This is a genomic window from Streptomyces chartreusis, assembly GCF_008704715.1.
GTDB classification, from domain to species: Bacteria; Actinomycetota; Actinomycetes; order Streptomycetales; family Streptomycetaceae; genus Streptomyces; species Streptomyces chartreusis.
In genome coordinates, this window is record NZ_CP023689.1 from 3,035,738 (window position 1) to 3,093,408 (window position 57,671).

49 protein-coding genes and 5 tRNA genes (2 of these 54 running past the window's edge) are annotated in these 57,671 nt (G+C 70.8%); 14 read left to right on the top strand and 40 right to left on the bottom strand.

Annotated features, from left to right (window positions below):
- From ffh to nsdA, 5 genes are all read right to left on the bottom strand, one after another.
- A protein-coding gene (ffh, locus tag CP983_RS12625) for a signal recognition particle protein (RefSeq protein ID WP_126902387.1) crosses the window boundary here: on the bottom strand, positions 1-1,504 show its 5' portion. It extends 50 nt beyond the left edge of the window; only the first 1,504 of its 1,554 coding nucleotides appear in the window; it begins with the start codon at positions 1,502-1,504; its stop codon lies off the left edge, out of view.
- Positions 1,505-1,589: 85 nt separating this feature from the next.
- Complete coding sequence (locus CP983_RS12630; RefSeq protein ID WP_107902403.1) at positions 1,590-4,040, bottom strand: [protein-PII] uridylyltransferase; 2,451 nt, start codon at positions 4,038-4,040, stop codon at positions 1,590-1,592.
- Between the two features lie 28 nt (positions 4,041-4,068).
- Entirely contained in the window at positions 4,069-4,407 is a 339-nt protein-coding gene (locus CP983_RS12635) for a P-II family nitrogen regulator (protein WP_003997576.1), read from the bottom strand.
- On the bottom strand, positions 4,404-5,750 hold the full coding sequence (locus CP983_RS12640; protein WP_150499654.1) for an ammonium transporter: 1,347 nt from the start codon (positions 5,748-5,750) through the stop codon (positions 4,404-4,406). Before CP983_RS12640 ends, CP983_RS12635 begins: the two co-directional genes overlap by 4 nt.
- A 334-nt stretch (positions 5,751-6,084) precedes the next feature.
- Positions 6,085-7,578 (bottom strand): transcriptional repressor NsdA, encoded by a 1,494-nt coding sequence (nsdA, locus tag CP983_RS12645; protein WP_107902406.1) that lies wholly within the window; start codon positions 7,576-7,578, stop codon positions 6,085-6,087.
- A gap of 458 nt (positions 7,579-8,036) precedes the next feature.
- Between nsdA and CP983_RS12650 the strand changes: the two genes are divergently transcribed.
- Positions 8,037-8,693 (top strand): bifunctional DNA primase/polymerase, encoded by a 657-nt coding sequence (locus CP983_RS12650; protein WP_150499655.1) that lies wholly within the window; start codon positions 8,037-8,039, stop codon positions 8,691-8,693.
- 85 nt (positions 8,694-8,778) lie between these two features.
- Here the strand turns inward: CP983_RS12650 and ftsY are convergent, their stop codons facing one another.
- Positions 8,779-9,990, bottom strand: a complete 1,212-nt coding sequence (ftsY, locus tag CP983_RS12655; RefSeq protein ID WP_150499656.1) for a signal recognition particle-docking protein FtsY — start codon at positions 9,988-9,990, stop codon at positions 8,779-8,781.
- Positions 9,991-10,095: 105 nt separating this feature from the next.
- Between ftsY and CP983_RS12660 the strand changes: the two genes are divergently transcribed.
- The gene (locus CP983_RS12660; protein WP_150499657.1) at positions 10,096-11,067 is read left to right on the top strand and encodes an LLM class flavin-dependent oxidoreductase; all 972 of its coding nucleotides are present in this window, start codon (positions 10,096-10,098) and stop codon (positions 11,065-11,067) included.
- Between the two features lie 118 nt (positions 11,068-11,185).
- Here CP983_RS12660 and CP983_RS12665 read toward each other — a convergent pair whose 3' ends face one another.
- The 4 genes from CP983_RS12665 to CP983_RS12685 all read right to left on the bottom strand — a co-directional run bounded on the left by CP983_RS12665 (position 11,186) and on the right by CP983_RS12685 (position 17,498).
- On the bottom strand, positions 11,186-12,601 hold the full coding sequence (locus tag CP983_RS12665) for a sugar porter family MFS transporter (protein WP_150499658.1): 1,416 nt from the start codon (positions 12,599-12,601) through the stop codon (positions 11,186-11,188).
- A 221-nt stretch (positions 12,602-12,822) separates the two neighbouring features.
- Complete coding sequence (gene smc / locus CP983_RS12670) at positions 12,823-16,392, bottom strand: chromosome segregation protein SMC (RefSeq protein WP_150499659.1); 3,570 nt, start codon at positions 16,390-16,392, stop codon at positions 12,823-12,825.
- Between the two features lie 238 nt (positions 16,393-16,630).
- Entirely contained in the window at positions 16,631-16,834 is a 204-nt protein-coding gene (locus CP983_RS12680) for a hypothetical protein (RefSeq protein ID WP_030048901.1), read from the bottom strand.
- Between the two features lie 382 nt (positions 16,835-17,216).
- Positions 17,217-17,498 carry an acylphosphatase gene (locus CP983_RS12685; protein ID WP_107902414.1) on the bottom strand — a complete coding sequence of 94 codons (282 nt, stop codon included), beginning with the start codon at positions 17,496-17,498 and terminating at the stop codon, positions 17,217-17,219.
- A 152-nt stretch (positions 17,499-17,650) separates the two neighbouring features.
- Here CP983_RS12685 and CP983_RS12690 point away from each other — a divergent pair, with 152 nt between their 5' ends.
- Positions 17,651-18,805, top strand: a complete 1,155-nt coding sequence (locus tag CP983_RS12690) for a CAP domain-containing protein (protein ID WP_150499660.1) — start codon at positions 17,651-17,653, stop codon at positions 18,803-18,805.
- Between the two features lie 95 nt (positions 18,806-18,900).
- On the opposite strand, the gene CP983_RS12695 is transcribed toward CP983_RS12690, so the two are convergent.
- Positions 18,901-19,491, bottom strand: a complete 591-nt coding sequence (locus tag CP983_RS12695; RefSeq protein WP_030950741.1) for a flavodoxin family protein — start codon at positions 19,489-19,491, stop codon at positions 18,901-18,903.
- A 107-nt stretch (positions 19,492-19,598) separates the two neighbouring features.
- Here CP983_RS12695 and CP983_RS12700 point away from each other — a divergent pair, with 107 nt between their 5' ends.
- A complete protein-coding gene (locus CP983_RS12700) occupies positions 19,599-20,000 on the top strand; it encodes a winged helix-turn-helix transcriptional regulator (RefSeq protein WP_150499661.1) in 402 nt (133 codons plus the stop codon).
- On the opposite strand, the gene mutM is transcribed toward CP983_RS12700, so the two are convergent.
- The 8 genes from mutM to recG all read right to left on the bottom strand — a co-directional run bounded on the left by mutM (position 19,973) and on the right by recG (position 27,248).
- On the bottom strand, positions 19,973-20,833 hold the full coding sequence (gene mutM, locus CP983_RS12705) for a bifunctional DNA-formamidopyrimidine glycosylase/DNA-(apurinic or apyrimidinic site) lyase (RefSeq protein WP_150499662.1): 861 nt from the start codon (positions 20,831-20,833) through the stop codon (positions 19,973-19,975). The genes CP983_RS12700 and mutM overlap by 28 nt on opposite strands.
- A 124-nt stretch (positions 20,834-20,957) precedes the next feature.
- Entirely contained in the window at positions 20,958-21,746 is a 789-nt protein-coding gene (gene rnc / locus CP983_RS12710; RefSeq protein WP_107902422.1) for a ribonuclease III, read from the bottom strand.
- 19 nt (positions 21,747-21,765) lie between these two features.
- A complete protein-coding gene (gene rpmF, locus CP983_RS12715; protein WP_007493396.1) occupies positions 21,766-21,939 on the bottom strand; it encodes a 50S ribosomal protein L32 in 174 nt (57 codons plus the stop codon).
- Between the two features lie 2 nt (positions 21,940-21,941).
- Positions 21,942-22,586, bottom strand: coding sequence for a YceD family protein (locus tag CP983_RS12720; RefSeq protein ID WP_125527596.1), 645 nt, complete (start codon positions 22,584-22,586; stop codon positions 21,942-21,944).
- Between the two features lie 138 nt (positions 22,587-22,724).
- On the bottom strand, positions 22,725-23,789 hold the full coding sequence (locus CP983_RS12725; protein WP_150499663.1) for a cell division initiation protein: 1,065 nt from the start codon (positions 23,787-23,789) through the stop codon (positions 22,725-22,727).
- Between the two features lie 61 nt (positions 23,790-23,850).
- Positions 23,851-24,330, bottom strand: coding sequence for a pantetheine-phosphate adenylyltransferase (coaD, locus tag CP983_RS12730; protein ID WP_214335770.1), 480 nt, complete (start codon positions 24,328-24,330; stop codon positions 23,851-23,853).
- Between the two features lie 26 nt (positions 24,331-24,356).
- Positions 24,357-24,959: a 16S rRNA (guanine(966)-N(2))-methyltransferase RsmD gene (gene rsmD, locus CP983_RS12735; RefSeq protein WP_150499664.1), complete on the bottom strand. Its 603-nt coding sequence runs from the start codon at positions 24,957-24,959 to the stop codon at positions 24,357-24,359.
- Positions 24,960-25,040: 81 nt separating this feature from the next.
- Positions 25,041-27,248, bottom strand: coding sequence for an ATP-dependent DNA helicase RecG (gene recG, locus CP983_RS12740; RefSeq protein ID WP_150499665.1), 2,208 nt, complete (start codon positions 27,246-27,248; stop codon positions 25,041-25,043).
- A 190-nt stretch (positions 27,249-27,438) separates the two neighbouring features.
- Between recG and CP983_RS12745 the strand changes: the two genes are divergently transcribed.
- Entirely contained in the window at positions 27,439-29,274 is a 1,836-nt protein-coding gene (locus CP983_RS12745; RefSeq protein WP_150499666.1) for an HSP90 family protein, read from the top strand.
- Positions 29,274-32,204 carry a tetratricopeptide repeat protein gene (locus CP983_RS12750; protein WP_150499667.1) on the top strand — a complete coding sequence of 977 codons (2,931 nt, stop codon included), beginning with the start codon at positions 29,274-29,276 and terminating at the stop codon, positions 32,202-32,204. Before CP983_RS12745 ends, CP983_RS12750 begins: the two co-directional genes overlap by 1 nt.
- A 13-nt stretch (positions 32,205-32,217) precedes the next feature.
- Here CP983_RS12750 and CP983_RS12755 read toward each other — a convergent pair whose 3' ends face one another.
- Positions 32,218-33,891 (bottom strand): DAK2 domain-containing protein, encoded by a 1,674-nt coding sequence (locus CP983_RS12755; RefSeq protein ID WP_150499668.1) that lies wholly within the window; start codon positions 33,889-33,891, stop codon positions 32,218-32,220.
- 255 nt (positions 33,892-34,146) lie between these two features.
- Between CP983_RS12755 and rpmB the strand changes: the two genes are divergently transcribed.
- Positions 34,147-34,332, top strand: a complete 186-nt coding sequence (rpmB, locus tag CP983_RS12760; protein ID WP_003993230.1) for a 50S ribosomal protein L28 — start codon at positions 34,147-34,149, stop codon at positions 34,330-34,332.
- A gap of 118 nt (positions 34,333-34,450) precedes the next feature.
- Here rpmB and thiD read toward each other — a convergent pair whose 3' ends face one another.
- Together thiD and CP983_RS12770 are read right to left on the bottom strand one after the other, a co-directional pair.
- Positions 34,451-35,242, bottom strand: a complete 792-nt coding sequence (gene thiD / locus CP983_RS12765) for a bifunctional hydroxymethylpyrimidine kinase/phosphomethylpyrimidine kinase (RefSeq protein ID WP_150499669.1) — start codon at positions 35,240-35,242, stop codon at positions 34,451-34,453.
- Complete coding sequence (locus CP983_RS12770; RefSeq protein WP_107902439.1) at positions 35,239-36,207, bottom strand: thiamine-phosphate kinase; 969 nt, start codon at positions 36,205-36,207, stop codon at positions 35,239-35,241. Before CP983_RS12770 ends, thiD begins: the two co-directional genes overlap by 4 nt.
- 206 nt (positions 36,208-36,413) lie before the next feature.
- On the opposite strand from CP983_RS12770, the gene CP983_RS12775 reads away from it, so the two are divergent.
- Entirely contained in the window at positions 36,414-36,647 is a 234-nt protein-coding gene (locus tag CP983_RS12775) for an Lrp/AsnC family transcriptional regulator (protein WP_030952852.1), read from the top strand.
- Positions 36,648-36,667: 20 nt separating this feature from the next.
- On the top strand, positions 36,668-37,177 hold the full coding sequence (locus CP983_RS12780; protein ID WP_150499670.1) for a DUF3515 domain-containing protein: 510 nt from the start codon (positions 36,668-36,670) through the stop codon (positions 37,175-37,177).
- Between the two features lie 15 nt (positions 37,178-37,192).
- Here the strand turns inward: CP983_RS12780 and CP983_RS12785 are convergent, their stop codons facing one another.
- The 3 genes from CP983_RS12785 to CP983_RS12795 form a co-directional block, all read right to left on the bottom strand.
- A complete protein-coding gene (locus CP983_RS12785; RefSeq protein ID WP_150499671.1) occupies positions 37,193-38,350 on the bottom strand; it encodes a D-alanine--D-alanine ligase family protein in 1,158 nt (385 codons plus the stop codon).
- A 69-nt stretch (positions 38,351-38,419) separates the two neighbouring features.
- The gene (locus CP983_RS12790) at positions 38,420-39,430 is read right to left on the bottom strand and encodes an NAD(P)H-dependent glycerol-3-phosphate dehydrogenase (protein WP_030952858.1); all 1,011 of its coding nucleotides are present in this window, start codon (positions 39,428-39,430) and stop codon (positions 38,420-38,422) included.
- The gene (locus tag CP983_RS12795; protein WP_150499672.1) at positions 39,427-40,209 is read right to left on the bottom strand and encodes a lysophospholipid acyltransferase family protein; all 783 of its coding nucleotides are present in this window, start codon (positions 40,207-40,209) and stop codon (positions 39,427-39,429) included. The genes CP983_RS12790 and CP983_RS12795 overlap by 4 nt, the downstream gene beginning before the upstream one ends.
- A 170-nt stretch (positions 40,210-40,379) precedes the next feature.
- Between CP983_RS12795 and cofC the strand changes: the two genes are divergently transcribed.
- Positions 40,380-41,018: a 2-phospho-L-lactate guanylyltransferase gene (gene cofC / locus CP983_RS12800; protein ID WP_208852835.1), complete on the top strand. Its 639-nt coding sequence runs from the start codon at positions 40,380-40,382 to the stop codon at positions 41,016-41,018.
- Positions 41,019-41,130: 112 nt separating this feature from the next.
- A complete protein-coding gene (locus CP983_RS44430; protein WP_030955515.1) occupies positions 41,131-41,334 on the top strand; it encodes a hypothetical protein in 204 nt (67 codons plus the stop codon).
- Positions 41,335-41,416: 82 nt separating this feature from the next.
- Here CP983_RS44430 and CP983_RS12805 read toward each other — a convergent pair whose 3' ends face one another.
- The 4 genes from CP983_RS12805 to leuC all read right to left on the bottom strand — a co-directional run bounded on the left by CP983_RS12805 (position 41,417) and on the right by leuC (position 44,731).
- Complete coding sequence (locus CP983_RS12805; RefSeq protein ID WP_150499673.1) at positions 41,417-42,067, bottom strand: HU family DNA-binding protein; 651 nt, start codon at positions 42,065-42,067, stop codon at positions 41,417-41,419.
- Between the two features lie 137 nt (positions 42,068-42,204).
- Entirely contained in the window at positions 42,205-42,435 is a 231-nt protein-coding gene (locus CP983_RS12810) for an SCO5555 family protein (RefSeq protein ID WP_019755408.1), read from the bottom strand.
- A 265-nt stretch (positions 42,436-42,700) separates the two neighbouring features.
- On the bottom strand, positions 42,701-43,294 hold the full coding sequence (gene leuD / locus CP983_RS12815) for a 3-isopropylmalate dehydratase small subunit (RefSeq protein ID WP_107902450.1): 594 nt from the start codon (positions 43,292-43,294) through the stop codon (positions 42,701-42,703).
- A gap of 6 nt (positions 43,295-43,300) precedes the next feature.
- Positions 43,301-44,731, bottom strand: coding sequence for a 3-isopropylmalate dehydratase large subunit (leuC, locus tag CP983_RS12820; RefSeq protein WP_107902452.1), 1,431 nt, complete (start codon positions 44,729-44,731; stop codon positions 43,301-43,303).
- Between the two features lie 201 nt (positions 44,732-44,932).
- On the opposite strand from leuC, the gene ndgR reads away from it, so the two are divergent.
- Entirely contained in the window at positions 44,933-45,649 is a 717-nt protein-coding gene (gene ndgR, locus CP983_RS12825) for an IclR family transcriptional regulator NdgR (RefSeq protein ID WP_107902454.1), read from the top strand.
- A 211-nt stretch (positions 45,650-45,860) separates the two neighbouring features.
- Here ndgR and CP983_RS12830 read toward each other — a convergent pair whose 3' ends face one another.
- Complete coding sequence (locus tag CP983_RS12830) at positions 45,861-46,382, bottom strand: DUF4188 domain-containing protein (RefSeq protein ID WP_150499674.1); 522 nt, start codon at positions 46,380-46,382, stop codon at positions 45,861-45,863.
- A 78-nt stretch (positions 46,383-46,460) separates the two neighbouring features.
- Between CP983_RS12830 and CP983_RS12835 the strand changes: the two genes are divergently transcribed.
- The gene (locus CP983_RS12835; protein ID WP_107902456.1) at positions 46,461-47,114 is read left to right on the top strand and encodes a MerR family transcriptional regulator; all 654 of its coding nucleotides are present in this window, start codon (positions 46,461-46,463) and stop codon (positions 47,112-47,114) included.
- Positions 47,115-47,164: 50 nt separating this feature from the next.
- Here CP983_RS12835 and CP983_RS12840 read toward each other — a convergent pair.
- The 10 genes from CP983_RS12840 to CP983_RS12885 all read right to left on the bottom strand — a co-directional run bounded on the left by CP983_RS12840 (position 47,165) and on the right by CP983_RS12885 (position 53,525).
- Positions 47,165-47,237 (bottom strand) — tRNA-Glu (locus CP983_RS12840).
- 28 nt (positions 47,238-47,265) lie between these two features.
- Positions 47,266-47,337: transfer RNA gene (locus CP983_RS12845), tRNA-Gln, on the bottom strand.
- Between the two features lie 20 nt (positions 47,338-47,357).
- Positions 47,358-47,430 (bottom strand) — tRNA-Glu (locus tag CP983_RS12850).
- Between the two features lie 63 nt (positions 47,431-47,493).
- Positions 47,494-47,566 (bottom strand) — tRNA-Glu (locus CP983_RS12855).
- Positions 47,567-47,587: 21 nt separating this feature from the next.
- Positions 47,588-47,659 (bottom strand) — tRNA-Gln (locus CP983_RS12860).
- Positions 47,660-47,750: 91 nt separating this feature from the next.
- Positions 47,751-48,482, bottom strand: a complete 732-nt coding sequence (locus CP983_RS12865) for an HAD family hydrolase (protein WP_150499675.1) — start codon at positions 48,480-48,482, stop codon at positions 47,751-47,753.
- A 36-nt stretch (positions 48,483-48,518) separates the two neighbouring features.
- Positions 48,519-50,735, bottom strand: coding sequence for a FlgD immunoglobulin-like domain containing protein (locus tag CP983_RS12870; RefSeq protein ID WP_150499676.1), 2,217 nt, complete (start codon positions 50,733-50,735; stop codon positions 48,519-48,521).
- A gap of 166 nt (positions 50,736-50,901) precedes the next feature.
- Entirely contained in the window at positions 50,902-52,386 is a 1,485-nt protein-coding gene (gene gltX / locus CP983_RS12875; RefSeq protein ID WP_150499677.1) for a glutamate--tRNA ligase, read from the bottom strand.
- A complete protein-coding gene (locus CP983_RS12880; RefSeq protein ID WP_030950242.1) occupies positions 52,379-53,164 on the bottom strand; it encodes a fumarylacetoacetate hydrolase family protein in 786 nt (261 codons plus the stop codon). Before CP983_RS12880 ends, gltX begins: the two co-directional genes overlap by 8 nt.
- Before the next feature lie 178 nt (positions 53,165-53,342).
- Positions 53,343-53,525, bottom strand: a complete 183-nt coding sequence (locus CP983_RS12885) for a hypothetical protein (RefSeq protein WP_107902464.1) — start codon at positions 53,523-53,525, stop codon at positions 53,343-53,345.
- 565 nt (positions 53,526-54,090) lie between these two features.
- On the opposite strand from CP983_RS12885, the gene CP983_RS12890 reads away from it, so the two are divergent.
- Positions 54,091-57,671, top strand: the 5' portion of a protein-coding gene (locus CP983_RS12890) for a nitrate- and nitrite sensing domain-containing protein (RefSeq protein WP_150499678.1). It continues 112 nt past the right edge of the window; only the first 3,581 of its 3,693 coding nucleotides appear in the window; its start codon is at positions 54,091-54,093; its stop codon lies beyond the right edge, outside the window.

The window sequence follows — 57,671 nt, forward strand, 5'->3', positions numbered from 1 at the left end:
CCTGCTGGCCCGGCAGTCCGAGGGCGCCGCCGGCCTGAGCAGCGGCGGCCCGGCGGGCGGCCTCTTCCTGCTCCTGCTGCTTGCGCTTCATCGGGTTGCCGGAGCGCTGCTTGCCCTTGGCCTTCTTCGGCTGCTTCTTGGTGCGGCCGGGACCGCCGCCCATGCCGGGCATCCCCGGCATCCCGGGCATGCCGCCGCCCTGGGCCATGCGGGACATCATCTTGCGGGCCTCGAAGAACCGCTCGACGAGGTTCTTGACCGCGCTGACCTCGACGCCGGAACCCTTGGCGATACGGGCGCGCCGGGAGCCGTTGATGATCGTCGGTTCCTGGCGCTCGGCCGGGGTCATCGACTTGATGATGGCGGCCGTGCGGTCGACGTCCCGCTCGTCCAGGTTGTTGATCTGGTCCTTGATCTGGCCCATGCCCGGGAGCATGCCGAGCAGCTTGGAGATGGAGCCCATCTTCCTGACCTGCTCCATCTGGGCCAGGAAGTCGTCGAGGGTGAAGTCCTGGCCCTTCTTGGAGGCCAGCTTCTCCGCCATCTTCTGGGCTTCGGCCTGGTCGAAGGTCTTCTCCGCCTGCTCGATCAGGGTGAGCAGGTCACCCATGTCGAGGATGCGGGAGGCCATCCGGTCCGGGTGGAAGGCGTCGAACTCGTCGAGCTTCTCGCCGTTCGACGCGAACATGATCGGCTTGCCGGTGATCTGCCGGATCGACAGGGCGGCACCACCGCGGGCGTCACCGTCGAGCTTGGAGAGCACCACGCCGTCGAAGCCGACGCCGTCGCGGAAGGCCTCGGCGGTGTTGACCGCGTCCTGGCCGATCATCGCGTCGACGACGAAGAGGATCTCGTCCGGCGAGACCGCGTCACGGATGTCCGCGGCCTGCTGCATCATCTCCTGGTCGATGCCCAGGCGGCCGGCGGTGTCCACGATCACGATGTCGTGGACCTTGGACTTCGCGTGCTCGATGGAGTCCTTGGCGACCTTGACCGGGTCACCGACGCCGTTGCCCGGCTCGGGCGCGTAGACCGCGACGCCGGCGCGCTCGGCGACGACGCTCAGCTGGTTCACGGCGTTCGGGCGCTGGAGGTCACAGGCGACCAGCAGCGGCGAGTGGCCCTGCTCCTTCAGCCAGCGGCCGAGCTTGCCCGCGAGGGTGGTCTTACCGGCACCCTGCAGACCGGCCAGCATGATCACGGTCGGCGGCTGCTTGGCGAAGCGCAGGCGGCGGGTCTCGCCGCCGAGGATCGTCACGAGCTCGTCGTTGACGATCTTCAGGACCTGCTGGGCCGGGTTCAGCGCCTTGGAGACCTCGGCGCCCATCGCACGTTCCTTGACGTTCTTGATGAACGTCCGGACGACCGGCAGCGCCACGTCCGCTTCGAGGAGCGCGATGCGGATCTCGCGCGCGGTGGCGTCGATGTCCGCCTCGGAGAGCCGTCCCTTGCCGCGCAGGTTCTTGAAAGTCGCTGAGAGGCGATCGGAGAGAGTATCGAACACGGCGCTCGCGGTCCTCGGGGTCGGTGGCAGCTGGGAATCGCCCTCCAGGGTATCCCGGCGGCACAGGTTGCCGGGATCCCCGGGTTCATCCCCGCAGCGTCTCCTCCAGCTTGCGTGCCACGGCGGCCGCCTCCTCACCGGGCAGCGGGGCGCCCTCGGGCCCTGTGACATAGAACGCGTCGACGGCGTTGGCGCCCAGTGTGCTGACATGCGCACTGCGCACCCGCACGCTCGCGTCCTCCAGCGCCCGGCCGATCCGGAACAGCAGCCCCGGCGCGTCCTGGGCCCGCACCTCGATGACCGTGGCCAGCCGCGAGGCGGCCGGATGCACCGTCACCCTCGGCGGCGGCGCCACCACGCCCCTGCGGCGCGGATAGGCCGCGTCCCGCTCGGCGAGCCGGCCCGCGATGTCCAGGGAGCCGTCCAGCGCCCGTACGAGGTCGGCGCGGAGCCGGGCGGCCTGCGGCAGCGAGCCGTACTCGGCGGCGACCCGCCAGTTCAGCAGCAGGACCGCGCCCTCGACGCCGTCGGGCAGGTCCAGGGCGCTCAGCTCGGCGGTGCGCACGGTCAGGCGGTGCATCGCGAGGACGCCTGCCACCGCGGGCAGCACGCCCGGCTGGTCGGGGACGGCGATGAGGAGTTCCACGCCGAGCGGCTCCGGGTCGCCCGGGGCCTGCTCCTCGGCGGGCGGCTCGGTCTGGGCCCGCAGCGCCAGTACGGGGCTGCCGGTGGCGATCGCCTCGATGGCGAGCCGTTCCTGCTCGGCGGTGGGCGCGGCGGCCTCGGGCTCGGCCGGGTCGTCCCCTGCGAGGACCGCGCCGACACGTTTGACCAGGTCGGCGACGAGGGACCCGCGCCAGGACGACCAGGCGGCCGGGCCGGTGGCCAGGGCGTCCGCCTCGGTCAGGGCGTGCAGCAGCTCCAGGGTGCCCTGCGAGCCGACGGCCTCGGCGACCGAGCGGACGGTGGCCGGGTCCTCCAGGTCGCGCCGGGTGGCCGTCTCGACGAGCAGCAGGTGATGGCGTACGAGGGTGGAGAGCACCGTCACGTCGTCGCGGTCGAAGCCGATGCGCGCGGCCACGTCCTTGACGATGATCTCGCCGGCCACGGAGTGGTCGCCGGGCCAGCCCTTGCCGATGTCGTGCAGCAGCGCGGCGACCAGCAGCAGGTCGGGGCGGTGGACGCGGCGGGTGAACTCGGAGGCGCGCACGGCCGTCTCGATGAGGTGCCGGTCGACGGTCCAGATGTGCACGGCGTTGCGCTGCGGGCGGCAGCGCACCCGCTCCCAGTCGGGCAGGAAGTGGGTGATCAGCCCTTCGGCCTCCAGCGCCTCCCACACCTCGACCGTCGGCCGCCCGGAGCCCAGCAGGGTCACCAGCTGCTCACGGGCCTCGGCGGGCCAGGGCGTGGGCAGCGGGCGCACGTTCGCCGCCATGCGTCGTACGGCGTGCAGGGAGAGCGGCAGTCCGGCCTGGGCGGCGGCGGCCGCGGCCCGCAGGGGCAGCACGGGGTCACGTTCGGGGCGTGCGGCACGGGCGAGCACCACCTCGCCGTCCTGCTCCACGACGCCCTCGGCGAGCGGGGAGCGCTCGGCGACGGGCTTCGCACCACCGCCCAGCATGGCGCGCAGCCGCGGCCGCACGGCGCGCGCCCGCAGCACGCGCCCCACTTCACGCCAAGTGACATCACTGGCGTACGAGATCACCCGCGCCGACTCGTACACCTGCCGCAGCAGTGTGTCCGCGTCGAGCAGGCCGAGCTCGGCGGCGACCTGGTCCTGCTCCTGGAGCGAGAGCCGGTCGGTCGCCCGCCCGGTGGTCAGGTGCAGGGCGTCGCGTACGTCGAGCAGCCGGCGCCGGGCGCCGTCGAGGCCCTCGCGCGGGGCGTCGGCCAGCCAGGACGCGGCGACGGCGCGCAGGATCGTGGCGTCCCGCAGGCCGCCGCGCGCCTCCTTCAGATCGGGCTCCAGGAGGTACTGCAGCTCGCCCTGGCGCTCGGCGCGCTCGGCGGACAGCTCCTGCAGTTCGGGCAGCCGCTTGGGCGCCTGGTTGCGCCAGTCGGCGAGGACCGACGTGCGCAGTCCGGCCGTGAGGCCCAGGTCGCCCGCGATGTGCCGGGCGTCCAGCAGGCCGAGCTGGACCTTGAGGTCCTCCCCCGCGGTCCTGCGGGCCTCGGCGGGCGTGCGCACGGAGTGGTCGAGGGCGAGGCCGAGGTCCCACACGGGGTACCAGATGCGGTCGGCAAGAGCGGCCACCGCCTTGCTGTCGCCGCCGTCGTGCAGCAGGAGCAGGTCCAGGTCACTGCGCGGGGAGAGCTCACCGCGGCCGTACCCGCCGACGGCGACCAGGGAGACACCGCGCAGTCCCTCGGCGCCGGCCGCGAACAGGCCGGTCAGCCACTCGTCGGTCAGCTCCGCGAGGGCGGCACGGCGCGGCGGCCCGGACCGCGCCTCCTCGGTGAGGAGACGCAGCCGGGCCGCCGCGTAGCCGCTGGGTCCCGAGCCCTCTGCATCCTTGGAAACGTCCGTGCTCGTCACCCAGCGACTCCTGTTCTTTTTCCCTGCCTCAGAGCGCGTCGGGCCCGCGCTCGCCGGTCCGCACCCGTACGGCCGTCTCGACCGGCAGGGACCAGACCTTGCCGTCACCGATCTTGCCGGTGCGGGCGGCCTTGACGATGACGTCGATCAGCTGCTCGGCGTCGTCGTCCTCGGCCAGGACCTCGATACGGATCTTCGGGACCAGGTCGACGGTGTACTCGGCACCGCGGTAGACCTCGGTGTGACCCCGCTGACGACCGTAGCCGCTCGCCTCGGTGACCGTCAGGCCGTGGACTCCGAAGGCCTGGAGGGCTTCCTTGATCTCGTCGAGCCGGTGGGGCTTGACGACGGCGGTGATGAGCTTCATGCGTCCACCTTCTTGCTCGCGGCTGCCGCGACCGGGGCCGGGGCTGCGGCGGTGCGGGCGGCACCGCCGCCGGCGCCGCTGAAGTCGTATGCGGTCTCGGCGTGCTCGGCCTGGTCGATGCCGGCGACCTCGTCGTCCTCGGAGACCCGCATGCCGATGGTCTTGTCGAGGATGAAGGCGAGGATCGCGGAGACGATCAGCGAGTAGGCCAGGACCGCGAAGACACCGGCGCACTGCTTCCAGAACTGGGTCAGGCCGCCGCCGTAGAAGAGGCCCGCGACGTCGGACTGGCCCTTGCCGCTGGCGAAGAAGCCGATCAGCAGGGAGCCGACGACACCGCCGACCAGGTGGACACCGACGACGTCGAGCGAGTCGTCGTAGCCGAGCTTGTACTTCAGGCCCACGGCCATGGCGCACAGCAGACCGGCGATGGCGCCGACCGCGATGGCACCGAGCGGGGAGACCGCGCCGCCGGACGGGGTGATGGCGACCAGACCGGCGACCGCGCCGGAGGCGGCACCGAGCGTGGTGAACGCGCCGTGGCGGATCTTCTCGTAGATGAGCCAGGCCAGCATGGCGGCGGCGGTGGCGACCTGCGTGTTGACGAACATCAGCGCGCCGACGCCGTCGTCGTTGCCGAGCCACGAGCCGGCGTTGAAGCCGAACCAGCCGAACCACAGCAGGCCCGCGCCGAGCATGACCAGCGGAAGGCTGTGCGGGCGCATCGGGTCCTTCTTGAAACCGACGCGCTTGCCGATGACGAGGATCACGCCGAGCGCCGCGGCACCCGCGTTGATGTGGACCGCCGTACCGCCGGCGAAGTCGATCACACCGAGCTCGAAGGCCCAGCCGCCGGCGCCCCACACCCAGTGCGCGACCGGGAAGTAGACGAGCGTGGCCCACAGGGCGATGAACAGCGCCCACGCCGTGAACTTCACGCGGTCGGCGAGCGCACCGCTGATCAGGGCCGGCGTGATGATCGCGAACATCAGCTGGAAGACCAGGAAGACGAAGATCGGGATGGTGTAGCCGTCCCACAGCTGCGTGAGACCGATGTTGCTGAGGCCCACCCAGTCGGAGTTCCAGCCGATGATGCTGCCGGAGTCGGTGCCGAACGCCATGGAGAAGCCGTAGAGCACCCACAGGATGGTGACTATCCCCAGGCTGATGAAACTCATCATCAGCATGTTCAGGGTGCTCTTGACGCGGACCATGCCTCCGTAGAAGAAGGCCAGGCCCGGGGTCATGAGCATCACCAGGGCGGAACAGATGAGCATGAAGCCTGTGTTGGCGGACGACAGCGTGGGTGCGTCCGCCGCAAGCGTGATGGCGGCTGATGCCATCGGCGTCTCCTCGTCGTTGGTACGGCCCCGTGCGGGCGAAGCCTGAGCGGAATGAGGGGTGGGCCGGTTATGCGCCAAGAGATTGGCGCAGCGCCGTTTCGGTGGAAGCCCCTCGTTGTTTCGCCGCCGTGACGAAGGCGCCTTGCGTGTTACGCGTCGATGAACTGCCGGATGTCCGGCTGTCTGATCGTTATCGTGGCGCAACCTTCATTGAAGGGAAAAAGCCGGCCGCGGTCGGCCTTCCGATGACCTGGCATGGGGGAGCCGAGTCGGGCAGTTCGGGAGGGCCGGCCGCGGCCGGGGTTCTGCGGGTCCCAGGGTTCGCCCCCGGGTGTCAGACCGCTTCGGCGGTCTCCGGGAGCTCGACTGCGAGCTTGTCGGTGAGATCCACGACCTCGGCGAGATCCCCGAAATCGCGTACGGCCGTGTCGACCGTCTTTCGAATACGAGTGTTGACGCGTTCGGAGCGCACCTTCTTGGCGACCGCCATGGCCCGCTCGGCATAGACCGCGCTCTGCTCGGGCTCGCGCCGCAGCAGATGCACCGTGGCCACACCGATGAGGTTCAGCGCATACGACCGCTGGTGCTCGCCGTCCTTCGCGAACAGGTCCGCGGCCTGCTGCATCAGCGGCTCGGCCAGCGAGGCGTAGGTCGGGCTGCGGCCGGCGACATAGGCCAGGTCGCGGAAGGAGTGGGAGTTCTCGCCGTACAGCTCCGCCTCCGAGAAGAAGCGGATCCAGTCGGGGTCCGGCTCGTCCCACTCGTCGGACTCGGCGAAGGTGTCCTCGGCCATCCGGACGGCCCGCTTGCACTTGCCGGGCTGGCCCATGTTGGCGTACGCGCGGGCCTCCATCGCATACAGCATCGACTGGGTGCGCGGGCTCGCGCAGTCCCGGCTGCCGTACTGCGCGAGGTGGATCAGCTCCAGGGCGTCGTCGGGCCGGCCGAGGTGGATCATCTGGCGGCTCATGCTGGACAGGACGTAGGAGCCCAGCGGCCGGTCGCCGGCCTCCTTGGCGGCGTGCAGCGCGAGGACGAAGTACTTCTGCGCGGTGGGCTGGAGCCCGACGTCGTACGACATCCAGCCGGCCAGCTCGGCCAGCTCGGCGGCGACCTTGAACAGCTTGCGGGTGGTGGCCTCGGGCTGGGGCTCCTGGAGCAGGTCGGTCACCTCGTGCAGCTGGCCCACGACCGCCTTGCGGCGCAGTCCGCCGCCGCACTGGGCGTCCCACTGCCGGAACATCACGGTGGTGGACTCCAGCAGGTCCAGCTCGGGCTTGGAGAGCCGACCGCGCGCGCGGGAGGACGGGACGGTGCGGGGCTCGTGGTACGGGGCGGGCGGGGCCGGGACCAGCCAGCGCTGCATCGGCTCGATGAGCGCCGGGCCCGCGGACAGGGCCAGCGAGCTCCCGAGGAAGCCGCGCCGCGCCAGCATCAGGTCGCTGCGCGAGAACTCGCTGAGCAGGGCCACCGTCTGCGGGCCCGTCCAGGGCAGGTCGACACCGGACGCGGAGGGTGACTGGCGGGGGGCGCGCAGACCCAGGTCCTCGACGGAGACGACGCAGCCGAAGCGCTCGGAGAACAGCTCGGACAGGATCCTGGGGATCGGCTCGCGGGGGTTCTCGCCGTCCAGCCAGCGGCGTACACGGGAGGTGTCGGTGGAGATGTGGTTGGCACCCAACTGACGGGCCCGGCGGTTCACTTGGCGGGCGAGTTCGCCTTTCGACCAGCCGCTGCGGACGAACCAGGACGTGAGGAGCTCGTTCGGGCGCTTGTCAGCGTGCGATGTGCCACCGGCACTCGAACCGCCTTCGCTGTTGCCGCTCACTGGAACGCCCCCATCCCTTGGACCACTTGTCACCGAGTGCGCCAAGCCCTATCAGAATGCCGGTAAATACGGTCGCCCGTCCGGCAGTTCTCACCCTTCGAACGGAAAGCCGACTTGCCTGCGGCATACCCACGAGCGCATGTGCCCCGAAGGTCCGTGCACTCACGGTAATCCTACGATCACGGCTCCAGCCATGGCGATCCCTGAATCGCCACCATTCGCCACCCCTTCGAATGAACTCACGGGCGCCTCCACACGATTCACTTGACATAGGACGGCCGGAAGTGGGCGGAGCGAAGCACTCAGGGGCGCGTGTCGCCCGGCCCACCACCCGAGGCACTTCGAAGCGCCGCATGGACCGAGCGGCGCAAAACGGGTACCCGGTCACCGAGGAACACACAGAGTCACGTTCCGCATTCGCGTCGTAACCACCGGCGCGCTTGACCGTTGGAGGGGGCATGGGCTTCACGATCGGCGGCATCCGTGAGATGCGATCCGGCTCGCGGCGACGCGGCCGCGCCTCGGAGTGCACCGCCGTCGCCGAGTTCACCGGACTGTGGGGCTGGGACGTGGTGCCCGGCGCGCGTGCCGCCGCGGGCGCCTGCTCGTGCGGCCGTTCCGACTGCGACGCGCCCGGCGCACACCCCCTGGACTTCGCGCCCCGGGTCCCGGCCGGCGCCACGCTCGACGAGGTCACCAAGGCGTGGTCGGAGTTCCCGGGCGCCGCGGTGATGCTGCCGGTCGGCCGGGCGTTCGACGTCATCGAGGTGGCCGAGCCCGCAGGACGCCGCGCGCTGACCCGGCTCGAACGCATGGGCCTGCCCCTCGGCCCGGTCGCCGCCACCCCCGACGGCCGCGCGCACTTCTTCGTCGCCCCCGGCGCCGCCGCCGAGCTCCCCGAGCTCCTGTACCGCATGGGCTGGGACGACCCGACCCACCTCGATCTGCGCGGCCTCGGCCCCGGCGAGCACATCACGGCCCCGCCGTCCGACCGGGGCGGCCTGGGCCCGGTGCGCTGGCTGCGTCCGCCGGCGCTGGACACGGCGACGAAACCGCCGGCGGCCCGGCTGCTGCTGGGCACGCTGGCGTACGTGGCACACAGGTCACGGGCCTAGGCCCACACGGCAAAGCGCCCGTCCCCCGACTGCACCTCGGGGGGCGGGCGCTTCTTGCACCAGGTACCGAATTCGGTAGCCGGTGTCACTCTCCGATAAGGGCGTCAACGAACGCCTCCGGCTCGAACGGCGCCAGATCGTCGGCGCCCTCACCCAGCCCGATCAGCTTCACGGGCACACCCAGCTCGCGCTGCACCGCGACGACGATGCCGCCCTTGGCGGTGCCGTCCAGCTTGGTCAGCACGATGCCGGTGATGTCGACGACCTCGGCGAAGACACGGGCCTGCACCAGGCCGTTCTGCCCCGTGGTGGCGTCCAGCACCAGCAGCACCTCGTCCAGCGGTGCGTGCTTCTCGACGACCCGCTTGACCTTGCCGAGCTCGTCCATGAGGCCGGTCTTGGTGTGCAGGCGCCCGGCGGTGTCGATGAGGACGACGTCGGAGCCCATCTCCTTGCCCTCCTTCACCGCGTCGAACGCGACGGAGGCGGGGTCGCCGCCCTCCGGACCGCGCACGGTGTGGGCGCCGACCCGCTCGCCCCAGGTCTGGAGCTGGTCGGCGGCGGCGGCACGGAAGGTGTCGGCGGCGCCCAGGACCACGCTGCGGCCGTCGGCCACGAGGACGCGGGCGAGCTTGCCGGTGGTGGTGGTCTTGCCGGTGCCGTTGACGCCGACGACCATCACGATGCCGGGCTTGCTGGCCTCGGGCTCGGTCTTGACGACGCGGTCCATGTCGGTGCCGACGAGCTTCAGGAGCTCCTCGCGCAGCAGGCCGCGCAGCTCCTCGGGGGTTCGGGTGCCGAGGACCTTCACGCGCTCGCGCAGGCCGTCGACCAGCTCCTGGGTGGGCGCCACACCGACGTCGGCGGTGAGCAGGGTGTCCTCGATCTCCTCCCAGGTGTCCTCGTCGAGGTGCTCGCGCGACAGGAGCGTGAGCAGCCCCTTGCCGAGGGCGGTCTGCGAGCGGGAGAGCCGGGCGCGCAGCCGGATCAGGCGGCCGGCGGTGGGCTCCGGCACCTCGATCTCGGTCGGCGGGAGCTCTTCGACGACGGGCGGTTCCTCGACGGCGACTCCGGTCGAGCCGTCGGGAAGGTCCACCTCCTCTATGGTCCGGCGCTCTTCGTCGCGCGGTGTCTCGGCCTCGTCGCCGACGTGCGGCTCGACCGGAGGGGCGGTGATGTCGGGCGCGGCGGGCGGCGGCGGGGGCAGCTGCTTCTTGCGACGGCTGCCGACGATGAGCCCGCCGAGCGCACCGAGCACGACCACGGCGATGACTACAGCAAGGATGACGATGTCCATAACCCGTCCAGTATCAGCCATGGACTCCGGCGACACCCCTCTGGATGTCTGACACACCGTCAGCTAACGTCCGCCTTCATACCCGCCCGGTGAAGGGGGACCCCCATGCCCGTCTCGGTCGTACGTTTCAACCTCGTCGAGCCCGACGCCACCCCCGCCTCGCTCGCCGCCCGCTACCGGGCCGCCCTGGAGATGGCCGCGTACGCCGACGAGCACGGCATCACCACCGTGCAGACGGAGGAGCACCACGGCGCCGAGAACAACTGGCTGCCGTCGCCGTTCGCCTTCGCCTCCGCGGTCTTCGGCGCGACGAAGCGCCTCGCGGTCACCGTCTCGGCGATCATCGGCCCGCTGCACGACCCGCTGCGGCTCGCCGAGGAGATCGCGGTCCTGGACCTGCTGAGCGGCGGACGGCTGGTCACGGTCGCCGGGATCGGGTACCGCCCCGAGGAGTACGCCCTGTTCGACGTCGAGTGGAAGCGGCGCGGCCGGCTCCAGGACGAACTGCTGGAGACGCTGCTGAAGGCGTGGACCGGCGAGCCCTTCGAGTACCGCGGCCGCATGGTACGGATCACCCCGCGCCCGTTCACCGACCCGCACCCCCTGCTGCTGGTCGGCGGCTCCTCGAAGGCCGCCGCCCGCCGGGCCGCCCGCCTCGGTCTGCCGTTCTTCCCCAGCGCGCATCTGCCGGAGCTGGAGGCGTACTACAAGGAGCGGCTGGTGGAGTACGGCACCGAGGGCTGGACGATGATGCCGGCCGCCGAGACGCCGCTGCTGCACGTCGCCGAGGACCCGGACCGGACCTGGGCCGAGCACGGCCGGCACTTCCTGCACGAGGCCCGCACGTACGCCTCCTGGCAGTCCGGGGAGATCCGCTCGGCGGTGAAGTCGGGGGCCACGACGGTGGAGGAGCTGCGCGCCGAGGGCGTGTACCGGATCGTCACCCCCGAGGAGTGCGCGGCGCTGGGCTTCGACAACTACGTACTGCACCCCTTGTCGGGCGGGATGCCCGTGGAGGAGGGGTGGCGGAGTCTGCGGCTGTTCTGCGAGCGGGTGCTGCCCGCGCTGGACGCCTGACCCGCCGTACCCGACACCGCCGCCCCGGCTCGGGCAGTGGCCGAGTCGGGGCGGCGGCGGGTTACGGGGAGAGGGGCAGCGGGGACTTGGCCCTTCCCCCCGGGTCCGGGTGGGCGGCTCAGCCCATCTCCTCCAGCTTCTTGCCCTTGGTCTCGGGCACGAACTTGAGGATGAACGGGATGGAGAGGAAGGCGAACACCGCGTACATGACGTAGGTGAGAGACAGGTTCCAGTCCGCCAGGTCCGGGAAGGTGATCGTGATCACCCAGTTGGCGATCCACTGGGCCGAGGCGGCCACACCCAGGGCGGCGGCGCGGATCTTGTTCGGGAAGACCTCACCGAGCATGACCCAGACGACCACGCCCCAGGACAGGGCGAAGAAGAGCACGAAGGCGTTGGCGGCGATCAGCGCCACGTAGCCCTGCGCGGTCGGCAGCGGGTCGCTGCCGTTCTGGAAGGAGAAGGCCCAGGCGGCCGCCGCGAGCGAGACGCCCATGCCGACGGAGCCGATGAGGGCGAGCGGCTTGCGGCCGAGCCGGTCGACGAAGATCATCGCGATCACGGTGCCGATGATGTTGATGATCGAGGTCTCGAACGAGTAGAAGAACGAGCTCGACGGGTCGACGCCCACGGACTGCCACAGCAGGTTCGAGTAGTAGAAGATGACGTTGATGCCGACCAGCTGCTGGAACACGGAGAGGCCGATGCCGATCCACACGATCGGCAGCAGGCCGAACCTGCCGCCCAGCAGGTCCTTGAACGTCGACTTGTGGTCGCCGCGCATGGCCTGGTCGATCTCCGCGACCCGGGCGTCCAGGTCGATGTCGCCCTCGACGTCCGCGAGGACCTTCTTGGCGTCGGCGGTGCGTCCGACGCTGATCAGGTAGCGCGGGGACTCGGGGATGGCGAAGGACAGCAGCCCGTAGATCAGCGCGGGTACGAGCATCACACCGAGCATCCACTGCCAGGCCTCCAGGCCCGCGATGGTGCCGCGCTCCTCGCCGTCCGCCATGTTCAGCAGGGCCCAGTTGACCAGCTGCGAGATGGCGATGCCGATGACGATGGCGGCCTGCTGGAAGGAGGCGAGCCGGCCGCGGTAGGCGGGCGGAGCGACCTCGGCGATGTAGGCCGGGCCGATGACGGAGGCCATACCGATGGCGATGCCGCCGAGCACACGCCAGGCGGCGAGGTCCCACGCGGCGAACGGCAGACCGGAACCTACGGCACTCACGGCGAACAGCACCGCCGCGATCTGCATGACGCGGATCCGGCCGATGCGGTCGGCTATGCGGCCGGCGATCGCGGCGCCGAGGGCGCTGCCGAGCAGGGCGCTGGCGGCGACGGTTCCGGTGACGCCCGAGCTGAGGTCGAACCTGTCCTGGATACCGCCGTTGGCTCCGTTGATGACGGAGCTGTCATAACCGAACAGGAAGCCGCCCATGGCGGCCGCCGCGGTGATGAAGACGACGTGCCCGAGATGTTCGGGGTGGGCCGCCTTGGCTCCTGGTGTGGACGCCTGCGCTGTGCTGGTCACGTGTACTCCTCGGGCACCGGCAACGCTGCCGGGTGGGGGGTCAGCCGCTCCAGGCCGTGATACCTGAAGTTAAAAGCAACGTTGGAGACCCTATGCCTTCAAGTATCGAAGTCAATAGGGAGGCTCCTGTGACTTTGGAGACGCATCCGAGTGACGTGCGTTCACTTCTTGAAGTGAAGGTGAAGAGGTGAAGGTTGGCCGGGGAGGCGGTGTGCCCGGCGTCAGCGCAGCTTCTGGCTGATGACCTTCGAGACGCCGTCGCCCTGCATGGAGACGCCGTACAGAGCGTCGGCGACCTCCATCGTGCGCTTCTGGTGCGTGATCACGATCAGCTGCGAGGCTTCCTGGAGCTCCTGCATGATGCGGATCAGCCGCTGGAGGTTGGTGTCGTCGAGGGCGGCCTCGACCTCGTCCATGACGTAGAACGGGCTCGGCCGGGCCTTGAAGATGGACACCAGCATCGCGACGGCCGTGAGTGAACGCTCACCACCCGAGAGCAGCGACAGCCGCTTGACCTTCTTGCCCGGCGGGCGCGCCTCGACGTCGACACCCGTGGTGAGCATGTTGTCGGGGTCGGTCAGGATCAACCGCCCCTCCCCGCCCGGGAACAGCCGGCTGAAGACGCCCTCGAACTCCCTGGCCGTGTCCCAGTACGCCTCGGTGAAGACCTGCTCGACGCGTTCGTCGACCTCCTTGACGACCTGGAGCAGGTCGGCGCGGGTCTTCTTCAGGTCCTCCAGCTGCTCGCTGAGGAACTTGTGCCGCTCCTCCAGCGCCGCGAACTCCTCCAGGGCCAGCGGGTTGACCTTGCCGAGCTGCTGGTAGGCACGCTCGGCGGCCTTGAGCCGCTTCTCCTGCTCGGCCCGCACGAACGGCTTGGGCTGGTTGCGGGGGTGCTCGGGGTCGTCGGGCAGCTGCTCGCCCTCGGCGGCCAGGGACGGCGGTACGAGCTGGTGGGGGCCGTACTCGGAGACGAGCCCGGCGGGTTCCACGCCCAGCTCCTCCAGCGCCTTGGTCTCCAGCTGCTCGATCCGCATCCGCTTCTCGGCGCCGAGGACCTCACCACGGTGCACGGAGTCGGTCAGCTTGTCGAGTTCGGCCTTGAGGTCGCGGCCGGCGCCGCGGGCCGCGGTCAGCTCCTGCTCCCGCAGCGCCTTGGCCGCCTCGGCCGCGCCGCGCTCCTCCTCCGCCCGCGCGAGGGAGACCTCGACGTGCGCCAGCAGCTGGCGGGCACCGGAGGCGACGGCCTCCGCGACGGCGGCCTCGTGGCGCAGCCGCGCCCGCCGCTGCTCGGCACGCGCGCGTGCCTCGCGTTCGGCGCGGGCGGCACGGTCCAGGGAGTCGGCCCGTCCGGACAGTCCCTTGACCCGCTCCTCGTGCGTACGGACCTGGAGGCGGGCCTCCATCTCGGTCTGCCGGGCGTTGGCGCCGTCGGCGGCGAGCCGGTCCCGCACCGAGGTGTCGGGCTCCTCCTCGACCGGCATCTCCTCGGCCACGGCGAGCCGCTCGGCCAGCTCCTCGGCGTCCATGAGCGCCTTGTCGAGGGCGTCCTGGGCCCGCGCGGCGGCGGCCACGGACCGTTCGGCCTCCCCCGCGGCACCGCGTGCCTGCCCGGCGAGCCGGCCGAGCTGCTGGGCCACGGTCGACTTCTCCCGGTCGGCCGCCCGGCGCCGCTCCCCCAGCTCCTCGACCAGGGCGACGGCTGCCTTACGCCGTTCGGCGGCCGCGTGCTGGGCCTCGGTGAGTTCCTCGCAGCGGACCGCCAGCTCTTCCAGCTCGGCGGCGGCCTCGTCCACAGAGGCCTGCACTTCCAGGAGGCTGGGCGCCCCGGCGGACCCACCGTGCGCGAAGTGCGCCCCGAGCAGGTCGCCTTCGGCGGTCACGGCGGTGAGGTGCGGGTGCGCGTAGACGAGGTCTTCGGCGTCTTCGAGGGTGCCTACGACGACGATGCCCCGGAGGAGACGGCGGATGGCCGGCATGAGGTCGGCGGGGGCGCGGACGAGATCGGCCGCGCGATGCCCGCCGGCGGGTGCGGGTTCGTCGTGGCCGGTCGCGCCGAGGGGCGCCTCCGGTGAACCGGCGAGCAGCAGTGAAGCCCTGCCCGCGTCCTGCTTTCGCAGCAGACGGATCGCCTCGGCCGCCGCGGACGGTGAGGTCACGGCGATGGCGTCCGCCGCCGCTCCGAACGCCGCCGCCAGCGGTACCTCGTGGCCCGGTGTCACGGTCAGCAGTTCCGCGGCAGGGCCCAGCAGCCCTGTGAGGCGATCCTTCGCGCCGAGCAGCGCACCCGTGCCGTCCTTGCGGCGCAGGCCCAGCGCCAGCGCCTCGTGCCGGGCCTTGGTCGCGGCACGCCTGCGTTCCGCCGCGGTGGCCGCCTCGCGGGCCGCCGTCAGAGCGGCCTCCGCCTCCGCGAGCTGCGCCTTCGCCGTGTCGTGCTGCTCGGCGAGTTCCGCGTCGCCGGCGTCCAGGCCGTCGACCTCGGCCTTGAGCGCCTCGTACTCCTCCTGGGCGGCGAACGCGCGCTCCTGGGCCTCGTCCCGGGCGGCGGCGAGGCGGTCGATCTCGGACTGGGCGGACGCGGCACGTGAACGGGCCGCGTTGACCTGGCCGTTCAGCCGGGCGAGGCCCTCGCGGCGGTCGGCGATGGCGCGGGCGACGTCCTTGAGCCGGCGTTCCTCCAGGCCGAGTTCACGCTCCAGTTCGGCGCGGTGGGCGACCGTGTCCTCCAGCGCCCGCTCGGCCGCTTCGAGGGCCGCCTCCAGCTCCGCCTCCTGCTCACGGATGCGGGCGGCCTCGCGCTCCATGTCCTCGGGGTCGCGGCCCCGGCGCTCCTCCGGCGGCGCGGAGGTCGCGCTCTTCACACGCGCGTCGGCCAGCGAGATCGTGCCGCGCACCCGCTCGGCGAGCTGCGACAGCTCGTACCAGGTCTGCTGGGCCTGCTGGAGGCGCGGGGTGAGCCGGCGGACCTCCTCCTCCAGGAGGGCCTCGCGCTGGAGGGCCTTCTTCAGCTCCTGCTCGGCGGTCTCCTTGCGTTCCTTCAGCGCGGCCTCGTCGGCGACCTCGGTCCGCAGCGCCTCTCGCAGCCGTACGAGATCGTCGGCGAGGAGGCGGAGCCGGGCGTCGCGAAGGTCCGCCTGGATGACGGCAGCCCTGCGTGCGACGGCCGCCTGGCGGCCCAGCGGCTTGAGCTGTCGGCGCAGTTCGTCCGTGAGGTCCTGCACGCGCGCGAGGTTGGCCTGCATCGCGTCCAGCTTGCGCAGCGCCTTTTCCTTGCGCTTGCGGTGCTTGAGGACGCCGGCCGCCTCCTCGATGAAGGCGCGGCGGCCCATGGGGTCCGCGTGCAGGACGGAGTCCAGCTGGCCCTGGCCGACGATGACGTGCATCTCGCGGCCGATGCCGGAGTCGGAGAGCAGTTCCTGGATGTCGAGGAGGCGACAGGTGTCACCGTTGATCTGGTACTCGCTGCCGCCGTTGCGGAACATGATCCGCGTGATGGTGACCTCGGAGTACTCGATGGGCAGCGCCCCGTCGGAGTTGTCGATGGTCAGCGACACCTCGGCGCGGCCCAGCGGCGGGCGGCCGGTGGTGCCGGCGAAGATGACGTCCTCCATCTTGCCGCCGCGCAGCGACTTGGCACCCTGCTCGCCCATGACCCAGCTGAGCGCGTCCACGACGTTGGACTTGCCCGAGCCGTTCGGACCGACGACGCACGTGATGCCCGGCTCGAACCGGAGCGTGGTCGCCGACGCGAACGACTTGAACCCTCGGAGGGTCAGGGCCTTGAGGTGCACGCCGGTGGACTCTACCTTCCGGGGAAGTCTCGCTCCATGAACGCACGGTTTCACCGGTGAACGTGCAGGGCACACCAGACGTTAAAGAGGGTGAAAGGATGCGGGGGAAAAGAAAGAAGGGACGCCGAAGCGTCCCTTGCAACTTCTGACGGCTGGGCAGACCCCAGTCGTCTGACGACTTAGCGGTTGATACGGGCTGCCCAACCACTGCTGCAGCTGTTGTGGAGCGATGCAGTGATCAGGTGAGCGCAGGCTCCGCCTGGTGTGCGTCGATGCTCTCCATGATCCTGTCGTGAGAAGCGGCAGCCGTCAGCGCGTCGTTCTCGGCCTGGATCCGACCGAGCTCGGACTCGAGGTCCTGGACACGCTGCTGGAGCCGTCGCATCTCGGCGAGGAGTCGAGGGTCGGAGCCGCCGACGTAACCGAGAAGCGCCTTTGCCATGATGGATGGTCCTCCACACTGAGTGACCGACCGATGCGGTGTGGGTCGTGAGGGATTCGCACCCGCGGTTGCTTGGCAGGCCTGCAGTTGTACTGCCGTTCAGCCACGCCAAACAGCTAGGGTGCGCGGGGCTTTCAGCGTCTCACCAAAAAGTTTGACGGTCAACACGATCACACCCCGTATTGGCGGGTGAACCCGGGGGCACACGGCCGTGAACGGCGACGTGGCGACTCCTGCGGGCCCCTCGGGGCGTGGCGATCATCCTTGAGTGCGGAGCCTGCCATCGAGAGCCGTTCTTGGCAACCACCTGCTCATTTCTGCTCGGGGCAGTTGCCGGTGGCAGGTCCCTCCGCTTGCGCCTGGGTCTGTGTACAGAAACGAGTCAGCGGATGGCGAAGCCGTCGTAACCCCCGCGAGGTGTGTCCCAGATCTCGGTGACACCGTCCACCCGCCCGGGCGTGTCGCTGCCCTGGAGCCAGTCGAGGAGCCCCTCACAGCCGCCGCGGGGACCCTCCGCGACCACTTGGACCCGACCGTCGTCCAAATTGAGAGCAAAACCACTCAGGCCGCCGATCTCGAGGGCCTTGGCCCGCGTGAACCAGCGAAAACCCACACCTTGGACGCGTCCACGCACCCAGGCGACCAACCGCACATCCTCGCTCATGACTGCAACCTAACGGGCCAATGTCTCTCGGGGCACTCCTTCCTCTGGCGCCATGCGGTACCGTCCCGACCCAATGAATCTCATATGAAACTCACTCGATCGTGTGAGTTGTGTGAGGACGTTGAGACCGCAGGGACGAGGAAGGCCAGGACATGGGACGCCACCGACGCTCCGCCGCCGGCCGCGCCGCCACGGGCCGCGCCACGGGGGTCACCAATACGGACGGCTCCTACACGGAGAGCCACGACCCGCTGGACTCGTACGCCGGCGACCGGTCGACGAGGGGCATCGCGCCCTATCTGCACCGGGAGGAGCAGGAGGCGTACGCCGAGGCCTCCGCGAGAAGCGACGCGTATCTCTTCGCATCGGAAGAGGACTACGCACGCTTCAACGACACCACCGCCTTCCCGGTCGACGAGACCGGCGCCTTCCGGAGCGAGGGGTTCACGCCCGACTCCGGCACCCGGCGTCCCGGGGGCTCGCACCGCCGCCGCAAGAAGGCCGCGGCTCCGGTGAAGACCGGGCTGCTCGGTGTCTCCGCCGCGGTCGCCATCGGCACGGTCGCGGTGGCCGCGGGCGTGGTGCCCGGCATCGACAACTACCAACTCGGCGGTGGCAGCGGCACGGACCGGGCGCAGTCGGCCGGCTCCCCGACGAACATCCCCGCCGAGCAGGGCGGCACCTCGGGCAGCGCGGACCGGGACGACAGCGGCGGCACGACGAGCCGTGACGTCCAGCGGCCCTCCTCGCCGGCTCCGTCGACCACGTCGGCCGCGCCGACGAAGACCCCGTCGAAGAAGCCGTCGGCCACGCCCAGCAAGAAGCCGACGGACACGCCTTCGCGCAAGGCCACCAAGGCGCCCGAGAAGCAGAGCAAGAAGCCGCCGAAGTCCGACGAGCAGACCAGCGTCCCCGTGACCGTGTCCGCCGAGTCCGCCGCCGCGGCCGAGGTGCTCCGGCTCGTGAACGAGGAGCGGGCGCAGGTGGGATGCAGCCCGGTCGCGGCCAACAGCGCGCTCGCCGGTCTCGCCCAGGACTTCAGCGAGGCCATGGCCGATCTGGGCTTCTTCGACCACACCGACCCGGGCGGGGCCTCCCCATGGGACCGGGCCGCGAAGGCCGGCATCACCGACCTCGGCGGCGAGAACATAGCCCGCGGCCAGGCGGATGCCGCCGCGGTCATGGAAGCCTGGATGAACAGCCCGGGCCACAAGGCCAACATCCTGAACTGCGACTTCAAGACCCTCGGCGTCGGCGTCCACATCGGCGCGGGCGGCCCTTGGTGGACGCAGGACTTCGGCTACTAGACATACCGCTCACGCGACGGCAGCCCGTCCGCGGCAAGGGGCTCCCACCCGGTGACGACCGGGTGGGAGCCCCTTGTGCGTGGGCGGTCGTGCGGTTACGCGGCGATCGCGGCGCGGCCCAGGGCGAACGTCTTCGCGGTCTCGGTCACCCGGCGGCCCAGGTGCTCCGCCGTCGCCACGTCGGCCTTGTGGACGGCGTCGGGACCCTGGTCGGCGTTGGTCTGGGCGGCGGCACCGGCGAAGAAGCCGAGGCGGTTGATGTCGTGCTCGGAGCCGGCGCTGCTGTTCCAGCCGGGGAGCAGGCCGAGGTTGACCCAGTGCATGCCGAGCTGCGCGGCCAGGATCTGGAAGAACTGGAGGGTGTGCAGCTTGTCGCCGCTCTTGGAGGCGGAGTTGGTGAAGCCGGCGGCCAGCTTGTCCGTCCAGGCCCGCTCGGCCCAGCGCTTGGAGGTGGCCTCGGCGAAGACGTGGAAGGCGCCGGACGCGGTGCCCATGTAGGTCGGCGAGCCGAACACGATGGCGTCCGAGGCGTCGAGGATCGCCCACTGCTCCTCGGTGATCTCGTCCACCTTGATCAGGTGCACCTCGGCACCGGCCTCGACGGCACCGGCACGGACGGCCTCGGCGATGACGGCGGTGTGGCCGAAGCCGGAGTGATAGGCGATGGAGACGACAGGGGTGGTCACGTGGGTACTCCTGAAATAGGCAGCTCACTGGCGATGACAAAAGGAAAGCACTAACTTCTGGTTAGTGCAACCTCCCAGTAAGCGCTGCGTTCGAGTACGCTTCAGTCATGGACACCACGCAGGAGCTCATGGAGGCGCAGGACCTCCCGTACAACGTGTTCGCCAAGGCCTGCCCCTCGCGCGTCACGCTGGAGCACGTCACCGGCCGCTGGGGCGGACTGACCCTGGGCGCCCTGTACGACGGCTCGCTGCGCTTCAACGAGCTGCGCCGCCGGGTCGACGGCGTCAGCGAGAAGATGCTGTCCCAGACCCTGCACGCCCTGGAGCGCGACGGCCTGGTGCGCCGCGACGCCCAGCCGACGAATCCGCCACGGGTCGACTACGAACTGACGCCGCTGGGACGCGGGGTCGCCGAGCGGCTGCTGAGCCTCATCCACTTCGTGGAGGGGCAGATGGACGACGTGCTCGAAGCACGCCGGCACTATGACGAGACGCGCGGCGCCCTCTGACACTTCGGGCAGAAGTAGCTGGACCGGTTCATCCAGGGCCGCCGGCGCATCGGCGTACCGCACCGCTTGCAGGGCAGCCCTTCACGGCCGTACGCGTCGAGTGAGCGGTCGAAGTAGCCCGACTCGCCGTTGACGTTGACGTACAGGCTGTCGAAGCTGGTGCCGCCCACCGCGAGGGCCGCGTTCATCACGTCCCTCACATGGCCCAGGAGTTCCTGGGTGCGGGGGCGGGTGAAGGTGCCGGTGGGGCGCTCGTAGTGCAGACGGGCGCGCCAAAGGGCCTCGTCCGCATAGATGTTGCCGACGCCGCTGATCAACGACTGGTCGAGCAGGGCCCGTTTGATGGTGCTGCGCTTGCGGCGCAGGGCCTGGTGGAAGGCGTCGTCGTCGAAGAGCGGGTCGAGCGGGTCGCGCGCGATGTGCGCGATGACGTCGGGCAGTCCGTCCGGGGTGTTGTCGTGCAACGACAGCCCGCCGAAGGTGCGTTGGTCCACGAACCGCAGCTCGGTGTCGAGCGCGTCCGCGAACCGCACCCGGATCCTGAGGTGCTTCTCGTCCGGCACGGTATGCGGCTGGACCAGCAGCTGACCGCTCATGCCGAGGTGCGCCAGGACCGACTGCCCGGTGTCCTCCAGGGGCAGCCACAGGTACTTGCCACGGCGGCTGGGGACGCCGACACGGTGGCCCTTGAGCCGGTGCGCGAAGTCGTCGGCGCCGGCGATGTGCCGCCGTACGGCACGCGGGTGCAGCACCTCGGCGTCGGCGACCGTGCGATGGGCGACCCACCGCTCCAGGCCACGCCGTACGACCTCGACCTCGGGCAACTCGGGCATCGGATCCCCTGTACACCTGCGACGGGACGTAGGGCTCTCGCACCCCGTGCGTCCCGCGGAGCCTGCTGAATGGGCCGAGCGCCCGCCCCGGCGAAGGGTCGGGCGCTCGGATCGCGCTGTTCGGTCAGGCGGAGGCGGACGGCGCGTCGGCGTCGTCCTCGGCGGCGTTCTCGGCCGCCTTCTTGGCTCGCTCGTCCGCGGCGGCCTTGATGGACCGCCACGCGGACTCAGCAGCCTGCTGCTCCGCCTCCTTCTTGCTGCGGCCGGTGCCGGTGCCGTACGAGACGCCTCCGACGCGGGCGGCAGCAGTGAAGGTCTTCTCGTGGTCGGGGCCGGTCTCCGTGACCAGGTACTCGGGCACGCCGAGTCCTTCGGTCGCGGTGAGCTCCTGGAGACTGGTCTTCCAGTCCAGGCCGGCTCCGAGGTTCGAGGACTTCTCGATCAGGGGGTCGAACAGGCGGTGCACCAGCTCCGCCGCCGATTCCAGGCCCTGGTCGAGATAGACCGCGCCGATCACCGCTTCGAGGGTGTCGGCGAGGATGGACGCCTTGTCCCGGCCGCCCGTGCCCTCTTCACCACGGCCGAGCCGGATGAAGGAGCCCAGTTCCAGCCCACGACCGACCTCCGCCAGCGCACGCGAATTGACCACCGCGGCCCGAAGCTTGGCCAGCTGGCCCTCGGGCAGATCGGGGTGGGTTCGGTACAGCGTGTCCGTGACCACGAGACCCAGGACGGAGTCCCCGAGGAACTCCAGCCGCTCGTTGGTCGGCAGACCGCCGTTCTCGTACGCGTAGGAACGGTGGGTCAGCGCACGCACCAGAAGGGCGGACTCGAGCTTGTACCCGAGCCGCCCTTCCAACAGCGTGTGGGACGAGGCCTGGTTGTCCGCTGCGTTCTTCTTCGGCGTGGACACAGTGCCTCTCACCAGCCGCTCAGACCTCGAGGACCTGGCGCTTGTTGTAGGTGCCGCAAGACGGGCACGCAATGTGCTGCAGCTTGGGCTCGTGGCAGCGCTCGCACGCAACCAGGGTGGGGACCGCAGCCTTCCACTGCGACCGGCGGTGGCGCGTGTTGCTGCGCGACATCTTCCGCTTCGGAACAGCCACGGCTACTTCTCCTGCTTCTCGTCGACGCCCGCTTCCGCTTCGGCGCCGCTCATCTCGTCCTTCTCGCCGTCTCCGAGTGAACCGGCGAGTCCCTTCAGTGCCGCCCAACGGATGTCGACGGCGTCATGCTGGTGGTCCGGGTCGTCCGCCAGCCGGGCTCCGCACTCGGAGCACAGGCCGGGGCAGTCTTCCTGGCACACCGGCTGCATCGGCAGTGCGAGCACCACCGCATCACGCAGCACGGGTTCGAGGTCGAACAGGCCGTCCTCGAGAAAGAGCCTGTCCTCGTCGTCCTCGGCGTCGTCGCCCGGTTCCGCTTGGACGCGGCCCCGGTCGTCGGCGTCAGGGTACGAGAACATCTCCTGGAATTCCGCTTCGACGTCGAGCTGAAGCGGCTCCAGACACCTTACGCACTCCCCCTCGGCCTGTGCACGGGCGGTGCCTGTGACAAGCACCCCTTCCATGACCGACTCGAGCCGGAGTTCGAGCTCCAGCGGGGCGCCTTCCGGCACTCCGACGACTCCCTGGACACCGAAGTCCTTGGGGGCGTCGACCGTACGGGTCAGGCGCTGCAGCGCACCGGGCCGCCGGCCCAGCTCGTGTGTGTCGAACACGAGAGGGTTGCGGTGGTCGAGGCGGGCTGTCACGCCGTTCCTGCTTTCGATCTGCTGAGCTCAAGGGGTCACTGCCCGTCGGTGTTCCTGGGCAGCTTTGATCGCGGACGTACGCGCGACCGAAGAGCCAGGATACTGGACCTTTCGCTCACGGCCCAATCCGGTGGTCCCTTACTGGCCGCGCCCCTGCTCGTAGGCCCTCAGCTGCTCCGGCGTGATCATGCTCGTGTCGAAGAGGCTGGTCTCGTCGAGGGCGTACGACTGCTGGGCGGCCTGCTGGGGCTGCTGCTGGTCGTAGCCCGCCTGCTGGGCGTCGTAGCCCTGGTAGGCGTAGGGGTCGGCCTGCTGGTAGCCGTACGGGTCCTGCTGCTGGGCGTAGACCTGCTGCTGCGGGTAGCCGCCGTAGGTGTCCGTCTGCTGGTAGCCGTACGCCGGCTGCACGGGCTGCGGGTCGTACTGCGGCTGTGCCGGTACGGTCGCCGGCGGCTGCCCGGCCGGGGCCGCCGGGGTGTCCTGCTCCGCGAGCGCGGCGAGATCGGCGAGGTAGTCGGCGTCGCTGGAGTGTTGGACGGTGCCGAGGTCGTCGGAGAGGGCGCCGAGGTCGTCGGTGGCGATCCGGCCGTGCAGCTTCTGCCGGCCGCGGCCGACGGCCTCCAGGGTCTTGGCGAGTACGGCCTCGAAGGCGCCGAGCTTGGCGTCGACGTACTGGTCGGCCGTGCGGCGCAGGGTCTCCGGGTCGTGGCTGCGCTCGGGGGCGTCCTCGTCCTCGTAGCCCTGCTCGTCGAGGCCGGGGCCGGTACCGAGGAGCTTCTCGCGGCCGCGGCCGACGGAGCCGAGGGTCTTGGTGAGGACGACCTCGAAGTTGGCGAGCTTGGAGTCGACGTAGTCGTCGGCCTCCGCGCGGACGTCCTCGGCCTCCTTGCGGGCCTCGGCGAGGAGGCGGTCGCCCTCGGCCTGGGAGCGGCGGGCGACCTCGGTGTCGGAGATCAGCGAGCCGCGCTCGGCGTGCGCCTGGCCGATGATGCGGTCGGCCTCCTGACGGGCCTGCTCGACCATCTGCTCGCGGTCGCCGATCAGCTCCTGGGCCTGAGCGAGGGAGCCGGGCAGGGCCGCGCGGACCTCTTCCAGCAGGGAGAGCAGTTCGGCGCGGTTGACCACGCACGAGGCCGACATCGGCATCGACCGGGCACCTGAGACCGCCGCGACGATCTCGTCGAGCTTGTTCTGTACGTCCACCGTGTGCTCGCCACTCTCTACAGCTGTGATGGAGACGGACGGAACGACTGTAGCCGCCCGTTCAGCCTTGGCGCAGACGCTTGTTGAGCGCCTCCAGGACCTGCGGCGGCACCAGGTGCGAGACGTCGCCGCCCCAGGTGGCCACCTCCTTCACCAGGGAGGAGGACATGAAGCTGTAGGTGGGGTTGGTCGGCACGAAGAGCGTCTCCACGCCCGACAGGCCGTTGTTCATCTGCGCCATCTGCAGCTCGTAGTCGAAGTCGCTGACCGCGCGCAGGCCCTTGACGATGGCCGGGATGTCGCGCTGCTTGCAGAAGTCCACCAGGAGGCCGTGGAAGGCCTCGGCCCGTACGTTCCCGTACTCGGCGGTGACCTCGCGGATCAGGTCGAGCCGCTCGTCCACCTCGAACAGGCTCTTCTTGGACTTGTTGATCATGACAGCGACGTAGACCTCGTCGTACAGCCTGGACGCGCGGGAAATGATGTCGAGGTGCCCGTTGTGGATCGGGTCGAACGACCCGGGACAGACGGCTCGGCGCACTTGTGTTCCCTCGCTCTCCGGTCCGGTCATCGTGCGTCTTCGCACGTAGAGGCGTTGTCGCCCATGGCGGCGCGACCGTACCAAAACGTTCCCTCGCCGTAACGACGGGCCCGGAGCGCCTCGAATCCGTCCGGCCACCGGAATTCTCCGCCTCTGGTGCTTCGCTCCACGGTGACGAGCGCCTCCGGCGCTAGCCAGCCCCCTGAGCGGAGTGTGAGCAGAATCTCGCGAAGATCGTGATCTGTGACTCGGTACGGCGGGTCGAGGAAGACGATGTCGTACGGCTCGGCGGGCGCCGGGGTCTGGATGATCTGTTCCGCTTTGCCCGATCTCACTTCGGCGCCGGGGAGGCCGAGATTCTTGACGTTCTCGCGGACGATGCGGGCCGCTCGCACGTCGGCTTCGACGAGGAGCGTGTGGCTCGCGCCGCGGGAGAGTGCCTCCAGGCCCACGGCGCCCGATCCCGCGTATAGATCGAGGACTCGTTCGCCGTCCAGAGGGCCTGCGAGGAGGGACTGCCAGGTGGAGAAGAGGCCCTCGCGTGCGCGGTCGGAAGTGGGGCGGGTGCCGGTACCTGGCGGGACTGCGAGGCGACGTCCGCCTGCTGCGCCGGCGATCACGCGGGTCATCTTTGGTCCTTGGTTGTGGGCGACTGCAGGTTCATTGTGGCTGGTCGCGCAGTTCCCCGCGCCCCTTGAGGTAGGTCCGCTTCACCCCTTTTCCAAGTACTGCTCTCTCTCCTCGTCCAAGAGGGCGTCCAGGGCTGTCCGTAGACCAGGGAGATTGGTCAGCTCCGGATCGGCCTCCACCACCGTCATCGCCTCCTCCCTCGCCTCCGCGATGATCTCCTCGTCCTCGATGACCGCCAGCATCCGCAGGCTGGTGCGGGCGCCGGACTGGGCCTGGCCGAGGACGTCGCCCTCGCGGCGCTGTTCGAGGTCGATGCGGGAGAGCTCGAAGCCGTCGAGGGTGGCGGCGACGGCGTTGAGCCGCTGGCGGGCCGCGCTCGCCTCCGGCATCTCGGTGACCAGCAGGCACAGGCCCGCCGCCGAGCCACGGCCGACGCGGCCGCGCAGCTGGTGGAGCTGGGAGACTCCGAAGCGGTCGGCGTCCATGATCACCATCGCGGTGGCGTTGGGGACGTTCACACCGACCTCGATGACGGTCGTGGCGACCAGTACGTCCGTCTCGCCGGCGGCGAAGCGGCGCATGACGGCGTCCTTGTCGTCGGGGTGCATCCGGCCGTGCAGGACCTCGACCTTCAGTCCCTGGAGCGGTCCCTTGGCGAGGTGGTCCGCCACGTCGAGCACGGCGAGCGGCGGGCGCTTCTCGGCCTCGTCCTCGGGGGACTTCTTCTTGCCGGCCTTCTTCGGGTCGTCCTCCTCGTCGCCGATGCGGGGGCAGACGACGTACGCCTGATGGCCGTTGCCGACCTCCTCGCGCACGCGCTCCCAGGTGCGGGCCAGGAAGTGGGGCTTGTCGGCGGCCGGGACGACATGGGAGGCGATGGGCGAGCGGCCGGCCGGGAGCTGGTCGAGGACCGAGGTCTCCAGGTCGCCGAAGACCGTCATCGCGACCGTGCGCGGAATGGGCGTCGCCGTCATGACGAGCAGATGGGGCGGCTGTTTTCCCTTGCCGCGCAGGGCGTCGCGCTGCTCCACGCCGAACCGGTGCTGTTCGTCGACGACGACCAGGCCGAGGTCGTGGAACTGCACCTTGTCCTCGATCAGCGCGTGTGTGCCGATGACGATGCCGGCCTCGCCGGTGACGAGATCGAGCAACGCCTGCCGCCGGGCGGCCGCGCCCATGGAACCGGTCAGCAGCACCACCTTGGTGGCCTGCTCGGCACCGCCCAGCATCCCGCCCTCGGCGAGCTCGCCCATCATCTCGACGATCGACCGGTGATGCTGCTGGGCCAGCACCTCGGTGGGCGCGAGCATGGCGGCCTGCCCACCCGCGTCGACGACGGCGAGCATGGCGCGCAGGGCCACCATCGTCTTCCCGGATCCGACCTCTCCCTGGAGCAGCCGGTGCATCGGATGCTCGGTGGCGAGGTCGTCGAAGATCTCCTTGGAGACCTTCTGCTGGCCCTCGGTGAGGGTGAAGGGGAGGCGGGCGTCGAAGGCGGTGAGGAGGCCGTCCGGGGCGGGGCGGCGGGCGACCGCGGGGAGTTGGGCGTCGGCGAAGCGGCGGCGGGCCAGGGCGACCTGGAGGACGAAGGCCTCGTCCCACTTGAGGCGGGAGCGGGCGCCCTCGATGTCGGCCTTGGTGTGCGGGCGGTGGATCTTCAGCAGTGCCTCGGGGAGCGCGACCATGCCGCGGCCCTCGCGGAGGGTGTCGGGGAGCGGGTCGACGGCTTCCTGGGCGCTGGGCAGGACCGTCTGGATCGCCTTGCCGATCTTCCAGGACTCCAGCTTGGCGGTGGCGGGGTAGATCGGGATCAGGGCGCCGGCCCAGGTCTCGACGGTCTCCTCCGAGTCCCCGCGCAGCAACTCGTAGGCCGGGTGTGCCAGTTGGAGGCGGCGGTTGAAGACGGAGACCTTGCCCGCGAACATCGCGCGGGTGCCCGGCAGAAGCTCCTTGTGGGGCTTGTGAACGCCGTTGCCGAAGAAGACCAGTTGGAGGCGGCCGCTGCCGTCGGTGATCGTGACTTCGAGGCGCTGGCCCTTGCCCCGGGGGGCCTTGCTGGAGGCGAAGGTGTGCAGGCGCGCGTCGGCGACCATGGCGACCACGGTGACGTGCTCGTCCATCGGGAGGTCGGCGAGGTGGGTGAGCTGGCCGCGCTCCTCGTATCTGCGCGGATAGTGGTGCAGCAGGTCGCCCACGGTGTGCAGGCCGAGATGCTCGGCCATCACCTTCGCGGTGGGAGGGCCGAGCACCTTCTTCAGTGGTTCTTCCAGTGCGGGCACGAGATCCATTCCACACCACGGCACTGACAAAGCCGTAGAGGCCGATGCGGCCGTCCCGGTAAACGTCCCGGAAACCCCTGGTCAGGCGGTTCGCTTCGGCCCTAGGATGGCGCGCTCCGGCCATCCTTTCGCGGTCACCGCCTCACCGGGACCGCCCGACCCCGCGCCGTCCCCGAGACCCCCCAACGGCGCTGCGACGATGGACTCCCAGACCTCACAGTCATCCCAGGCCCCTCAGCCGCCCCACTCTCCTCATACGTTCCAGGTCGACCTGCGCGGTCTGGTGGACCTGCTCTCCCACCACCTCTACTCAAGTCCCAAGGTCTATCTGCGCGAGCTCCTGCAGAACGCCGTCGACGCCGTCACGGCCAGACGTGCCGAGGAGCCCGGCGCGCCCGCCGTGGTGCGGCTGTACGCCGAGTCGGGCGAGCTGCGGGTCGAGGACTCCGGGATCGGGCTGACCGAGGCGGACGTGCACGACCTCCTCGCCACGATCGGTCGCAGCTCCAAGCGCGCGGAGGGGCTTCAGGAGGCCCGGTCCGACTTCCTGGGGCAGTTCGGCATCGGTCTGCTGGCCTGTTTCGTGGTCGCCGAGCGGATCCGGGTGGTCAGCCGCAGCGCCCGCACTCCGGACGCGCCGCCGGTGGAGTGGACGGCGGCGGACGACGGTTCGTACACCGTGCGGACCCTGCCGGACGACGCCCGGCCCGAACCCGGCACCACCGTGCACCTCGTGGCGCGCGCCGGTGCCGCCGAGTGGCTGGCCGAGGACCGGGTCCTGGCGCTGGCCCGGGACTTCGGCTCGCTGCTGCCGTACGACGTCCGGGTCGGCGGCGAGGCGGTCACCGACCTGCCGGCGCCCTGGGACCGTTCGTACCCCTCCCCCGCCAACCGCCGGGTGGCGCTGGCCCGGCACTGTCAGGACCTGTTCGGCTTCACCCCGCTGGACTCGATCGAGCTGAACGTGCCGCTCGCCGGGATCCGCGGGGTGGCGTACGTCCTGCCGGCCGCGGTCAGCCCGGCCCGGCGGGCGGGTCATCGCGTCCACCTCAAGGGGATGCTGCTGACGGAGCGGGCCGAACAGCTGCTGCCCGACTGGGCGTTCTTCGTGCGCTGTGTGCTCGACACGGACAGCCTGAGGCCCACGGCGTCGCGCGAGGCGCTGTACGAGGACGAGACGCTGGCGGCCGTACGGGAGGCGCTGGGGGAAAGGATTCGGTCCTGGCTGACGGGCCTGGCGGCGGGTGATCCGGAGCGGCTGGCGGCGTTCCTGTCCGTGCACCACCTGGGCGTGAAGTCCCTGGCGCGGCATGACCGGGAGATGCTGCGCACGATGCTGCCGTGGCTGCCGTTCGAGACGTCCGACGGGCGGCTGTCCCTGGAGGAGTTCGCGCAGCGGCACGCGGTGGTGCACTTCACGCGGACCGTGGAGGAGTACCGGCAGGTCGCGCCGATCGCCTCCGCGCAGGGCGTCGGGGTGATCAACGGCGGCTACACGTACGACAGCGAGCTGATCGAGGCGCTGCCGTCGGTGCGGCCGGGGACGGTCGTCGCGGAGCTGGACGCGGACACCGTGACCGCCCATCTGGACGCGGTCGACCCGGCCGAGGAGCTGGCCCTGTCGGGCTTCCTGGCGGCCGCGCGGGCGAAGCTGGACCCGCTGGGCTGTGACGTCGTCCTGCGGGCCTTCCATCCGCTGTCCGTGCCCGCGCTGCACCTGGACGACCGGGCCGCCCGGCACGAGCAGGCGCGGGCCGAGGCTCAGGAGCAGGCCGACGACCTGTGGGCGGGCATCCTCGGTTCGCTGCGCGGCAGCGCCCCACGCGCGCGTCTCGTGCTTAACCATCTCAACCCGCTGATCCGGCGGATCGCCTCGCTGGGCGACGCGGAGCTGATCGGCACCGCGACGGAGTCCCTGTACGGGCAGGCCCTGCTGATGGCGCAGCGCCCGCTCAGGCCCGCCGACTCGGCTCTGCTGAACCGGGCCTTCATCGGTCTGCTGGAGTGGGCCACGAACGGCGAGGAAGGCCGCTGATGAGCGAGATCACCGACTTCGACTCGCTGCGCCGGGCCATGGCGGAGAACGGCGAGGAACCGGAGGGTCCGGCCCGCAACGCGCGCGCGGAGCAGCTGCTCGCCGAGGCGGAGAAGCTGAAGATCCCGCTGGCCGTGATCGAGGCGCTCGGGCATCAGATGAAGGTCTACAACTACAGCTCCGAGAAGGGGAAGATGTTCGTCCCCTTCGCGCGGCTGCTGCGCATGTGGGACGAGCGGCCCGAGGACTTCGACGAGTACGAGACGCATTCGCTGCACTGGGTCTTCAAGTGGATGTCGTCCGGCATGCTCGACCAGCCGCACGTCCCGCTGGCCTCCATCGAGAAGTGGCTCGGCGAGATGGGGCACCGCTACCGGCTCGCCGGGCACTCCGAACGAGCGGTGCGCGGCGCCGAGTTCAGCGTGGCCGCGCATGTGGGTGACGTGGCGCGGGCGGAGCGGGCGTACGGCGCCTGGCTGGCCGCGGACCGGGACGCCATGGCCGACTGCCACGCGTGCGAGCTGCACGGGCAGGGGTGGTGGCAGGCCGAGCGGGGCCGGGACGTCGAGGCGATCCGGCTGTGGGGTCCGGTGCTGGAGGGCGAGTTCACCTGCGCCCACGAGCCGCACACGGTCCTCGCGTCGTCCCTGACGCCGCTGCTGCGCCTGGGCCGCGTGGACGAGGCCCGCGCCAACCATCTGCGCGGCTTCCGGCTCGTGCGGGCCATGGAGAGCATGCGCGGGGCGTACGCGGACCACGTGGAGTTCTGCGTGCTGACCGGCAACGAGGCGCGCGGCCTGGAGCTGCTCGCGGAGCGGCCGGCGTACTTCACGGACGACGGGCATCCGCGCAGCAGGCTGGAGTTCATGACGGTGGTGGCCCTGCTGATGGGCCGCCTGAGCGCGCTCGGTCTTGGCGAGCGGCGGGTGCCCGGTCCGGCGGGGCGCACCTGGACCGCCGGCGAACTCGCCGTGCACGCGCGCGAGGAGGCGCTCGCGCTGGCCGCCCGCTTCGACGAACGCAACGGCACGGCCCACGTGAGCGAACGGGCACGCGCGCGCATGGATCAGGAGCCCCTGGTGGAGCGGCTGCCCCTCGGAGTGCGTACGACGGCCCGGCCGGCGCCGGCCGTGCCCGCGCCGGTCGCGGCCGGCTCCCCCGACGACTCCCGGCCCGACCTGCCGGCGCTGATCGCCGAGGCACGGCGGCTGTCGGACACCCTTCAGCCCGACGCCGTCGAGGCGTGGGCGGCCGTCTCGCGGGCCGCCGAGGGCGTCGGGCTGGACGCCCGCGACCGCGCGGAGATCGCCGACCACCGTGCGATGGACCTGGGCCCGGAGGGCATCGCCCTGTTCGAGGAGGCCGCCGGGCTGTACGCGGAGGCGGGCGACCCCGGGGAGGCGCTGGCGGCACGCGCGCGTGGAGCGTACGTACGGGCCCTCACGGGCGAGGTGTCCGAGGCCCGCACGATCATCGCCGGTCTCTACGACCGGGTGCTCGCGCTGTACGCCGACGACGGCACGGGCGTGCGTCAGACGGCGGCCGTGCTGATGAGCCGGGCGCGGATCCTGATGCGGCGGGTGCACGAGGCGGAGGGCGGGCTGCCGGAGGTCCTCGCGGCCGACGCCGAGGCGGCCGCCCGTGAGGTGCTGGCGCTCGTCGGCGGGCAGCCCGGGGACGACGTACGGCTCGCCTCGCGGATCGCGGAGGCGCAGGCCATGCTCGCGGAGCTGGCGGCGCTCGCGGGGGACGTGGAGGGGGCCGCGGAGCTGTTCGCGCGGGCCTCCGCGGCGTTCGTCGGGGCGGGGCTGCCGTGGTTCGCGGTGGAGTACGAGGCCCGGCTGGCCGGGCTCGCGCACCATCTCGGCGAGATGGCGGAGGCCGAGCGGGCGCTGCGGGCGGCCCTGGAGCACGGCGGGCCGCAGCTGGAGGCCACGGGCCGGGCCCAGCTGCATCTCCAGCTGGCCGAGGTGCTCGGCGACCGGGGACTGTCCGAGGAGGCCGCGGAGCACGCCCTGGAGGCGGCGCACTGGGCCGACGAGGCGGGCGAGAGCCGCACGCTCGGCGCCTGGGCGAGGCATCAGCTGGGCGGGTTCCTGCTGCGGCAGGGACGATTCGCCGAGGCCGCCGAGGTGCTGGAGTCGGCGCTGCCTGACCTGTCCGCCGAGACGCACGGCGACGGGGCCGTCGTCCAGACGCAGTGGTGGCTCGGCGACAGTCTGAGCGAGCTGGGCGAGCACCGGGCGGCGGCCGAACGCCGGCTGCAGGCCGCCGAGATCGCCCGGCACTGGCCCGAGCAGCACGACCACGCCACGCTCGCGCACCTCGCCGCCGAGTCCCTCGGCCATGCGGGCCTGCACGCGGAGGCGGACCGGGCGTACGCGCGCGCGGGCGCGCTGTGGCGTTCCGTCGGCAACGTGCACGGCCTGGTCCGCTCGCTGCGTGCACGCGCGTGGCTGGCGCTCGGCGAGGACGACCGGGAGGACACCGCGTCCGAGCTGATGGCGAGCGCGGTCGAGGAGTGCCGGGCGGCGCTGGACGAGGCCGAGGACGAGGAGTCGCGCGAGCGTCTCGTCGCCGAACTCGGCCACACCCACCGCCAGTTCAGCGACCTGCTGGCGCGTTCGGCCGCGGAGGACGCCGAGGACGAGTCGATCCGGGACATGCTGGAGGGGGCCCTGACCCAGGTGTCGCTGGCCGTCGAGGTGTTCGCGCCGCTCGGCGACGACGTCCTGCACAGCCGTACCGGCGCGGAGCTCGCCGCGGGCTGGCTGGAGGCCGACCTGGGCCGCCCGGCCGCGGCGGCGGCACGCGCGCGTGCGGTGCTGGCGGCGTACGCGGGTGCCGGCGAGGACGACGGGACGGTGCTGGAGCGGCGGCAGGAGGCCGAGCAGATGCTTCAGGTGGTGCGGGAGCAGGACGGGGCGTAGGGCCCGGCCGGGCTCACTCCACGCCGATGAGCAGCACGGCTCCCTGTCGGCCACCCCGGTACACGACCGTGTCGACGGCGAGGTAGGACTCGCGCACGCGTGCTTCGAGGTGCTCGGCGATCGTCTCGGGCGCCTCGTCGCCGAGGACGAGGGTGACGAGTTCGCCGCCCGCGGAGAGCATGCGGTCGAGGACGCCCTCGGCGGTGGCGGTGACGTCCGTGCCGATCACGGCGACGTCGCCGTCGATGAGGCCGAGGACGTCGCCGGCCTGGCAGATGCCGGCCATGGTCCAGGACTGGCGTTCGGCGACGGCGACCTCGGCGTAGCGGGTCGCGCCGGCCGCCGAGGTCATCGACACGACGTCCTCGTCGAAGCGGCGGTCCGGCTCGTGCACGGCGAGTGCCGCGATGCCCTGGACCGCGGAGCGGGTGGGGATCAGCGCCACGCGGATGCCCTCGGTGCGGGCCTGCTCGGCCGCGGCGGCCGCGGTGTGCCGCAGCTCGGCGTCGTTGGGCAGCAGCACGACCTCGCGCGCGTGGGCCCGCCGTACGGCCTGAACCAGCTCCCCGCTGGCGGGCGGCTCCCCGGGGCGGGCGAGGACGGTGGTCGCGCCGGCCTCGCCGTACAGCCCCGCCAGGCCCTCGCCGGGCACGACGGCGACGACGGCCCGCTGGACGCGCTCCCGGGGCAGCTGCTCACCGGTGGCGTGCGCGTCACCGGCCCCGAAGTGGGTGATCCGGATCCGGTACGGCCGGCCGGCCTCGACGCCGGCTTCCACGGCTGCCCCGGCGTCGTCGACGTGCACATGGACGTTCCACAGTCCGTCGCCGCCGACGATCACGAGGGAGTCCCCGAGCCCGTCGAGCCGCCCCCGCAGCCGCGCCACGGCCGCGTCCTCGGCCTCCAGGAGGTAGATCACCTCGAAGGCCGGCCCGCCCGCGTCCAGGACGTCGGCGCAGTCCTCGGCCTCGGTGAGCGGGGTGCCATTACCGGCGGCGGCCGGTGCCACGCGTGCGTGCGCCCCGGCGACCGCGGGCACCGCCTCCCCCGTGAACGTCTCCACCAGCGCGCCCAGCACCGCTAGCAGCCCCCGCCCCCCGGCGTCGACCACCCCCGCGCGCTCCAGGACCGCCAGCTGTCCGGGCGTCGCGGCCAGCGCCGTACGCGCCCCTTCGTAGGCCGCCCGCGCGACGGCGCCGCAGTCGTCGCCCGCGGCGCCGTGGGCCGCGTCGGCGGCGGCCGAGGCGACCGAGAGGACGGTGCCCTCGACCGGGTGGGCCACGGCCTGGCGGGCGGAGTCGGAGGCCCGGCGCAGGGCGAGCCGCAGACCGGACCCGTCGGTGTGAGCCGTCTCACCGTCGGCGAGCACCTGGGCCATGCCCCGCAGCAGCTGGGCGAGGATCGTGCCGGAGTTCCCGCGGGCGCCTATGAGGGCGCCGTGCGCCATGGCCCGGGCCGCGTCGGCGAGGGTGGGCCTGCCCACGTCGTAGGCGGTGAACACGGCCTCCACCGCGGCGACCGCCGACTCCACGGTCAGATACAGGTTGGTGCCGGTGTCCCCGTCGGCCACGGGGTAGACGTTGATCGCGTCGATCTCCTCGCGGGCGCGACCGAGCGACTCCAGCGCGAGGCCGCACCAGGTGCGCACCGCGAGAGCATCGAAGAATGTCTGCGGCACCTGCGCCACCTGCGCCTCCTTGAACGGCCGAACGTGGCACGCAGCGTAGACCCAGAGCCGGTGGGCGCCGGAAGAGGGCCGGGAGCGGGCCCCTGAGCAGCCATGGTAGTTTCGTTGGACTGGCGCAGTCGTTGTATGCTGCTCCGGTTGCCCGATGAAAATCGGGCCGTCCCCTGGCAACGCCACTCAGATCTCTGATCGTAGATCTCGATCCCGGCCTGCCGGGATTATCCGTAAGAGCATCTGAAGTCTTTGGAGTGACCCGTGGCTGCCAACTGCGACGTCTGCGGCAAGGGGCCGGGCTTCGGCAACAACATCTCGCACTCGCACCGCCGTACGTCCCGTCGCTGGAACCCGAACATCCAGCGCGTGCGTACCGTGGTCGGCGGGACGCCGAAGCGCGTGAACGCCTGCACCTCGTGCATCAAGGCCGGCAAGGTCTCGCGCTGACGCCCACAGCTGAGCGCGCGGCCACTGCTGGTTCGCTGCATTGAGCCGGTCCACCTCGGTGGACCGGCTCTTTGCTGTGCCCGCCGACTCCCGGTGACCGAAAGCGGCCGCCCGAGGGCTACGCGCCGGCGCGGAACCGCCACCCGTGATCCACGGGACCGATGCCCCCGCCGAGCGCGAACCCGGCCTCGATCGCCCCGGTGACGTACTCCTTCGCCGCCGTCACCGCCTCCGGTACGGCGAGCCCCTTCGCCAGGCCCGAGGCGATCGCCGAGGCGAGCGTGCAGCCCGTCCCGTGGGTGTGGCGGTTGTCGTGCCGCGGCGCCCGCAGCCAGTGCTCCGCGGAGCCGTCGGTGAGCAGGTCCACGGCGTCCCCGGGCAGATGACCGCCCTTGATCAGCACCCAGCGCGGCCCGTACTCCAGCACGGCCGCGGCGGCCTGCCGCAACTGCTCCTCGGACTCGACGTGCACCCCGGTCAGTTGCGCCACCTCGTCGAGGTTCGGCGTCGCGACGGTCGCCACGGGCAGCAGCTTCGTACGCACCGATTCCAGCGCGGACGACGCGAGCAGCGAGTCACCGTGCTTCGAGACGCCGACGGGGTCGATCACGGCGGGCGCGTCGGTGCCGCCGATCAATTCGGCGACCGCCTCGACCAGTTCGGCGGAGGCGAGCATGCCGGTCTTGACCGCCTGGACGCCGATGTCGTCGACGACGCTGCGGTACTGCGCCCGCACCGCCTCCGCCGGCAGCTCCCAGGCCCCCTGCACACCGAGGGAGTTCTGGGCGGTCACCGCGGTGATCACGCTCATGCCGTGCACGCCGAGCGCGAGCATCGTCTTCAGGTCGGCCTGGATGCCGGCGCCGCCTCCGGAGTCGGAGCCGGCCACCGTGAGGACGCGCGGGATCATGACTCGATGTCCCCGCCGAAGTGGTCCCAGCCGCCCTTCCTGGTCCACGGCGCCCCGTCCACCGTGACCTGGGGCAGCGCCGAGGGGTTGAGGACCTCGCCGATGACCTTCCAGCGGGCGGGCAGCTTCACGTCCGGCGGGAAGGTCGCCACGATCGCGTGGTCCTCTCCCCCGGTCAGCACCCACTGCATCGGGTCGACGCCGACGGCCTGCCCGATGTCGTTCATCTGGGTCGGGATGTCGATCGCGCCCGAGCGGATGTCGATACGGACCTTGCTGGCCTCGGCGATGTGCCCGAGGTCGGCGATCAGCCCGTCGCTCACGTCGCACATCGCGGTGGCGCCGAGCCCTGCGGCGGCCGGCCCGGCGTGATACGGCGGCTCGGGACGCCGGTGCGCCTCCACGAAGGCGCGCGGCGAGCGGAATCCCCGGGCGAGCACGGCGTATCCGGCCGCGGACCAGCCCAGCCAGCCCGTCACGGCGACCATGTCGCCGGGCTGCGCGCCGGCCCGCGTGACGGGCTCCTGATTGCGCAGATCGCCGAGCGCGGTGATCGACACCATGATCGTGTCGCCGCGTACGACGTCGCCGCCGACCACCGAGGCGCCGGCGACCTGGCACTCGTCGCGGATGCCGTCCATCAGCTCGCTCGGCCAGGTGACCGGGAGTTCGGCCGGCACGACCAGGCCGAGCAGCAGCGCGGTCGGTACGGCTCCCATGGCGGCGATGTCCGCGAGGTTCTGCGCGGCGGCCTTGCGGCCGACGTCGTAGGCCGTGGACCAGTCGCGGCGGAAGTGCCGTCCCTCCAGCAGGATGTCCGTGCTGGCGACCACCCTGCGGTCGGGCGCGGCCACCACCGCGGCGTCGTCGCCCGGACCGACCCGGACCGCCGGGGTGGTGGTGAGACGGGAGGTGAGCTCCCTGATGAGCCCGAACTCCCCTAGCTCACCAACAGTGCCCTTCATTGCCCTTACGCCCCTTCTGTCCCGGTCCGCACCCGGTCGCGCGTCCCTGCGGTGCTCGCTACGGTCGAGATGTACGTCAACTTCGGTCGTCCCCGCACCACGGCGCGGGGTCCCTGGCCATCGAGGGTCTCCCCGTGACGAGCGGCGACGCGATACCGTGGCGTTCCTTTTCCCCACATGATCCTCGTGGCCGCCCTGGAGGTTCCGTGGTACAGGCGTACATCCTGATCCAGACTGAGGTCGGCAAGGCGTCGACCGTCGCCGAGACGATCAGCAAGCTCCCTGGAGTCATCCAGGCCGAGGACGTCACCGGACCGTACGACGTCATCGTGCGCGCCCAAGCCGACACGGTCGACGACCTGGGTCGCATGGTGGTCGCCAAAGTCCAGCAAGTGGACGGCATCACCCGCACCCTGACCTGCCCGGTCGTACATCTGTAGCCCCCGTCTACCCTTGGCCGGTGAACTCTTTCCGTCACCGGCGCTTTGCTGTCATCGGGCTGCCCGCGTTCGTCCTGCTGGTCACCACCGCGGGCTGCTCATCAGCAGACGGCAGCGCGTCGGCAGCGGTTCCCAGCCCCGGTACGAAGGCCACGAAGTTGTGCCGGAACCTCGACAAGGCGCTGCCGGCCGAGGTGGACGGTGCCGACCGTGAGGATCCCTCGCCCGCGTCGACGCTGACCGCGGGCTGGGGAGACCCGGCGATCATACTGCGGTGCGGTGTCGTACGGCCGTCGAAGATGAGCGACCCCGCGGTGGCCGAGGGCAGGGACGACGAAGCGGTGGCCGGTGGCGTGAACGGCGTCAGGTGGTTGATGGAGGAGGACGGCGACGGGGGTTACCGGTTCACCAGCGCATTGCGTCGCGCGTACGTCGAGGTCACCGTGCCGAAGGGCCGGGACAGTTCGAGCGTGCTGATCGATCTGGCCGCGGCCGTGAAGAAGGCGATCCCCGAGGGGATCGCCGACTGACCATCTCGGTGGCGCCTACCTGAGCCCGGTCGAGCGCCGCAGCGCGGCCTCGATCAGCCGGTCCACCAGGTCCGCGTAACCGATCCCGCCGGCCTGCCACATCTGCGGGTACATCGAGATAGGCGTGAAGCCGGGCATCGTGTTGATCTCGTTGATCACGAACTCCCCGTCCTCGGTGAGGAAGAAGTCCGCGCGCACCAGGCCCTCGCAGGAGGCCGCCTCGAAGGCGTCCACGGCCAGGCGCTGCACTTCGGCCGTCTCCTCGGGCGTCAGCGGCGCCGGCACGATGCCGGGCGTGGAGTCGATGTACTTGGCCTCGAAGTCGTAGTACGCGTGCGCGTCCGGCGGCGGGATCTCCGCCGGGACGGAGGCGCGCGGGCCGTCCTCGAACTCCAGCACCCCGCACTCGATCTCCCGGCCGCGCAGAGCGGCCTCGACGAGGATCTTCGGGTCGTGCCGCTGCGCCTCGGCGATCGCGTCGTCCAGGCCCGACAGGTCCTCGACCTTGGTGATGCCGATCGACGAGCCCGCGCGGGCGGGCTTCACGAACAGCGGCCAGCCGTGGTCGCCGGCGAGGTCGATGATCTTCTTGCGGGCGGCGGACTCGTCCTGCTCCCACTCACGCGGCCGGATCACCACGTACGGGCCCACCTTGAGCCCGAAGGAGGTGAACACCCGCTTCATGTACTCCTTGTCCTGGCCGACGGCCGAGGCCAGCACGCCGGAGCCGACGTAGGGCACCCCGGAGAGCTCCAGCAGGCCCTGGAGGGTGCCGTCCTCGCCGTAGGGGCCGTGCAGCACCGGGAAGACCACGTCGATCTCGCCGAGCGCCTTGGGCACCGATCCGGGCTCGGTGTAGACGACTTCGCGGTTCGCGGGGTCGACGGGGAGCACCACGCCGCCCTCGCCGGTCTCGGCCAGCTGCTCGACGTTGGGCGTACGGCGCTCGGTGATCGCCATGCGTTCCGGTTCGTCGGCGGTGAGCACCCAGCGGCCGCTCTGCGTGATCCCGATCGGCAGGACGTCGTACTTCGTCCGGTCGATCGCGCGCAGGACGGCGCCGGCGGTGACCATGGAGATCCCGTGCTCGGAGCTGCGGCCGCCGAACACGACGGCCACACGCGGCTTGCGCTGCGGCTGGTCTGGGCTCTGGGGGAGGTTCTCGGTGCTCATATCGCGTTGAGCGTACCCGCCCGTAGGGTCCGAGTCAGCGTCCGGAGGGTGGCGTCCCCCGGGCGTCGCTCAGCGTCGCTCGGGCTTGGCGCTGCGCGACATCAGCTCCTTGAGGGCGACGACCGGAGGCTTGCCCTCGTGGACGATGCCGACGACCGTCTCCGTGATCGGCATGTCGACGCCGTGCCGGCGGGCCAGATCCAGCACGGACTCGCAGGACTTGACGCCCTCGGCGGTCTGCTTGGTGACCGCGATGGTCTCCTGGAGGGTCATGCCCTTGCCGAGGTTGGTGCCGAAGGTGTGGTTGCGCGACAACGGCGAGGAGCAGGTCGCCACCAGGTCACCGAGGCCGGCGAGTCCGGAGAAGGTCAGCGGGTCGGCACCCAGCGCGACCCCGAGCCGGGTCGTCTCGGCGAGGCCGCGGGTGATCAGCGAGCCCTTGGCGTTGTCGCCGAGGCCCATGCCGTCCGCGATGCCGACGGCGAGGCCGATGACGTTCTTCACGGCTCCGCCCAGTTCGCAACCCACCACGTCCGTATTGGTGTACGGGCGGAAGTACGGCGTGTGGCTGGCGGCCTGGAGGCGTTGGGCGACGGACTCGTCGGTGCAGGCCACGACGGCCGCGGCGGGCATGCGGGAGGCGATCTCACGGGCCAGGTTGGGGCCGGTGACCACGGCGATGCGGTCGTGGCCGACCTTGGCGACGTCCTCGATGACCTCGCTCATCCGCATGGTGGTGCCGAGTTCGACGCCCTTCATCAGCGACACCAGGACCGTGCCCGGCGCCAGCATCGGCGTCCACTCGGCGAGGTTGGCGCGCAGGGTCTGCGAGGGGACCGACAGCACCGTGAAGTCCGCGCCGGCCATGGCCTCGGCGGGGTCGGTGGTGGCCCGCATGCCCTGCGGGAGCTCGACGCCGGGGAAGTAGTCGGGGTTCGTGCGGGTCGAGTTGATGGCGTCGGCGACCTCGGGGCGGCGGGCCCACAGGGTGACGTCGCAGCCGGCGTCGGCGAGGACGATGCCGAATGCCGTGCCCCACGAACCGGCACTCAGGACTGCCGCCTTGACGGGCTTGCTCACGTGCCCTGCCCCTCTTCCTGCTCGGCCTTCGCCTGCGAGTTGTTCTGCGCGGCGGTCCTGCGGCGCTGCTCGATGCGCTCCTGGCGCGGGTCGTACGTCGTCTCGGGCGCCTTCTCGCCGCGGATCTCCTCCAGCTGGCGGGTGATGGCGGCCATGATGACCTCGGTCGCCTCCTTGAGGAGGTCCGGGGTCATCTCCTTGTCGTAGAACTCCGCCAGGTCCACGGGCGGGCCCGCGAGCACCTGGTGGGTCTTGCGCGGAAGGAGGTTGGGCTTCTTGGCATACGGCGGCAGCAGTTCGTTGGCGCCCCACTGCGCGACCGGGATCACCGGGCACCTCGTCTGCAGGGCCACGCGCGCGGCGCCGGTCTTGCCGGTCATGGGCCACTGGTCGGGGTCGCGGGTGATGGTGCCCTCCGGATAGAAGGCGACGCATTCACCGCGCTCCACGGCGTCGATCGCGGCGCGGAAGGCGCTCAGCGCGTCCGTGGTCTCCCGGTAGACGGGGATCTGCCGGGTGCCGCGCATCGCGGCGCCGACGAATCCCTTCTTGAAAAGCCCGCTCTTCGCGAGGAATCGCGGAACACGGCCGGTGTTGTACTGAAAGTGCGCGTACGCGAAGGGATCGATGTGCGAATTGTGGTTCACCGCGGTGATAAATCCACCCTCGGCCGGAATGTGCTCCATTCCACGCCAGTCCCGCTTGATCAGAACCACCAGCGGCGGTTTGCAGAGCACCGCTGCGAAGCGGTACCAGAAGCCGATTCTGCGGCGGGGCACGCGTGCACCTTCCTCTAGGAATCAAAGGACGTCGGGCCTGGGGGCCGCACAAGTCTCGCCCCAGGCCGCCGGTCTGTCGAGAACACCGTACGCCTCGCGGCCGCGACCGCCAGATGGCGCTGGTGACGGCTGAGTGACAATGACCGCGACTAGAGAGGGACGGAACGCCAGTGCAGTGGACCTTGGTCGTACCCCTGAAGCCCTTGGCCCGGGCGAAGAGCAGGCTTTCGGACACCGCGGCGGACGGATTGCGCCCGGGCCTGGCCCTCGCCTTCGCGCTGGACACCGTGGCCGCGGCGCTGGCCTGCCCGGCGGTGAAGGATGTGGCCGTCGTCACGGGCGACGCCCTGGCCGGGCGCGAGCTGGGCGCACTTGGCGCGCACATCGTCGGCGACGAACCCGGCGGCGGTCTGAACGCCGCGCTGGCGCACGCTGCGGGCGTCGTACGCACTTCCCGCCCCGAAACCCCGGTAGCCGCCCTGAACGCCGATCTTCCGGCACTGCGCCCGCTGGAATTGGCCCGGGTACTGGACGCGGCGGCGGAATTCCCGCGCGCTTTTCTCCCCGATGCGGCAAAGATCGGTACGACTCTGCTGGCCGCTTCCCCCGGCCATGAATTGCGCTCGGCATTCGGCACGGATTCCCGCGCCCGTCATCGCACGTCCGGTGCGGTGGAACTGCTCCTCGACGCGGTGGACTCCGTGCGCCAGGACGTGGACACCGGCGCGGATCTGCGCGCCGCACTGGTCCTGGGCGTGGGCCCGCGTACAGCGGCGATGGCGGCACGGCTGCTGATCAAGGAACAGTGACCGCCACGCCCTTGAGGGCGCGGGTCCGGGTCTGAAATGCGGCTCCGCCGCGCGGGCACGAACGGCCCCCACGGCACCGCCCCGACACACAACCCGTCGTAGGCTGACGACCATGCAGGCCACCTCATACACCTACGACGCCGAAACCCGCACCGGCAGCGTCCTGCTGGACGACGGCACCCCGGTCCCCTTCGACGCCCCGGCCTTCGACGCGGGCGGCCTCCGCCTGCTGCGCCCCGGGCAGCGGGTCCGCATCGAGACGGAGGGCAAGGGCGAGTCCCTGCGCATCACGCTGGTGACGTTGCAGACCTTCTGAACCCGGTACAGGGCACCGGAACACGCCGCGGGCCGGACTCCGTACGGAGTCCGGCCCGGCGCGTGAGTGCCCCTGTGCGGTCCTACCTGCTGCGCGTGGTCCTCTTGGCGGTGGACTTGCGCGCCGTCGACTTCTTGGCCGGCGCCTTCTTGGCGGTGGCCTTCTTCGCCGGGGCCTTCTTCGCCGTCGCCTTCTTGGCGGTGGCCTTCTTCGCCGCGGTGGCCTTCTTGGCGGCGGCCGTGGTCTTCTTGGCCGTCGTCTTCTTCGCGGTCGTCTTCTTGGCGGCAGCCGTCGTCTTCTTGGCCGTCGTCTTCTTCGCGGTCGTCTTCTTGGCGGTGGCCTTCTTCGCCGCGGTGGTCTTCTTCGCGGCAGCCTTCTTGACCGTCGCCGAGGCACCACCGGTCAGGCTGCCCTTGGGCGCCTTCTTGACGGCGACCTCGCCGCCCCGCGGGAGCTTCTTCGAGCCGCTCACCAGGTCCTTGAAGCCCTGACCCGCACGGAAGCGCGGAACGGAGGTCTTCTTGACCCGAACCCGCTCGCCCGTCTGAGGGTTACGGGCGTACCGGGCGGGACGGTCGACCTTCTCGAACGAACCGAAGCCGGTGACGGAGACCCGCTCACCCGAGACAACCGCGCGGACGATCGCGTCCAGTACGTGGTCGACAGCATCGGCGGCCTGCTGGCGGCCGCCCATCTTGTCGGCAATCGCTTCTACGAGCTGCGCCTTGTTCACGTCTTCCCCTTCGGAGACATCGCCAGAACGAAAGTGTTCAAGCTTTTTCGCACGTTAGGCAGATATATACCGCAAATCAAACACGAAACGGGCTAATCACCCTTGTGCCGCAACAGACTCGACTGTCTCGAAGGTGTTCAGCGTTCCTCTTCGGGGAATCGCCCCGCGTCGAGATCCGCCATGAACCGCTCCAGACGCCTTGTCGCTTCGGCGACGTCGTGCTTGGCCGCGGCCGTAATGACCAGCAGCTTCCGGGTCAGCGCCATCCGTACGCCCTCCGGGACTTGCAGTGCACGCACTCTTGTGTGCGCTTCCTTGAGTTGGTCCGCGACTGCCGCATAGAGCTCGAGTTGGCCGTCGTGTTCCATGCACAGATTGTGCCATCTGGGGCGAGTTGTCGCCTGCCAGGGGTGCAACTCCGGCCTCAAATGGCCTTCCGGGCACTTGCGGAAGTCACCGTCGCACCACTCGCGTACCCCCACAACACCCGCCCTAACGTGGGAAGTTGAGCGGGGCACGTATCTGCCGCAGGACCGTTCGGGTGCAGACATGCCAGTACCCCCGATCGGGCTGATCGGGGGTACTGGGAGGGTGTTGCGGTGTCCGAAAGTCGCCTTGCGGGCGGCTCTCGGCTCAGCCCTGGAGCGTCCGCGGCTTGAACGACGGCCGCTTCGCCTCGTAGGCGGCGATGTCGCCCTCGTTCTGGAGGGTGATCGAGATGTCGTCGAGGCCGTTCAGCAGCCGCCAGCGGGAGTTCTCGTCCAGCTCGAAGGGGGCGGTGATGCCCTCGGCGCGCACCTCACGGGCCTCCAGGTCGACCGTGACCTCGGCCTGCGGGTCCTTCTCGGTGAGCTCCCACAGCGCGTCCACGATCTTCTGCTCCAGAACCACCGTGAGCAGGCCGTTCTTGAGCGAGTTGCCGCGGAAGATGTCGGCGAAGCGCGAGGAGATGACGGTCTTGAAGCCGTAGTTCTGCAGCGCCCACACGGCGTGCTCACGGGAGGAGCCGGTGCCGAAGTCGGGGCCGGCGACCAGCACCGTGGCGCCCTCGCGCTCGGGCCGGTTGAGCACGAACTCCGGGTCCTTGCGCCAGGCCTCGAACAGCCCGTCCTCGAAACCGTCCCGGGTCACCTTCTTGAGCCAGTGAGCAGGGATGATCTGGTCGGTGTCGACGTTGGAGCGGCGCAGCGGAACGGCCCGGCCGGTGTGCTTGGTGAATGCTTCCATGACTTCTCAGACTCCAGCGGGCGTACGGGTCTCGGCGTCGGACAGGTCGGCCGGGGAGGCCAGGTGGCCCAGGACCGCGGTGGCCGCCGCGACCTGCGGCGACACCAGATGCGTACGGCCGCCCTTGCCCTGCCGTCCCTCGAAGTTGCGGTTGGAGGTGGACGCGGAGCGCTCACCCGGGGCCAGCTGGTCCGGGTTCATGCCCAGGCACATCGAGCAGCCCGCGTGCCGCCACTCGGCGCCGGCCTCCTTGAAGACGACGTCCAGGCCCTCGGAGACGGCCTGGAGACCGACCCGCGCGGAGCCGGGCACGACCAGCATCCGTACGCCGTCGGCGACTTTGCGGCCCTGCACGAGCTCGGCGGCGGCGCGCAGGTCCTCGATACGGCCGTTGGTGCAGGAGCCTACGAAGACGGTGTCCACCTTGATGGAACGCAGCGGCTGACCGGCCTCCAACCCCATGTACTCCAGGGCCTTTTCGGCGGCGAGGCGCTCCGAAGCGTCTTCGTACGAAGCAGGATCGGGGACGGACGCCGAAAGCGGCGCGCCCTGGCCCGGGTTGGTGCCCCAGGTGACGAACGGCGACAGCTCGGCGGCCTCGATGACGACCTCGGCGTCGAACTCGGCGTCCGCGTCCGTCTTCAGCGTCTTCCAGTACGCGACGGCGGCGTCCCAGTCCTCGCCCTTGGGCGCGTGCGGGCGGCCCTCGAGGTAGTCGAAGGTGGTCTGGTCCGGGGCGATCATGCCCGCGCGGGCGCCGGCCTCGATCGACATGTTGCAGATGGTCATCCGGGCCTCCATCGAGAGCTTCTCGATGGCGGAGCCGCGGTATTCCAGGACGTAGCCCTGGCCGCCGCCCGTGCCGATCCGGGCGATGATCGCCAGGATCAGGTCCTTGGCGGTCACGCCGTCGGGCAGCTCGCCGTTGACCGTGATGGCCATGGTCTTCGGGCGGGCCATGGGCAGCGTCTGGGTGGCCAGCACGTGCTCCACCTGGGAGGTGCCGATGCCGAACGCCAGACCGCCGAAGGCGCCGTGGGTGGAGGTGTGGGAGTCACCGCAGACGACGGTCATGCCCGGCTGGGTCAGGCCCAGCTGCGGGCCGACGACGTGCACGACACCCTGCTCGACGTCGCCCAGCGGGTGCAGGCGCACGCCGAACTCGGCGGCGTTCTTGCGCAGCGTCTCCAGCTGCACCCGGGAGACCGGGTCCGCGATGGGCTTGTCGATGTCGAGGGTCGGGGTGTTGTGGTCCTCGGTGGCGATGGTCAGGTCGAGCCGGCGCACCGGGCGACCGCTCTTGCGGAGGCCGTCGAAGGCCTGCGGGCTGGTCACCTCGTGCAGCAGGTGCAGATCGATGAAGAGGAGGTCGGGCTCGCCCTCGGCGCGCCGGACGACATGGTCGTCCCAGACCTTCTCCGCGAGTGTCCTACCCATCGCTTTCCCTCCGGCCGGCATACGGTCCACCGGCCCAACTAGAGATCTTGAGAAGGCGACCGGCGCCCGCGCCCCTGCTTCCGGGCGTCCGCCGCCAGGCCCGTTCGGTTCACGGGCCGCTCTGCCTTCGTTCTTCCAGAGTGGCGTGTTCCACGGAAAATTGAACTTGCGTTTCACAGAGTGAGACGCGAGTATCGTTGCATGGACAACAGTAGCGGCGTCGGCGTTCTGGACAAGGCAGCCCTTGTCCTGAGCGCCCTGGAGTCCGGTCCGGCCACCCTCGCAGGGCTCGTCTCGGCCACCGGACTGGCACGACCCACGGCCCATCGACTGGCCGTGGCTCTGGAACACCACCGCATGGTGGCGCGTGACATGCAGGGCCGTTTCATTCTCGGCCCTCGCCTGGCAGAACTGGCCGCGGCCGCGGGAGAGGACCGTCTCCTCGCCACCGCGGGACCGGTGCTCACCCACCTCCGTGACATCACGGGCGAGAGCGCGCAGCTCTACCGCCGCCAGGGCGACATGCGTATCTGCGTCGCCGCGGCGGAACGCCTGTCCGGCCTTCGGGACACAGTCCCGGTCGGCTCGACGCTCACGATGAAGGCCGGTTCGTCGGCGCAGATCCTCATGGCCTGGGAGGAGCCGGAGCGTCTGCACCGCGGCCTCCAGGGCGCCCGCTTCACGGCCACCGCGCTCTCCGGCGTACGGCGCCGGGGCTGGGCCCAGTCGATCGGCGAGCGCGAGCCGGGCGTCGCGTCCGTCTCCGCGCCGGTGCGCGGGCCGTCGAACCGCGTGGTCGCCGCCGTCTCGGTCTCCGGCCCCATCGAGCGCCTCACCCGCCACCCCGGCCGCATGCACGCCCAAGCGGTGATCGACGCGGCCTCCCGCCTCTCCGAGGCCCTGCGCCGCACGGGCTGAGGGCATCACCGTACGTCGGGACAGGGCAGCCTCAACGCCGCGGCGGCCCTTCTCCGACGGTCAGGTGACGCACCTCAGGGGCGCGGGGAACTGCGCGACCAGCCACATACGGCCCGCACCCACCCCGCATCCGAAGCCCCGATGGCGCAGAACCCGCCACCACCGGCCGTCCGCGACACCGTCGCGGCTGGTCGCGCAGTTCCCCGCGCCCCTAGGACGTCGCAGTCCCGGACCTGTGCGCGAACCGGTCCTTCGCATACCGGCCCCGCCGCTCCACCGGCACCTGCCCGTGCGCCGCCGCCAACCCGAACGCCGGCATGTCCGCGTAGATCGACTCGTACGCCCCCTCGGGCACCACGTACGCCTCGTGCCAGATGCCCACGTGCCCGCGCGCCTTCCCGGCCCGCTCCTTGCGGTTGATGATCCCCCACACCTTGTGATGGAACATGTCCGGCGCCGCGGCGTACGCGTACAGCTTCTCCTTGGACTCCCAGTACTGGACGATGTAGTACGTCCGCGGCGAGGCCGTGAGCAGCACGCGCCCCAGCAGCCCCCGGTCGCTGTCCCGCGCAAGCTCCCCCAGCATGCGGAACATCGACAGCATGACCGGCAGCCACTGGTGCACCGCCCAGAAGTGGTTGATCCGCATCCCGATCAGCAGCACCACCACATCGCCCTCGGCATCCGCGGTCGTACGACCCAGCACCGGCTTCGCGAACACGGCGTCCCCCATGACTCCCTCGTCGGATAGCGGCACTATCCTTCTGCGCGATGTTTGGATAGTGGCACTTCCCAATGAGAGGCGCAAGACATGCGGCTGGCCGAGCTCAGCGAGCGCAGCGGGGTGCCCATCGCGACGATCAAGTACTACCTCCGTGAAGGCCTGTTGGCGCCGGGCCGGCAGATCAACGCCCGCACCGCCGAGTACGACGAGGAGCATCTGCGCCGGCTGCGCCTGGTGCGCGCGATGATCCAGGTCGGCCGGGTGCCGGTGGCGACGGTCCGCGAGGTGCTCGGCCATGTCGACGACGACGCCCTCCCCCGCACGATCCGTATGGGCGCGGCCCTGTGGGCCCTGCCGCAGGTGCCCGAGCCGGACGAGGAGGACGAGCACGTCCGGTCCGCGCACGAGGTGGCCGATCAACTGCTGGAGTCCCTGGGCTGGTCGAACGCCCAGGCCCTGGTCACCATCTCGCCCTCCTACCGTTCACTGGTGGTCGCGATGGCCGCGCTCAGACGGCTCGGCTATGACTGGGACCCGCAACTGCTGCTGGCGTACGCGAGGTTGATGCACGGAGCGGCCGCCCTCGACCTGGACTTCGTGGAGACCCACGGCTCGGAGGCGGAGAAGGTCGAGGCGGCGGTCCTGGGGGCGGTCCTGGTCGAGCCGATGCTCCAGGCCCTGCACCGGCTCGCCCAGGAGGAGGAGTCCGCGCGGCGGTACGGCTTCGGCGAGCAGGAGTGACGCAGGCACGACGAAGGCCCCCCACCGAAGTGGAGGGCCTTCACTGTGTGTACCCCCGACCGGATTCGAACCGGCGCTACCGCCTTGAGAGGGCGGCGTGCTAGGCCGCTACACAACGGGGGCGTGGATCTTACGTTTCCGCAGATCCGAGCTGGTCTACCTGGACTCGAACCAAGAATGACGGTACCAGAAACCGTAGTGTTGCCAATTACACCATAGACCAATGTGGTTTAAACCAGTTCGTACCCCCGACCGGATTCGAACCGGCGCTACCGCCTTGAGAGGGCGGCGTGCTAGGCCGCTACACAACGGGGGCCCTAGCGATCCTGCATCGAAGTCGGCGGGAGCTACCCGAAACCGTCCTCGCGGGAAGGATCTGTACCCCCGACCGGATTCGAACCGGCGCTACTGCCTTGAGAGGGCAGCGTGCTAGGCCGCTACACAACGGGGGCTTTGCAGATGAGCTCTGCGAGCTGGCCTACCTGGACTCGAACCAAGACTAACTGAACCAGAATCAGTCGTGCTGCCAATTACACCATAGGCCACTGGAACGCAAGCCCCTGCGGGGATCTTGTTCTAGTTTGCTCCTCCGGTTCCCGGCCTTTCGGCCCGCTCCCCGGCGGCGCAGGAAGAACATTACCTGAAGGTGGACGGGGCTCCAAAACGGGTATCCGCGCCGAGGATCGCGGGGAGTTCGGCGAGGGAGGCGATCCGGCGCGGCCCTCCGGGGCCGTCGTCGCTGGTGTACGCCCCGCCGCGGTCGATCCACACCGACAGCAGCCCGGCGTCCGCGGCACCACGCCCGTCGATCTCGGGGTGATCCCCGACATACGCCACCTGGTGCGGGGCGAGGTCGAGGGCGGCACAGGCGGCGTGGAAGGCGCCGGCCTCCGGCTTGGAGACGCCCAGCTCGGCGGCGCACAGGATCGACTCGAAGCGGTCGTGGACGCCGAGGACACGCAGCTTGCGGTCCTGGACGGTGAGGCTGGAGTTGGACAGCACCGCGTGCCGATGGCTGCCGGCCAGGGCGTCGAGGACGGGCAGGACGTCCGGGAAGAGGGCCCAGGCCGCCTCGTAGTGCCCGATGTAGCGCTCGAACCACTCGTCGGCCTCGGCGTCGGTGAGCTCCGTACCCAGGAAGACCCGTACGCGATCACGGCGCTGGCCCTGGAAGGTCGCCTCGCCCGCGGAGAACCTCGCCCACTGGGCGTCGGTGACCCGGCGCCAGCGCACGAGGGCCTGCTCGACGCTGTCGTAGCCGTCGAGCAGACCCTCGGCCAGCAGATGTCCCCGCATTCCGGCGCGGTCGGCGGCGGTGTAGTCGAAGAGGGTGTCGTCGACGTCCCACACCACCGCGCGAATGCTCATGATCCGACGGTAACGCGGACGCCGGGAGCGTGTCCGTCAGTTGACCGTGGTCGTCCCGGTCACGGTCAGGGCCGGTCCCTCGGCGTCGCGGGGCTGGGCGGTCAGTTTCCAGGCGTACGTGCCGCTCATGACCCGGCGGCCGTCCTCCCCGTAGGCGTCCCAGGCCGGGCGGACGGCGGCGCCCTGGGTGCTGCCCGTCAGCGTTCGCACGACCCTGCCACTGCTGTTACTCAGGGTGAGTGTCCAGGTGGCGGGTTTGTTGAGCTGCCAGACGGGCCGCCAGGGGGTGCCGATGGTCGGGCCGAAGGGCACCGCGTCCGTCTGGCTCTCCATCTGCGCGAGCGCCGAGGCGGGGACGCCGCTGTTGACGATGGACACCTCGCCGTTGGTGCCGTTGAGGTAGGCGATGTGGCCGCCGAAGCGGTCGACCGCCCAGCGGCCGTTGCTGCCTCCGGTGTTCCAGTCCTGGGTGGGCAGCTTGACCAGGGTGCGGGTGGCGGCCGTGCCGGTGTGGAAGTCGGTGAGCAGCAGCTCGCGCGTGGTGCGGTTCTCACGGATCAGGTAGCCGTCGGCGAGGCGGGCCGGGCCGTTGTCGGCCGGGACCGTGATCTTGCGGCCCGTCGCCCGGTCGTAGACGCCCGCGGTGGAGCCGCAGGACCAGTACAGCCAGGTGTTGACGGCCTGGATGTCGGTGGGGGTGCAGGGCGCGCCGGTGGCCACGGTGCCGACCGTCTGGCCGGTCTTGAGGTGCTTGCCGACGACCGCGCCCTGGGTGGTGCCGGGGGTCCACAGCACCTGACCCCAGACGGCTGCCGCGGTGCGGGGGCGGGTGAGGACGGTGGTGCCCTCCGTCGTGCCGTTCGGGAAGTCGACGACCCGCTGGGTGCCGGAGCCGCCGTTGTAGAGCACGTATCGGCCGCTGCCACTGGGGATACGGCCGCCTGAGTCGCCCGTGGGCTCGTTGCGGATGGTCGTGGTGTCGAGGCCGATGTCGAAGACGGACTCCTTGCCCTCGGAATCGGTCGACAGGTAGGAGGCGCGGCCGTCGCCCAGAGCCTCCAGCTGTGGACAGGCGGCGTCGCCGGTGAGGCAGGTGCTCACGTTCAGGGCCGGACTGCGAGGAGTCTGCTGCCCGGTGGGCCTGCCCATCGCGTCCAGCTGGAAGCTGTTGAAGCGGGAGTAGCCGCCGGGGGTCGTGGCGCCGTAGAGGAACAACTCGCCGCCGGCGAGAGCCAGTCCGTTGACACCGGTGGCGTAGGCGGGGATCTGGGCGACCTTCTCCGTGGTGACCCCGCCGTCCTGGGTGGGCGTGATGCGGTGGACGTTCCAGTCGATGCCGGAGGGCCCGGCGGTGGCGAGCGCCCCGCCGTCCAAGGTGGGGCCTATGCCGCCGAAGGACGCGCTGAGCACGGTGGTGACAGTGCCGGTCACCAGTGAGCCGGCGGTCAGCGCGGGCTGGGTGCCGCCCGGGATGAAGTCCGGGTTGCCGGTGAGGACTTGGTCGCCGACGACGGCTTCGAGGTAGCCGGGACCGCGGCTGTACGAGGTGGGCTGCGTGCCCGGCTCGGCGTCGACCCGGATCGCTTTCGAGCCCGCGACCAGCCACCGGTCGTTGAAGACGACCTCCGGGTCCGCCGAGAAGCCGCTCACGTAGGTGCGGAAGGCTCCACCCGCGAGGTCGACGAGACCGACCGAGCTCGTGCCGTCCAGCGTGTACAAGACCGCGAGGCGGCCGACCGAGCCGCCGGTGACGTAGGCGGTGGGCTGAGCGCCCGTGGGAAGCCCGGCGACCGGGAAGTCCGTCGTGGTGCCGTCGGCGGCGGCGCGCAGTACGTGCAGGGTGCCGGCGGTGTCCCGCGTGAGCACGCTCCAGCCGACGGCGGCCGCGTAGGTCTGGCCGGCCGGGATCGTGACGGTGGCGGTGACGTTCGTGGAGCGGTGCCGCTGCGTCACCGTTGAGCCGCTGCGGGTGTTGACGACGTCGGTGCCGGTGGCCAGGTCGTCGGGGCCCGCGTGCGCGGGCGGTACGACGTCCGGGTAACCCACCCAGGCGGTGGAGTTGCCGACGTACGAGTGGTACTGGAATCCCGACGCGCCGGCCCACTGGTAGTCGATCTCGATCCGCTTCTCCGTGCGGAGCCGGACCGTCCCCACCGGCGAGTCCGCGGCCTGCGCGGGCACCATCGGCAGCGCACACGTCAGAGCCACCGCTCCGCTGAGCGCGACCGTGGCAAGTCTTCGTGAACGAGTCACGTTCCCTCCCCCTGAAAACCAGGTGCACACGCTGATCATGTGCACGGGGGACATCCAACGTGCCCTCGTAGAGCGGCAGTTGGCCGGAAGGGTGAACTCCCGGTGACGGCTGGGCGGACATGCGAAGGGCGGCGTCCGAACCGGACGCCGCCCCGCTGTGAAAGTGCTACGCGGCCAGCTTCGCGAGCGCCGCGTCGATCCGGGCCAGGGTCGTGTCCTTGCCCAGGACCTCCAGGGACTCGAACAGGGGCAGACCCACCGTGCGGCCGGTGACGGCGACGCGGACCGGGGCCTGGGCCTTGCCGAGTTTGAGACCGTGGGCCTCACCGGCGGCCAGGACGGCCTCCTTCAGGGACTCCGGGGAGGCCCAGTCGGCGGCGTCCAGCTTCTCGCGGGCGGTGCGCAGCAGGGCGTCCGAGCCCTCCTTCATCGCCTTCGTCCAGGACGCCTCGTCGAAGACCGGCTCCGCGAGGAAGAGGAAGTCGACGTTGTCCGTGATCTCCGACAGGACCTTCAGACGGGTCTGCGCGTGCGGGGCGATCGCCTGCCACTTCACCTCGTCGAAGGCCTCGGGGGCCCAGGGGGCGAACGGGGCCTGGAGCCAGGGGCGGCAGCGCTCGGTGAAGTCCTTCACGTCGAGCAGGCGGATGTGGTCGCCGTTGATCGACTCGCACTTCTTGAGGTCGAAGCGGGCCGGGTTGGGGTTCACGTCCGCGATGTCGAAGGCCGCGACCATCTCGTCCATCGTGAAGATGTCCTGGTCGGCGGAGAGCGACCAGCCCAGCAGGGAGAGGTAGTTGAGCAGGCCCTCGGGCAGGAAGCCGCGCTCGCGGTAGAGGTTCAGCGAGGACTGCGGGTCGCGCTTGGAGAGCTTCTTGTTGCCCTCGCCCATGACGTACGGCAGGTGGCCGAAGGCCGGGGTCCGCTTGGCGATGCCCAGCTCGGTCAGCGCCTTGTACAGGGCGATCTGGCGCGGGGTGGAGGAGAGCAGGTCCTCGCCGCGCAGGACGTGGGTGATCTCCATCAGGGCGTCGTCGACCGGGTTGACGAGCGTGTACAGCGGGGCGCCGTTGGCGCGGACGATGCCGTAGTCCGGGACGTTCTCCGGGGTGAAGGTCAGCTCGCCGCGGACCAGGTCCGTGAAGGTGATCGTCTCGTCGGGCATGCGGAAGCGGACGATCGGGGCGCGGCCCTGGGCCTTGTACTCCTCGACCTGCGCGTCGGTCAGGTCGCGGCAGTGGCCGTCGTAGCCGGAGGGCTTGCCGGCGGCGCGGGCGGCCTCGCGGCGGCTGTCCAGCTCCTCCTGGGAGCAGTAGCAGTGGTAGGCGTGGCCGCCGTCCAGGAGCTTGGCCGCGACGTCCTTGTAGAGGTCCATGCGCTGCGACTGGCGGTAGGGCGCGTGCGGGCCGCCGACCTCGGGGCCCTCGTCCCAGTCGAAGCCCAGCCAGCGCATCGAGTCGAGCAGCTGGGTGTAGGACTCCTCGGAGTCGCGGGCCGCGTCGGTGTCCTCGATACGGAAGACCAGCGTGCCCTGGTGGTGCTTGGCGAACGCCCAGTTGAACAGGGCGGTGCGGACCAGGCCCACATGGGGGTTACCGGTGGGCGAGGGACAGAATCGGACGCGGACTGGGGAGCCGGGTGCGCTAGCCACGCTTGACAACCTTGTTGGTGAGAGTGCCGATGCCTTCGATGGTGACGGCGACCTCGTCGCCGACGTTCAGGGGGCCGACCCCTGCCGGGGTGCCCGTGAGGATCACGTCGCCGGGGAGCAGCGTCATGGCCTCGGTGATGTTGACGATCAGATCCTCGATGCGGTGGATCATCTCGCTGGTGCGGCCGAGCTGGCGCTGCTCGCCGTTGACGGTGAGCTGGATGGTGAGGTCGGACGCGGCCTGAAGGTCCAGGCCGGTCTCCACCCAGGGGCCCAGCGGGCAGGAGCTGTCGAAGCCCTTGGCCCGCGCCCACTGCTTCTCGCGCTTCTGGACGTCCCGGGCGGTGATGTCGTTGGCGCAGGTGAAGCCGAAGATGACGTCCTTGACGCGCTCGCGCGGGACCTCGCGGCACATACGGCCGATGACGACGGCCAGCTCGGCCTCGTGGTGGAGGTCCTCGGTGAAGGACGGGTACTGGATCTCGTCGCCGGGGCCGATCACCGCGGTGGAGGGCTTGAAGAATGCGAACGGGGCGTCGGGCACCTCGTTGCCGAGTTCGCGCGCGTGCTCGGCGTAGTTGCGGCCGAAGGCCACGACCTTGTTGGGGAGCACCGGGGGCAGCAGCCTGACCTTGCTCAGCGGGACCTTCGTGCCGGAGAGCTCGAATTCCGCGAACGGGATGCCCTTGATGATGTCGAGGACGAGCTCGTCCGGCCTGTCGCCCTCGACCGCGCCGAAGGCGACGTTCCCGTCGATGGAGAATCTGGCGATGCGCACGGGATCTTGCGCCCCTCACTTGAGCCGGCTGGAGTCTGACGCTCCAGGCTAGCGCGGGGAGGGGCGGGCGCCTCGCCCATTGTCGCGGGCACCAGCACGGTCGCGGGCCGTCGCGCGGAAGCCGTCACAGGGGCCGACTGTTCGTACGTGATTGAACAATCGGCCGAGGTCCCGCGTACTACTGGGCGGCGGCGGTGACGGGGACCGTTTCCAGGATGGTGCGCCGGGGGTTCGCGGTCTGGGCGGGAAGATCGACGGAGTGCTCCGGCTGCTGCGGGATGTGCAACCCCTCGGCGTCGGCGAGGTGGGCCAGCGTCGTGCGCCGCGGGTTGGCTATCGTGCGGATCATCGTCGTCTTCACGGCTGTACTGGGTCCTGTCGTCGCGGGGTTGGCAGAATCATCCCTCTTGTAAAACGTCAGGCTAAACATGCAATTCCCGCGAGAAGCCGCGAAGACCGCTTGATCGGTATGTGAGTTTGCTCACGGCCCGATGGATAAACCGGTCAATTCAGGCTCGCATTCCAGCCCGACGAAACGGACATTAACCCCCTGAACCCGTCATTCCGCTCCTGATCATGGCGACTGGGACACCTCTCGCGCACGAGCGGCTCGCGGGCAAAAGTCCGTTATGAGGGAGATTAGTTTCTACGGCAGGTAATCTCGCACTCACGTGGCGTCACGTATGTCACGGCTCGGCCTACGGGCCTTGTTGGAGATCCTGCGCTGTGCTGGAATCTCACGGACCGCCGCAGGATCTAGCCGGCGCACAGGGGGCGCACCGAGCGCCGAGTGGCGGCGAGATAGGGGGAACCAGCGCCGGTCACTCACGACCATCAGGGAGCGTGTTCAGGACGCTCTCTAATACGCCGACACCGTGTCCGTCCGTTCACGCGGAAGGACGCCTGGTCCAGAGGTTGCGACGCTAGTGCAGGGACGTTTCAAGAGGGATGGCAGCGCTTCGGCGGAGCCGGAGCACGGCGGGACCGACCGAGGTCCCTCGGCCCAGCACGCCCAGAACCCGGGCCCGACCGCGTCCGTGGACGGCGGTGAGCGCTCCGGGCGCCCCGCCGTGTCGGCGTCTTCGAGCACGGCGAACCCCACCGCACCGCCGGCCAAGGCTCCGAAGAGCCCCGGCCCGGGATCGCGAATAGCCCTGCGCAACTGGCGTATCTCCACACGCCTCGTCGCGCTGCTGACGCTCCCGGTGGTCGCGGCCACCTCGCTGGGTGCCCTGCGCATCAGCGACAACATGGACGACATCCAGCAGCTCGAGAACATGCGGCTGCTGACGGACATGACCAAGCGGGCCACCGAGCTGGCGGCCGCGCTCCAGGAGGAGCGCGACCAGTCCGCCGGTCCCCTCGCGCACGGCGCCAAGGCCTCCGACTACACGGTCAAGGGCTACCGGGACAAGACGGACCGGGCCATGTCGGGCTTCATCGAGGCCTCCGAGGAGATCGACGACAACAGCAAGGACGGCAACCTCAAGGGCGTCCGCGACAACCTCGTCCAGCTCGTCGGCGACCTCAACGACATCGCGAGGATCCGCAACACGGCCTACGAGGCCGACGGCAACTCCACCCAGACGGTCGAGGCCTACCACCGGCTGATCACCAACCTGCTGAGCCTCTCCCAGGACATGGCCGAGGCGACCAGCAACCCGGAGATGATCCAGAGCACGCGTGCTCTGTCCGCCTTCTCCACCGCCAAGGAGTACGCCTCCATCCAGCGAGCGGTCCTCGCCGCGGCGCTCCCCGCGAACAACACCTCGCGCGGCGACCTCACCGAGAACGACCGCCTCTACGCGTCCTCCGCGCTGGCGAGCCAGAAGTCCGAGCTGCGTCAGTTCAAGAGCATCTACGGCGCCGAGTCCGCCGAGCTGCTCAAGCCCATCGAAGAGGGCAACCCGACGATCGCGGCCACCGACAAGTACGCCGGCCGCGCGCTCGGCAACCCCAACGGCCTCGCCGACCTGGACCGCCGCTCCTACCGCGACTGGGTCGACGACAGCACCACCAAGCTCCAGGGCATGCGCGCCATCGAGACCACGCTGCTCGAGGAGATGGAGCAGAAGGCCCGCGAGCTGCGCAACGCCTCCGAGCGCGAGGCGATCATCTCCGGTGCGCTGATCCTGATCGTGCTCGGTGTCTCGCTCGTCGGCGCCTTCGTCGTCGCCCGCTCCATGATCCGCTCGCTGCGCCGCCTGGAGGAGACCGCCACCAAGGTCGCCCAGGACCGGCTGCCCGAGCTGGTCAAGCAGCTCTCCGAGTCGGACCCGCAGGACGTCGACACCTCCGTCGAGTCGGTCGGTGTGCACTCCAAGGACGAGATCGGCCAGGTGGCCGCGGCCTTCGACGACGTGCACCGCGAGGCGGTCCGCCTCGCCGCCGAGCAGGCCCTTCTGCGGGGCAACGTCAACGCGATGTTCACCAACCTCTCGCGTCGCTCCCAGGGCCTCATCCAGCGTCAGCTCTCGCTCATCTCCGAACTGGAGTCCCGCGAGGCCGACCCGGACCAGCTGTCCTCGCTGTTCAAGCTCGACCACCTCGCGACCCGCATGCGTCGTAACGGTGAGAACCTCCTCGTCCTCGCCGGTGAGGAGCCCGGCCGTCGCTGGACCCGCCCGGTCCCGCTGGTCGACGTGCTCCGCGCCGCCGCGTCCGAGGTGGAGCAGTACGAGCGCATCGAGCTGGCCGCGGTGCCGACCACCGAAGTGGCCGGCCGCGTGGTCAACGACCTCGTGCACCTCCTCGCCGAGCTGCTCGAGAACGCGACCTCCTTCTCCTCGCCGCAGACCAAGGTCAAGGTCACCGGTCACGCGCTGCCCGACGGCCGTGTGCTGATCGAGATCCACGACACCGGTATCGGCCTCTCCCCCGAGGACCTCGCGGCGATCAACGAGCGGCTCGCCTCGCCGCCCACCGTGGACGTCTCCGTCTCCCGCCGCATGGGCCTCTTCGTGGTCGGTCGTCTGTCGCAGCGGCACGGCATCCGTATCCAGCTGCGCCCGTCCGACTCCGGTGGTACGACCGCGCTGGTCATGCTCCCGGTGGACGTCGCCCAGGGCGGCAAGAAGCCGGCCGGTGGCAAGCCCGGCCCGAACGGCCCCGGTGCCTCCGGTGGTCCGGCCGCCGCGCAGGCCGCCGCCGGTGCGGCAGCCGCGCGTCGTCAGGCCCAGGCCGGCGGCGGTGCCCAGGGTGGTGCGCTCGGCGCCGGTGCCTCCGGCGGTGGCCGGCTCGGTGCCGGCCAGGGACCGCGGGCCGCGCTGCCCGGCCGTGACGGCGGGCCGCAGGGTGGACCGCGCGGACAGCAGGGTCCCGGCAACCCGCCGCAGGGCCGGCCCGCTCCGGCCGGTGCGGGCGCCGGTTTCGGCGGCCAGGCCCCGGGTGCTGGGCAGGGCATGCAGTCCGCGGGCATGGACGCGTTCGGAGGCCAGGACGCCTTCGGTGGCAACCGTGGCCGCGAGCAGTCCCGCCCGGGCGGCTCCCAGGCTCCGCAGTCGCCGCCCTCCGGTGGCGAGAAGGGCCGTCGCGGCCGTACGCCGCAGCTGCCGCCGCGCGGTGGTCCGCGTGCCGAGCTGCCGGGTGCTGGCCAGCCCTCCCGCCCCAGCTGGAGCGACGAGAACGCGCAGCCGCCGGTGCCGCGCGCCTCGCTCGACGCCCCGCGCGGGCACGACGAGGACCCCGCACAGACCTCCCGGATGCCGCGCATCGACGACCGGCAGGGCCCCGGCTCCACCTCGGAGTTCGCCCGCCCGGACTTCGACGCCCCGGCCCCCGGCGGCTACAACCCGCAGAACACGGGCCAGTTCGCCCGTCCGGGCGGGCCGCAGAACGGCGCGAACGGATCGCAGAACCCGGGTCAGTTCGTCCGCCCGGACGTCTACGGCTCCCAGGGCCAGAACAACCCGTCGCAGACGGGCCAGTTCGCCGCACCGCAGGCGTACGACGGCAGCTCGACGGGGCAGCACGCCCTGCCCGGCCGCCAGAACGGCGACTCCACCGGCCAGTTCGAGCGGCCCCAGGTCAACGGCACCTACGGCGGCAACCCCGGCCTCGTCGGCCCGGCGCAGCCCCCGGTCCCGCCGCGTCCGCAGCAGCGGCCGCGCCAGGAGCCCGAGGCCCTGCCGCCCGCGACGGGTCCCGGCGACGGACGTACCCCGCTGTACGACACGCTGGAGACCAACTGGTTCCACGGCGGTCCGCAGGGACGTCAGCCCGGTGCCGGCGGCTCCGCCCCCACGTCCGCTCCGCACCAGGAGCCGCAGGCTCCCGCCGAGCGGCCGCAGCAGTCCTCTGCTCCCCAGCGTCCCGCGTCGACCGCCTGGCGCAGCTCGCCGAACGACGATCTCGTCCGGCAGGCTGAACGCGTCAGGCAGCCGGCCGCGGGCGGTGTCACCACCTCCGGCCTGCCGCGCCGGGTGCCCAGGGCGAACCTCGTCGCGGGTACGGCTCAGCAGCAACAGCACCAAACCGGTCCGCAGGTCTCGCGTGCGCCCGATGACGT

What these genes read in the sequence shown, in the direction of transcription:
- CP983_RS12635 (WP_003997576.1), bottom strand. Translation starts at nt 4,407, where the DNA reads ATGAAGCTCATCACCGCCGTCGTCAAGCCCCACCGGCTCGACGAGATC.
- CP983_RS12640 (WP_150499654.1), bottom strand. Translation starts at nt 5,750, where the DNA reads ATGGCATCAGCCGCCATCACGCTTGCGGCGGACGCACCCACGCTGTCG.
- CP983_RS12650 (WP_150499655.1), top strand. Translation starts at nt 8,037, where the DNA reads ATGGGCTTCACGATCGGCGGCATCCGTGAGATGCGATCCGGCTCGCGG.
- ftsY (WP_150499656.1), bottom strand. Translation starts at nt 9,990, where the DNA reads ATGGACATCGTCATCCTTGCTGTAGTCATCGCCGTGGTCGTGCTCGGT.
- CP983_RS12660 (WP_150499657.1), top strand. Translation starts at nt 10,096, where the DNA reads ATGCCCGTCTCGGTCGTACGTTTCAACCTCGTCGAGCCCGACGCCACC.
- CP983_RS12680 (WP_030048901.1), bottom strand. Translation starts at nt 16,834, where the DNA reads ATGGCAAAGGCGCTTCTCGGTTACGTCGGCGGCTCCGACCCTCGACTC.
- CP983_RS12685 (WP_107902414.1), bottom strand. Translation starts at nt 17,498, where the DNA reads ATGAGCGAGGATGTGCGGTTGGTCGCCTGGGTGCGTGGACGCGTCCAA.
- CP983_RS12690 (WP_150499660.1), top strand. Translation starts at nt 17,651, where the DNA reads ATGGGACGCCACCGACGCTCCGCCGCCGGCCGCGCCGCCACGGGCCGC.
- CP983_RS12700 (WP_150499661.1), top strand. Translation starts at nt 19,599, where the DNA reads ATGGACACCACGCAGGAGCTCATGGAGGCGCAGGACCTCCCGTACAAC.
- mutM (WP_150499662.1), bottom strand. Translation starts at nt 20,833, where the DNA reads ATGCCCGAGTTGCCCGAGGTCGAGGTCGTACGGCGTGGCCTGGAGCGG.
- rsmD (WP_150499664.1), bottom strand. Translation starts at nt 24,959, where the DNA reads ATGACCCGCGTGATCGCCGGCGCAGCAGGCGGACGTCGCCTCGCAGTC.
- recG (WP_150499665.1), bottom strand. Translation starts at nt 27,248, where the DNA reads ATGGATCTCGTGCCCGCACTGGAAGAACCACTGAAGAAGGTGCTCGGC.
- CP983_RS12745 (WP_150499666.1), top strand. Translation starts at nt 27,439, where the DNA reads ATGGACTCCCAGACCTCACAGTCATCCCAGGCCCCTCAGCCGCCCCAC.
- CP983_RS12750 (WP_150499667.1), top strand. Translation starts at nt 29,274, where the DNA reads ATGAGCGAGATCACCGACTTCGACTCGCTGCGCCGGGCCATGGCGGAG.
- thiD (WP_150499669.1), bottom strand. Translation starts at nt 35,242, where the DNA reads ATGATCCCGCGCGTCCTCACGGTGGCCGGCTCCGACTCCGGAGGCGGC.
- CP983_RS12770 (WP_107902439.1), bottom strand. Translation starts at nt 36,207, where the DNA reads ATGAAGGGCACTGTTGGTGAGCTAGGGGAGTTCGGGCTCATCAGGGAG.
- CP983_RS12785 (WP_150499671.1), bottom strand. Translation starts at nt 38,350, where the DNA reads ATGAGCACCGAGAACCTCCCCCAGAGCCCAGACCAGCCGCAGCGCAAG.
- CP983_RS44430 (WP_030955515.1), top strand. Translation starts at nt 41,131, where the DNA reads ATGCAGGCCACCTCATACACCTACGACGCCGAAACCCGCACCGGCAGC.
- CP983_RS12810 (WP_019755408.1), bottom strand. Translation starts at nt 42,435, where the DNA reads ATGGAACACGACGGCCAACTCGAGCTCTATGCGGCAGTCGCGGACCAA.
- leuD (WP_107902450.1), bottom strand. Translation starts at nt 43,294, where the DNA reads ATGGAAGCATTCACCAAGCACACCGGCCGGGCCGTTCCGCTGCGCCGC.
- leuC (WP_107902452.1), bottom strand. Translation starts at nt 44,731, where the DNA reads ATGGGTAGGACACTCGCGGAGAAGGTCTGGGACGACCATGTCGTCCGG.
- ndgR (WP_107902454.1), top strand. Translation starts at nt 44,933, where the DNA reads ATGGACAACAGTAGCGGCGTCGGCGTTCTGGACAAGGCAGCCCTTGTC.
- CP983_RS12830 (WP_150499674.1), bottom strand. Translation starts at nt 46,382, where the DNA reads ATGGGGGACGCCGTGTTCGCGAAGCCGGTGCTGGGTCGTACGACCGCG.
- CP983_RS12835 (WP_107902456.1), top strand. Translation starts at nt 46,461, where the DNA reads ATGCGGCTGGCCGAGCTCAGCGAGCGCAGCGGGGTGCCCATCGCGACG.
- CP983_RS12865 (WP_150499675.1), bottom strand. Translation starts at nt 48,482, where the DNA reads ATGAGCATTCGCGCGGTGGTGTGGGACGTCGACGACACCCTCTTCGAC.